This is a genomic window from Actinomadura sp. 9N215, from assembly GCF_044326345.1.
Taxonomy (GTDB): domain Bacteria; phylum Actinomycetota; class Actinomycetes; order Streptosporangiales; family Streptosporangiaceae; genus Spirillospora.
Genome location: NZ_JBIRBA010000022.1, coordinates 1 through 56,859, shown reverse-complemented (window position 1 = coordinate 56,859; position 56,859 = coordinate 1). Strand labels below are relative to the sequence as shown.

General features: G+C 72.6%; 48 protein-coding genes, 1 tRNA gene and 1 pseudogene (1 of these 50 only partly in view). 32 read left to right on the top strand and 18 right to left on the bottom strand.

The features are described from left to right. The 6 genes from ACH34T_RS30940 to ACH34T_RS30915 form a co-directional block, all read right to left on the bottom strand. Positions 1–308: the start of a PucR family transcriptional regulator gene (locus ACH34T_RS30940; RefSeq protein ID WP_396024470.1), read on the bottom strand. Its footprint begins 865 nt before the window's first position; 308 of the gene's 1,173 nt are visible here — the first part of the coding sequence; the start codon lies at positions 306–308; the stop codon falls past the left edge of the window. 65 nt (positions 309–373) lie between these two features. After that, a complete protein-coding gene (locus ACH34T_RS30935; RefSeq protein WP_396024469.1) occupies positions 374–1,324 on the bottom strand; it encodes an alpha/beta hydrolase in 951 nt (316 codons plus the stop codon). After that, positions 1,318–2,805, bottom strand: coding sequence for an acyltransferase (locus ACH34T_RS30930; protein ID WP_396024468.1), 1,488 nt, complete (start codon positions 2,803–2,805; stop codon positions 1,318–1,320). The genes ACH34T_RS30935 and ACH34T_RS30930 overlap by 7 nt, the downstream gene beginning before the upstream one ends. Positions 2,806–2,815: 10 nt before the next feature. Beyond that, on the bottom strand, positions 2,816–3,778 hold the full coding sequence (locus ACH34T_RS30925; RefSeq protein ID WP_396024467.1) for an alpha/beta hydrolase: 963 nt from the start codon (positions 3,776–3,778) through the stop codon (positions 2,816–2,818). Between the two features lie 132 nt (positions 3,779–3,910). Beyond that, the gene (locus tag ACH34T_RS30920; protein WP_396024466.1) at positions 3,911–4,576 is read right to left on the bottom strand and encodes a response regulator; all 666 of its coding nucleotides are present in this window, start codon (positions 4,574–4,576) and stop codon (positions 3,911–3,913) included. Next, on the bottom strand, positions 4,573–5,871 hold the full coding sequence (locus tag ACH34T_RS30915; RefSeq protein ID WP_396024465.1) for a sensor histidine kinase: 1,299 nt from the start codon (positions 5,869–5,871) through the stop codon (positions 4,573–4,575). Before ACH34T_RS30915 ends, ACH34T_RS30920 begins: the two co-directional genes overlap by 4 nt. An 84-nt stretch (positions 5,872–5,955) precedes the next feature. Between ACH34T_RS30915 and ACH34T_RS30910 the strand changes: the two genes are divergently transcribed. From ACH34T_RS30910 to ACH34T_RS30900, 3 genes are read left to right on the top strand one after another with little or no spacing between them, the layout of a single operon-like run. Then, a complete protein-coding gene (locus ACH34T_RS30910) occupies positions 5,956–6,984 on the top strand; it encodes a PHP domain-containing protein (protein WP_396024464.1) in 1,029 nt (342 codons plus the stop codon). A gap of 18 nt (positions 6,985–7,002) precedes the next feature. Beyond that, positions 7,003–7,953, top strand: a complete 951-nt coding sequence (locus ACH34T_RS30905; RefSeq protein WP_396024463.1) for an alpha/beta fold hydrolase — start codon at positions 7,003–7,005, stop codon at positions 7,951–7,953. Positions 7,954–8,012: 59 nt separating this feature from the next. Beyond that, entirely contained in the window at positions 8,013–8,723 is a 711-nt protein-coding gene (locus tag ACH34T_RS30900) for a helix-turn-helix transcriptional regulator (protein WP_396024462.1), read from the top strand. Between the two features lie 81 nt (positions 8,724–8,804). On the opposite strand, the gene ACH34T_RS30895 is transcribed toward ACH34T_RS30900, so the two are convergent. Next, positions 8,805–9,671 (bottom strand): alpha/beta fold hydrolase, encoded by an 867-nt coding sequence (locus ACH34T_RS30895; RefSeq protein WP_396024461.1) that lies wholly within the window; start codon positions 9,669–9,671, stop codon positions 8,805–8,807. 103 nt (positions 9,672–9,774) lie between these two features. On the opposite strand from ACH34T_RS30895, the gene ACH34T_RS30890 reads away from it, so the two are divergent. Both ACH34T_RS30890 and ACH34T_RS30885 read left to right on the top strand, forming a co-directional pair. Continuing rightward, positions 9,775–10,254, top strand: coding sequence for a CGNR zinc finger domain-containing protein (locus ACH34T_RS30890; RefSeq protein WP_396024460.1), 480 nt, complete (start codon positions 9,775–9,777; stop codon positions 10,252–10,254). A gap of 603 nt (positions 10,255–10,857) precedes the next feature. Then, entirely contained in the window at positions 10,858–12,159 is a 1,302-nt protein-coding gene (locus tag ACH34T_RS30885; protein ID WP_396024459.1) for a cation:proton antiporter, read from the top strand. Here the strand turns inward: ACH34T_RS30885 and ACH34T_RS30880 are convergent. Genes ACH34T_RS30880 through ACH34T_RS30870 form a run of 3 tightly spaced genes read right to left on the bottom strand, consistent with a single transcriptional unit; the run spans position 12,156 to position 13,395 of the window. Beyond that, positions 12,156–12,350 carry a DUF397 domain-containing protein gene (locus ACH34T_RS30880; RefSeq protein ID WP_396024458.1) on the bottom strand — a complete coding sequence of 65 codons (195 nt, stop codon included), beginning with the start codon at positions 12,348–12,350 and terminating at the stop codon, positions 12,156–12,158. The genes ACH34T_RS30885 and ACH34T_RS30880 overlap by 4 nt on opposite strands. Beyond that, positions 12,347–12,544 carry a DUF397 domain-containing protein gene (locus ACH34T_RS30875; RefSeq protein WP_396024457.1) on the bottom strand — a complete coding sequence of 66 codons (198 nt, stop codon included), beginning with the start codon at positions 12,542–12,544 and terminating at the stop codon, positions 12,347–12,349. The genes ACH34T_RS30880 and ACH34T_RS30875 overlap by 4 nt, the downstream gene beginning before the upstream one ends. Then, positions 12,541–13,395, bottom strand: a complete 855-nt coding sequence (locus ACH34T_RS30870; protein ID WP_396024456.1) for a helix-turn-helix domain-containing protein — start codon at positions 13,393–13,395, stop codon at positions 12,541–12,543. The genes ACH34T_RS30875 and ACH34T_RS30870 overlap by 4 nt, the downstream gene beginning before the upstream one ends. A 229-nt stretch (positions 13,396–13,624) precedes the next feature. Between ACH34T_RS30870 and ACH34T_RS30865 the strand changes: the two genes are divergently transcribed. Together ACH34T_RS30865 and ACH34T_RS30860 are read left to right on the top strand one after the other, a co-directional pair. Continuing rightward, entirely contained in the window at positions 13,625–14,110 is a 486-nt protein-coding gene (locus ACH34T_RS30865) for an ATP-binding protein (RefSeq protein ID WP_396024455.1), read from the top strand. Continuing rightward, the gene (locus ACH34T_RS30860; RefSeq protein ID WP_396024454.1) at positions 14,107–14,481 is read left to right on the top strand and encodes a VOC family protein; all 375 of its coding nucleotides are present in this window, start codon (positions 14,107–14,109) and stop codon (positions 14,479–14,481) included. Before ACH34T_RS30865 ends, ACH34T_RS30860 begins: the two co-directional genes overlap by 4 nt. 116 nt (positions 14,482–14,597) lie before the next feature. On the opposite strand, the gene aceE is transcribed toward ACH34T_RS30860, so the two are convergent. Continuing rightward, positions 14,598–17,387 (bottom strand): pyruvate dehydrogenase (acetyl-transferring), homodimeric type, encoded by a 2,790-nt coding sequence (aceE, locus tag ACH34T_RS30855; RefSeq protein ID WP_396024453.1) that lies wholly within the window; start codon positions 17,385–17,387, stop codon positions 14,598–14,600. 317 nt (positions 17,388–17,704) lie between these two features. Between aceE and ACH34T_RS30850 the strand changes: the two genes are divergently transcribed. From ACH34T_RS30850 to ACH34T_RS30815, 8 genes are all read left to right on the top strand, one after another. Next, on the top strand, positions 17,705–17,902 hold the full coding sequence (locus tag ACH34T_RS30850; RefSeq protein ID WP_396024452.1) for a DUF1918 domain-containing protein: 198 nt from the start codon (positions 17,705–17,707) through the stop codon (positions 17,900–17,902). Positions 17,903–17,947: 45 nt separating this feature from the next. Beyond that, positions 17,948–18,355, top strand: coding sequence for a secondary thiamine-phosphate synthase enzyme YjbQ (locus ACH34T_RS30845; protein WP_396024451.1), 408 nt, complete (start codon positions 17,948–17,950; stop codon positions 18,353–18,355). Between the two features lie 258 nt (positions 18,356–18,613). Continuing rightward, positions 18,614–19,042: a DUF3052 domain-containing protein gene (locus tag ACH34T_RS30840; RefSeq protein ID WP_131967297.1), complete on the top strand. Its 429-nt coding sequence runs from the start codon at positions 18,614–18,616 to the stop codon at positions 19,040–19,042. Between the two features lie 165 nt (positions 19,043–19,207). Beyond that, complete coding sequence (locus ACH34T_RS30835; protein ID WP_396024450.1) at positions 19,208–19,678, top strand: peroxiredoxin; 471 nt, start codon at positions 19,208–19,210, stop codon at positions 19,676–19,678. 53 nt (positions 19,679–19,731) lie between these two features. Next, a complete protein-coding gene (locus ACH34T_RS30830; RefSeq protein ID WP_396024449.1) occupies positions 19,732–20,100 on the top strand; it encodes a hypothetical protein in 369 nt (122 codons plus the stop codon). Between the two features lie 262 nt (positions 20,101–20,362). Next, positions 20,363–21,421 (top strand): potassium channel family protein, encoded by a 1,059-nt coding sequence (locus ACH34T_RS30825; protein ID WP_396024448.1) that lies wholly within the window; start codon positions 20,363–20,365, stop codon positions 21,419–21,421. Positions 21,422–21,840: 419 nt separating this feature from the next. Beyond that, positions 21,841–22,497 carry a response regulator gene (locus tag ACH34T_RS30820; protein WP_396024447.1) on the top strand — a complete coding sequence of 219 codons (657 nt, stop codon included), beginning with the start codon at positions 21,841–21,843 and terminating at the stop codon, positions 22,495–22,497. Next, a complete protein-coding gene (locus ACH34T_RS30815) occupies positions 22,494–23,882 on the top strand; it encodes a GAF domain-containing sensor histidine kinase (RefSeq protein ID WP_396024446.1) in 1,389 nt (462 codons plus the stop codon). The genes ACH34T_RS30820 and ACH34T_RS30815 overlap by 4 nt, the downstream gene beginning before the upstream one ends. Here the strand turns inward: ACH34T_RS30815 and ACH34T_RS30810 are convergent. After that, on the bottom strand, positions 23,848–25,032 hold the full coding sequence (locus ACH34T_RS30810) for a saccharopine dehydrogenase family protein (protein WP_396024445.1): 1,185 nt from the start codon (positions 25,030–25,032) through the stop codon (positions 23,848–23,850). The two genes, ACH34T_RS30815 and ACH34T_RS30810, sit on opposite strands and share 35 nt — an antisense overlap. Positions 25,033–25,158: 126 nt before the next feature. On the opposite strand from ACH34T_RS30810, the gene ACH34T_RS30805 reads away from it, so the two are divergent. From ACH34T_RS30805 to ACH34T_RS30770, 8 genes are all read left to right on the top strand, one after another. Then, the gene (locus ACH34T_RS30805) at positions 25,159–25,338 is read left to right on the top strand and encodes a hypothetical protein (RefSeq protein ID WP_396024444.1); all 180 of its coding nucleotides are present in this window, start codon (positions 25,159–25,161) and stop codon (positions 25,336–25,338) included. Between the two features lie 156 nt (positions 25,339–25,494). After that, complete coding sequence (locus tag ACH34T_RS30800; protein WP_396024568.1) at positions 25,495–26,403, top strand: proteasome assembly chaperone family protein; 909 nt, start codon at positions 25,495–25,497, stop codon at positions 26,401–26,403. Between the two features lie 254 nt (positions 26,404–26,657). After that, positions 26,658–27,077, top strand: a complete 420-nt coding sequence (locus ACH34T_RS30795; RefSeq protein ID WP_396024443.1) for a CBS domain-containing protein — start codon at positions 26,658–26,660, stop codon at positions 27,075–27,077. 46 nt (positions 27,078–27,123) lie between these two features. Further along, positions 27,124–28,293 (top strand): geranylgeranyl reductase family protein, encoded by a 1,170-nt coding sequence (locus tag ACH34T_RS30790; protein WP_396024567.1) that lies wholly within the window; start codon positions 27,124–27,126, stop codon positions 28,291–28,293. A gap of 196 nt (positions 28,294–28,489) precedes the next feature. Continuing rightward, the gene (locus tag ACH34T_RS30785) at positions 28,490–28,882 is read left to right on the top strand and encodes a nuclear transport factor 2 family protein (RefSeq protein WP_396024442.1); all 393 of its coding nucleotides are present in this window, start codon (positions 28,490–28,492) and stop codon (positions 28,880–28,882) included. A 347-nt stretch (positions 28,883–29,229) separates the two neighbouring features. Continuing rightward, on the top strand, positions 29,230–30,186 hold the full coding sequence (locus ACH34T_RS30780) for a helix-turn-helix domain-containing protein (RefSeq protein WP_396024441.1): 957 nt from the start codon (positions 29,230–29,232) through the stop codon (positions 30,184–30,186). Between the two features lie 92 nt (positions 30,187–30,278). After that, entirely contained in the window at positions 30,279–31,727 is a 1,449-nt protein-coding gene (locus tag ACH34T_RS30775) for an aldehyde dehydrogenase family protein (RefSeq protein WP_396024440.1), read from the top strand. Positions 31,728–31,808: 81 nt separating this feature from the next. Beyond that, positions 31,809–31,883: transfer RNA gene (locus ACH34T_RS30770), tRNA-Val, on the top strand. A gap of 74 nt (positions 31,884–31,957) precedes the next feature. On the opposite strand, the gene ACH34T_RS30765 is transcribed toward ACH34T_RS30770, so the two are convergent. After that, positions 31,958–33,340, bottom strand: coding sequence for an alpha/beta hydrolase family protein (locus tag ACH34T_RS30765; protein ID WP_396024439.1), 1,383 nt, complete (start codon positions 33,338–33,340; stop codon positions 31,958–31,960). Between the two features lie 75 nt (positions 33,341–33,415). On the opposite strand from ACH34T_RS30765, the gene ACH34T_RS30760 reads away from it, so the two are divergent. Then, on the top strand, positions 33,416–34,360 hold the full coding sequence (locus ACH34T_RS30760) for an ArsR/SmtB family transcription factor (RefSeq protein WP_396024438.1): 945 nt from the start codon (positions 33,416–33,418) through the stop codon (positions 34,358–34,360). A 62-nt stretch (positions 34,361–34,422) separates the two neighbouring features. Here ACH34T_RS30760 and ACH34T_RS30755 read toward each other — a convergent pair whose 3' ends face one another. From ACH34T_RS30755 to ACH34T_RS30745, 3 genes are all read right to left on the bottom strand, one after another. Beyond that, positions 34,423–35,109 carry a DUF899 domain-containing protein gene (locus ACH34T_RS30755; protein ID WP_396024437.1) on the bottom strand — a complete coding sequence of 229 codons (687 nt, stop codon included), beginning with the start codon at positions 35,107–35,109 and terminating at the stop codon, positions 34,423–34,425. A gap of 127 nt (positions 35,110–35,236) precedes the next feature. Next, entirely contained in the window at positions 35,237–36,292 is a 1,056-nt protein-coding gene (locus ACH34T_RS30750) for a nitrous oxide reductase family maturation protein NosD (protein WP_396024436.1), read from the bottom strand. A 241-nt stretch (positions 36,293–36,533) separates the two neighbouring features. Further along, positions 36,534–37,526, bottom strand: a complete 993-nt coding sequence (locus ACH34T_RS30745; protein ID WP_396024435.1) for a DUF6891 domain-containing protein — start codon at positions 37,524–37,526, stop codon at positions 36,534–36,536. 139 nt (positions 37,527–37,665) lie between these two features. Between ACH34T_RS30745 and glnII the strand changes: the two genes are divergently transcribed. Both glnII and ACH34T_RS30735 read left to right on the top strand, forming a co-directional pair. Then, positions 37,666–38,679, top strand: coding sequence for a glutamine synthetase GlnII (glnII, locus tag ACH34T_RS30740; protein WP_396024434.1), 1,014 nt, complete (start codon positions 37,666–37,668; stop codon positions 38,677–38,679). 200 nt (positions 38,680–38,879) lie between these two features. Further along, a complete protein-coding gene (locus tag ACH34T_RS30735; RefSeq protein WP_396024433.1) occupies positions 38,880–39,512 on the top strand; it encodes a hypothetical protein in 633 nt (210 codons plus the stop codon). 89 nt (positions 39,513–39,601) lie between these two features. Here ACH34T_RS30735 and ACH34T_RS30730 read toward each other — a convergent pair whose 3' ends face one another. Both ACH34T_RS30730 and ACH34T_RS30725 read right to left on the bottom strand, forming a co-directional pair. Beyond that, positions 39,602–40,051: a universal stress protein gene (locus ACH34T_RS30730; RefSeq protein ID WP_396024432.1), complete on the bottom strand. Its 450-nt coding sequence runs from the start codon at positions 40,049–40,051 to the stop codon at positions 39,602–39,604. A gap of 71 nt (positions 40,052–40,122) precedes the next feature. Continuing rightward, complete coding sequence (locus tag ACH34T_RS30725; RefSeq protein WP_396024431.1) at positions 40,123–41,835, bottom strand: RelA/SpoT family protein; 1,713 nt, start codon at positions 41,833–41,835, stop codon at positions 40,123–40,125. Between the two features lie 278 nt (positions 41,836–42,113). On the opposite strand from ACH34T_RS30725, the gene ACH34T_RS30720 reads away from it, so the two are divergent. The 6 genes and pseudogenes from ACH34T_RS30720 to ACH34T_RS30695 form a co-directional block, all read left to right on the top strand. Beyond that, entirely contained in the window at positions 42,114–49,247 is a 7,134-nt protein-coding gene (locus tag ACH34T_RS30720) for an SDR family NAD(P)-dependent oxidoreductase (RefSeq protein WP_396024430.1), read from the top strand. Beyond that, the gene (locus ACH34T_RS30715) at positions 49,244–53,749 is read left to right on the top strand and encodes a beta-ketoacyl synthase N-terminal-like domain-containing protein (protein WP_396024429.1); all 4,506 of its coding nucleotides are present in this window, start codon (positions 49,244–49,246) and stop codon (positions 53,747–53,749) included. The genes ACH34T_RS30720 and ACH34T_RS30715 overlap by 4 nt, the downstream gene beginning before the upstream one ends. Positions 53,750–53,799: 50 nt before the next feature. Then, complete coding sequence (locus tag ACH34T_RS30710) at positions 53,800–54,078, top strand: acyl carrier protein (RefSeq protein WP_396024428.1); 279 nt, start codon at positions 53,800–53,802, stop codon at positions 54,076–54,078. Further along, positions 54,071–54,943: an alpha/beta fold hydrolase gene (locus ACH34T_RS30705; RefSeq protein WP_396024427.1), complete on the top strand. Its 873-nt coding sequence runs from the start codon at positions 54,071–54,073 to the stop codon at positions 54,941–54,943. The genes ACH34T_RS30710 and ACH34T_RS30705 overlap by 8 nt, the downstream gene beginning before the upstream one ends. Then, positions 54,940–56,163, top strand: coding sequence for a glycosyltransferase (locus tag ACH34T_RS30700; RefSeq protein WP_396024426.1), 1,224 nt, complete (start codon positions 54,940–54,942; stop codon positions 56,161–56,163). The genes ACH34T_RS30705 and ACH34T_RS30700 overlap by 4 nt, the downstream gene beginning before the upstream one ends. After that, positions 56,160–56,859 (top strand): annotated as a pseudogene (locus ACH34T_RS30695) (hypothetical protein); the annotation flags it as partial. The gene ACH34T_RS30700 and the pseudogene ACH34T_RS30695, both read left to right, overlap by 4 nt.

Genomic DNA, 56,859 nt, shown 5'->3' with positions numbered 1-56,859 from the left:
ATCACGCGGACCATGTCGATGGTGTGCTGCAGCTTGATGGCGCGCAGCAGCTCGCGGGGCGCGGTGCCGAACACCTCCCCGGCGATGGCCGGACGGGTCTTCTCCTCGTTCTTGAACCATTCGACGAACGCGGCGATGCCCGCCTGGGCGACGAGTCCGATCCAGGAGCGCTGGTCGGCGGGCATGCGCCGGAACCAGGGGAGCTGCTCCTCCATGCGGTTCAGCGCCGCGGTGCCGAACGTCCCCATCGCCTTCTCCAGGCGCTGGGTCGTCTGCTCGCGTATCTCGGCCTCGTTCGCGGTGTCCACCTCCCTAGGGTGCCATCACCGGGCCGCGCCCATCCCGCCGCGGTCGCCCCAGGTGGGGCGGGGGGTCAGCCGGACGCCACACCGGCCGGGCGCCCGAGCGCGATGGCGGTGAGGTTGCGGAGGGACGCGGAGCCCGGTTCCAGGTAGTCGCTATGCCCGCCGTTTCCGGCATTGAACACGCGCGCCCCGAACGCAGGCGAAACGGGGTCGGGGCCGAGCCCGAGCCCGAAGATGCGGACGTGGGGGACGTCCTGCATCCAGTCGGTCGTGCCCCGTCCCGCCCAGATCCGTGCGGTGCGGCTCAGTTTCGCGGCAGTCGGCGCGGCGGTGCCGGGGCTGCCGAAGAGCGCGATGTCGGTGACCTGCCGCCAGGCGGCGGTGTCGGGCCCGTCGAGCGCCGCACGGCCGCAGACCACGGAGCCGTAGCTGTGGCAGAGCAGACCGACCCGCGCGGACGGGTTGACCTTGTGCACCCCCTTCAGAAAGCGCCGAAGCCGCACACCTCCCTCACCGGCACGCTCATCGGTGAGAACGTCACTGCTGAACGTCTCCGGCGCCGCATACCCAAGCCAAGCCACAACGGCCAACTCCGACCCCACCACCCCGGCGGGTTGTGGGTGTGGTGATTCGGCCTGAGCCTGGGCGTAGAGGGTGTGTGCGCCGCCGCCCGGGGTCGACCATGGCTTGCCGCCGCGGGTGTCGAAGGTCGTCAGCGTCGTGTCGGCGCCGGGCACCAGCACCGCGATGCGGCGGGCCCTGGTGAGGTCGCCGACGACCTCGACGGCCCGTCCGTTGCCGCGCGGGTCGAAGTAGAGGAACCGGCGGCCCGGGTGGAGGAACGCGCCGAGGGCCCGCGCCCGGTCGGTGTCGCCAACGTCCTCTGCGGTCGTGAGGGCCTCCTCGATGGACCTGCGTTCGGCCTTGTACCGGACGTCCAGCGTCGAGGGCGCCATGGCGGGGACGGCGACGGGCGGCGCGTAGGGGTCGGCGTGCCCGGTCCCGGCGGTCGTCAGCATGACCACCGTGATGGACACGGCGCTGGCCAGGGCTCTGCGGAGCCGTCGGGTTCGCTGCGGGACGGTCGTGCGCTGCGGGACGGTCTTGCGTGGCGGCGGCATCGTCGTCTTTCTACCATCCAAGATCGTCTGGGGGTGCCGTGTCGCTTGTCACACCCGGGTCTGCGCGGGGGCCGTTCGTACCGGTGGACCACGGCCCCGAGCGCGGCGAGCGCGGCGGCGAAGACCGCCAGCCATGGAAGCCGTTCGGCGATCCATTCCAGCTGGTCAGGCTTGGTGTGCAGCCCTGGCAGGCTACCGAACGCGAGCAGTGCTCCGACCGTGACGGCGAGCAGCGCCGTCTGGTGCCACAGGAAGATCGTCATCGCGGAGCGGCCGGCCGCCGAGATCAGGGTGCGCGCCCGGGCGCGTCGCGTCCAGCGGGTGAGCGGACCGTGGAGCAGCAGGGCCGCGCCCGCCTGGGCGAGGCCGAAGGACACCGCCGCGAGCGTGGGCGGGCTGAGGTTGGAGACCGGGGCGCCCGGCACGCCGACCATGCTCGCCGGATACCCGGCGAACAGGACCAGCCCGGCGGTCGTCGCCGCGCCCCCGCCCAGGAGGGCCATCCCGGGCCGGGGGGAGCGCAGGGCCCCGTCCGCCCATCCGACGCCGAGGTAGAACGGCATGAGCCAGCCGGTGAGGACGGTGGCCCAGCCCGTCCATCCGGGCGCGCCGAGCGCGAAGCGGCCGAGGTCGATGATCGCGGTCGCGGCGACGAGGAGCACGCCGCCGCCGAGCCGGAGCCGGGTCCAGACGGCCACGATCACAGGGGTCGCCGCCGTCAGCACGACGTAGACGGCGAGGAACCACAGCGGGCTGATCACGAGCTCGATGAGGGTGCGGACGCCGTCGGCCGAGAACCCGGCCCATCGGAGCAGGGCCGCGGCCGGGAGCCACGCGGCGAGCAGGACGGGCAGCGGCCGCGCGAAGCGGGCCAGGCGCCGCCGCAGCCGCGGCCCCCACGGCTCGCCGGGACGTAGCCCCTTCGCCGCCGCGTACCCGCCGACGAGGAAGAACACGGCGAGTGTCTGCAGTACCCAGGAGATCGGCGCCAGCTCTGGCATCGTGCTCAGCGGGCTCGTCACCCGCAGTTGCTCTCTGGAGCCGTCCGCGACGAACGCGGTGACCAGCCAGTGGCCGAGGACGACGCCCAGGATCGCGAAGGCGCGCAGCGCGTCGACGGCCAGATCACGGCGGGTCTCGGGGACCGCCGGTGCCACCACCGCCGGTGCCACCACCGCCGGTGCCACCATCGCCGGTGCCGCCATCGCCGGTGCCGCCATCGCCGGTGCCGCCACCACCGTCGGTGTCGTCGTCGCCGCGGCCACCACCACCGTGGCCGCGGCCGTCGCCGTGGTCGTGGTCGCCGTGGTCGTCGGTTTCGTCGTCGGTTTCGTCGTGGGTGTGGGTGCCGTCTCAAGTACGGGTGCTGGCTCAAGCACGGGTGCTGGCTCAGGCACGGGTGACCTCCGTGGCGCGGCCTAGGGCGATCAGGGCGAGGTTGCGGAGCGCTAGGGAGCCGGGCTTCAGGTAGGCGCTGTGCGGGCCCGTCCCGGCGTCGAAGCGCAGCGCGCCGAAGCCGGGGGACACCGGATCGGCGCCGAAACCCAGTCCGGCGAAGCGGACTTTCGGCACGTAGCGCGTCCAGTCGCCCTTGGCGCGGCCCGCCCAGACGCGGGCGGACGTCCGGAGGTCGGCGACGTTGTCGGCCGTGGTGCCGGGGCTGCCGAACAGGGCGATCTCGTCCACGGGCAGCGGCGCGAGATGGGGGGCGGCCTTGGCGCAGACCACCGAGCCGTAGCTGTGGCACAGCAGCGCGAACCGGCCGTGCCCGTTCACGCGATGGACGGCGGCGAGGAGGCCGCGCAGGACGGGTGCGCCGTCCTCGGCCCGTCCGCCGGTCAGGACGCCGGTGCCGAGCGACGGCGGCGAGTCGTAGCCGAGCCAGGCGATCACGGCGAGCCGTGCCCCGGACGCGTCGGCGCGGGCCTGCCGGTAGAGCGCGCGACTGCCGCCGCCGGCGAACTTGGGGGAGTCGTAGTTGGTCAGCGAGTTGTCCGCGCCGGGGACGACGACGGCGATGCGGTCGGCGTGTCTCAGGTCGCCGATGACCTCGACGACCCGTCCGCGGCCTCGCGGGTCGAACGACAGGAACCGCCGTCCGCCGGAGAGGAGGGCCGTAAGGGCGCGGGCCCGGTCACCGTCGCGGATGCGCCGCGCGGTCGCCAGCGCACGGTGGATCTCCCGGTCGGCGGCCTGGTAGCGGAGGCCGAGCGTCGCCGCCGACAGAGCGGGCGCCGGGCCGGTCGCGGCGTACACCTCGGCGGCGCCGGTCGCGGCGGCCGCCGACCCGGCCGCGGTCCCGGCCGCGGCCAGCACGGACACGATCGCCACGGCCTTGCGAACGCTGGGCATCCGAGACGTCCTCCCTGGTCAGTGAGCCGAATGCACTGAACAGGAAGCTAGGAATCGGACGCCGTAGCGCGGATCAACCGGCGGTGTGGTCTTCCGGGATGCGACCCCGGTAGCACGCATGCGACCCGGGTATCAGTCGCCCGGACGGACCAGCCCCACCTCGTAGGCGTAGACGATCGCCTGCGGACGGTCCCGGAGGTCGAGCTTCATCAGGATCCGCCCGAAATGCGTCTTGACGGTCTGCTCGGCGACTACGAGCCGGTGCGCGATCTCGCCGTTGGACAGGCCGCGCGCCACCAGCGTCAGGACCTCGGTCTCCCGCTCCGTCAGCTCCGCCAGCCGCTTGCGGGACGGCGCCCGCGGCCCGCCGAGCCGGGAGAACTCCGCGATGAGCCGCCGGGTGATCGACGGCGACAGCAGCGCGTCGCCCGCCGCCACGACCCGCACGGCGTCCGCCAGCTCCGTCGCGGACGCGTCCTTCAGCAGGAAACCGCTGGCCCCGGCGCGCAGGGCCTCGTACACGTAGTCGTCCAGGTCGAACGTGGTGAGCATGAGGATCTTCGGCGCGTCCTCGGCGGCGGCCGCGAGGATGCGGCGGGTCGCCTCGAGACCGTCCATGACCGGCATCCGGACGTCCATCAGCACCACGTCGGGACGCAGTTCGGCGACGCGCCGCAGGCCCTCCTCGCCGTTCACGGCCTCGCCGACGACCTCGATGTCGGGCTGCGCGTTCAGCAGCACGCCGAACCCGGCGCGCACCATGCCCTGGTCGTCGACGATCACGACCCGCACGGTCACCTCCGCTCCCGGGCCTGCACCGGCAGGTTGGCGGTCACCGCGAATCCTCCCTCCGGGGTGGGCCGGGCGGTCAGCTCGCCGCCGAGCGCGGCGGCGCGCTCCCGCATCCCGACCAGCCCGTGGCCCCCGCCCGGGAGCCCGGGGCCGGGGGCCTGGCCGTCGCCGGGCGGCCCGTTGACGACGCCGAGCCACACTATGCCGTCCTCCCGGGACACCTCGACCTGCACCCGCGAACCCGGCGCGTGCCGCATCGCGTTGCTCAGCGCCTCCTGCAGGATCCGGAACGCGGTGAGGCCGACGCCGGGCGGGAGCCCGGCGAGGTCGCCGTCCAGCAGGGTCTCCACCCGCAGGCCAGCCGCCCGCGCGTTGCCGACCAGCTCGTCGAGCCGCTCCAGGCTCGGCTGCGGGGCGGTGTCGACGCCGTCCTCGGAGCGCAGGACGCCGAGGATCCGGCGCAGCTCCGTCAGCGCGTCGAGCGCCGTCGCGCGGATCTCGGCGAGGTCGCGGCGGGTCTCGTCCGGCACCGACTCGACCTTGTAGGGCGCCGCCTCCGCCTGGATCGCGATCATCGACATGTGGTGGGCGACGACGTCGTGCAGCTCCCGCGCGATCCGCTGCCGCTCGGTCAGCACCGCCTCGGCGTCCTGGTGCCGCCGCTCCTCGAAGGCGAGCCGGAGCCGCTGCTCGGCCAGCTGCCGCCGCGACGTCTGCCGGAGCCGGACCGCGTACCCCACCGCCAGCGGCGGCACGAGCAGCACCGACGCGTTGAGCGCGGTCTCCGAGTCCTTGATCCAGACTCCGGCGAACGACAGGATCGCGACGCCGAGCGTGACGTCCCGCGAGCAGCGCACCGCCACCGTGTACACGCAGGCGAGCGCGGTGATCGCGCCCCACGGGACGTACGGCGTGCTCAGCCACCCGCCGACGTCGACCAGCAACGTCCCCAGGAAGCTCCACCGCCACGCGGCGAGCGGATGCAGGTCGCGCAGCGCGAACGGCAGCGTCACCGCGAGCGCGATGAACAGCTTGGTGCTGCCGGACATCTCGACGCCGCGCCGGACGGTCTCGTCCGACAGCAGCGAGATCGTCCCGCCGATCATCACGACGGTCAGCACGACCCCGACCAGGTTGACCACGACGCCGAACCGCGCCTGCCCGGCGCCGATGTACCGCGTCCACCTGAGCAGGAACGGCCAGGGCCGGTCGAGCGGCACCGGTTCGGCCCGGCCCGTCACCGCCGCGGCGAGGAGCACGTCCCGCACGACATACCGCGGCAGCGCGCTCTCCCTGGCCATGAGCCCAGGCTAGAGAACCCCAGAACGCACCTGGATGACACCGTGGTGGGACACGTCGTGTCATACCTGGGTACGGTGCGAAGCGTGGAGCCCGTCGAAGCCCTGCGCCGTATCGCGTTCCTGCTGGAGCGCGCCCACGAGCCGACCTACCGCGTGCGGGCCTTCCGCACGGCCGCCGACCTCGCCGGGCGGACGTCCCGCGACGACCTCGCCGCCCGCGCCCGCGAGGGCACGCTGACCGCCCTGCCCGGCATCGGCAAGGTCACCGCCCTCGTCATCGAGGAGTCGCTGCGCGGCGAAACGCCCGTCTACCTGCGCCGCCTGGAGGCCACCGAAGGCGAACCCGTGGACGAGACGGCCGCCGCCATACGCGCAGCCCTCAAAGGCGACCTGCACACCCACAGCGACTGGTCGGACGGCGGCTCACCCATCCAGGAGATGGCCGAAACGGCCCGCGCCCTAGGCCACGAGTACCTCGCGCTCACCGACCACTCACCGCGCCTGAAGGTCGCCAACGGCCTGGACGCCGACCGCCTCCGCCGCCAGCTCGACGCTGTCGCCGAGCTCAACGAGACCCTCGCGCCGTTCCGGATCCTCACCGGCATCGAGGTCGACATCCTGGAGGACGGCACCCTCGACCAGGACCCCGACCTCCTCGAACGGCTGGACGTCGTCGTCGCCAGCGTCCACTCCAAGCTCCGCATGGACCGCGTCGCCATGACCAAGCGCATGGTCGCGGCCATCGCGAACCCGCGCGTGAACGTCCTCGGCCACTGCACCGGACGGATCGTCAAAGCCGGAGGCAAGCGCGGCGGACTGCGCCCCGAGTCGGAGTTCGACGCCGCGCTCGTCTTCGACGCCTGCGCCGCCTACGACGTCGCCGTCGAGATCAACTCGCGTCCGGAGCGCCTCGACCCGCCGAAACGCCTGCTCCGACTGGCCGTCGAGGCGGGCTGCCGCTTCTCGATCGACTCCGACGCCCACGCCCCCGGCCAGCTCGACTGGCAGCCCTACGGCTGCGAGCGGGCGGCCCGCTGCGCCGTCCCGGAGTCGCAGATCGTCAACGCCCTCCCCGCCGACGACCTCCTCGCCTGGACCCGCGCCCAACTCTGAGGACTCTGGGGGGCATCGATGACCGAGATCACGCATCGTCTCGTCCAGTCGGAGAGCGGGCTGCGCATGCACGTCGCCGAGGCGGGCGAGGGTCCGCTCGTGCTGCTCCTGCACGGCTTCCCCGAATGCTGGTACTCGTGGCGGCACCAGCTGACCGCGCTGGCCGACGCCGGGTTCCACGCCGTCGCGCCCGACCAGCGCGGCTACGCCCGGACGGGCGGCCCCGCGGACGCCGCCCAGTACACGATCCTGCACCTGGCAGGCGACGCAGTGGGCCTCATCACCGCACTCGGTGCCGACCGAGCCGTCGTCGTCGGGCACGACTGGGGCGCGCCCGTCGCGTGGGCTGTCGCGCAGATGCGACCGGACAAGGTGCGGGGTGTTATCGGGATGTCGGTCCCGCACCGTCCGCGCAGCAGTCGGCCACCGGTCGCGGCCATGCGGCGCCTGTTCGGCGACGGCTTCTACATGGTGCATTTCCAGCAGCCGGACGTCCCCGAGGCCGCGCTCGACCGCGACCGGAGCGCCACCTTCCGGCGCGTCCTCTACGGGCTGTCGGGCGAAGGGCCCGCGCCCTTGCTGACCGTCCCGGACGGCGGAGACTTCCTCGACACGCTTCCGGAGCCGCGGAAGCTCCCGGGCTGGCTGACCGACGGCGACATCGCCGCCTACGTGGACGAATACGCGTCCAGCGGCTTCACCGGACCCGTCAACTGGTACCGCAACCTCGACCGGAACTGGGAGCTCACCGCCGCCTGGCACCGGGCCCAGATCGGCCCGCCCGCCCTCTTCCTCGCCGGTGATCGCGACGTCGTCGCCGTCGGCTCCCGCGACGCGATCGACTCGATGCGCGACTTCGTGCCGAACCTCCGCGACACGGTCTGGCTGTCCGGTTGCGGCCACTGGACGCAGCAGGAACGCCCCGCCGACGTCAACGCCGCCATGATCGGCTTCCTCCGCGGCCTCTGACGGCCTCTGCTGGCGGCTGAAGGCCGCTGAATGTCGGAGGCGCGGCGTACGGTCGCCGCGTGAACCGCACCGATCGCCTGTACGCCCTGGTGGAGGAGCTGCGGGCCTGCGCGCCGCGCCGGGTCAGCGCGCGTGAGCTGGCCGCCAGGTACGAGGTGAGCGTCCGCACGATCGAGCGCGACATCTGCGCGCTGCAGCAGGCCGGGGTGCCGATCTTCGCGGACGTCGGCCGCGGCGGCGGCTACACGCTCGACAAGAGCCGGACGCTGCCGCCGCTGAACTTCACGCCCGCCGAGGCCGTGGCCGTCGCGATCACCCTGTCGAGGGCGGGCGGGTCGCCGTACTCCCGCTCCGCCCGCACCGCCCTCCACAAGATCGTCGCGGCGATGTCGGCCGCCGACAGCGCCTCGGCCCGCGAGCTGGCCGAACGCGTCCGCTTCATGACACCGCCGGACGGGGCCGATCCCGCGCCCACCTCCGTGCCCGCCGTCCTGGAGGAGGCCATGTCCGCCCGCCGCGTCGTCCGGCTCCGCTACGTGGCCGCCGACGGTGCCGAGACCGAACGCGACGTCGAGCCGGTCGCGTTCACGGCCGTTTCACTGTGCTGGTACCTGATCGGCTGGTGCCGCCTACGCGACGGCGCGCGCGTGTTCCGCATCGACCGCATCCGACGCGCAGCCCTCCTGGACGAACAGGCCCCCGAACGCGGCTTCGACGAGATGACCCCACCACCGACCGACTACGTGGTCCGCCCACTGGAGCTTGTCTGAGAACCAGGGATGTGGCCTCCGCCGACCATGCCGTGAGCGGGCTCACGGCATGGTCGGCCGCTTCGGCCTGCGGGTCCTTCCTCAGCTCAGCACCCGGCCGAGGAAGCCGCGCATGTAGCCCGCGACGACGTCCAGGTGGCTCTCCAGCAGGAAGTGGCCGCCGTCGATCAGATGCACCTCCGCGTCCATGGCGTCGCGGCCGAACGCCAGCGCGCCCGCCGGGCCGAAGATCTCGTCGTTGCGGCCCCACACGGCGAGCACCGGGACCTCGTAGGTGCGCAGGAACTCGTGCAGCAGCGGGTAGAGCGGGCGGTTGTTCTGGTAGTCGCGGAACAGCGCCAGCTGGACCTCGTCGTTGCCCTCGCGGGAGACGAGGGCGAAGTCGTGCTCCCAGGTGTCCGGGCTGACCACGCTCGGGTCGGGCACGCCGTGCACGTACTGCCACCGGATGACGTCGAGGTTCAGCGCGGCGCGGACGGCGGGTTCGGTATCGGGGCCGGGGTTCGCCCCGTACGCCCAGAGGTCGGCCCAGAAGGGCTCGACGAAACCGTCCTCGTAGCCGTTGCCGCTCTGGGTGACGATGGCGGAGATCCGTCCGGGGTGCTTGAGCGCGAGGCGCCATCCGATGGGGGCGCCGTAGTCCTGGACGTAGAGGGCGTACCGGTCCAGGCCCAGTTGGTCGAGCAGCCCGGAGGTGAGTTCGCCGAGGGCGTCGAAGGTGTAGGCGAACTCGTCCACGAGGGGGGCGTCGGAGTGGCCGAAGCCGAGGAGGTCCGGCGCGATGACGCGGTAGTCATCGGCCAGTAGCGGGATGAGCTCGCGGAACATGAACGAGCTGGTCGGGAAGCCGTGCAGCAGGACGATCGCGGGTGCGTCGGCGGGGCCGGCCTCGCGATAGAAGATCTTGTGGCCGTCCACGGTGGCGGTCCGGTAGCATACCGTGCTCATTCTAACCCCTTCGTATGTTTAATCTGGTTAGGTCTTCGTCATGTAAACACGACATGGGCTAACCTGTCAAAGGATTCGATCTGGTTAGGAGGAGCGGCACCCGATGGACACGCTGCTGGACCTGCTCAACAGCAGGCCACTGGTCAAGGGCGAGGAACAGGACGCGCTCGGCGACCCGGCCGCGGGCAGACGCTGGGCGCGGGAGCACGGCGGCGACGGCACCCTCGCGGAACTGGCACTGCTCCGCGAGGCGCGCGATCTCCTGCGGGACGTAGTGAAGGGAGAAAGCCCGCCCACCGCGTTGAGCCCGCTGCTAGAAGGCGTCCACCAGATCCCGGAGCTCACACTGGACGGTCTCCAGTGGAAGGTGAAGACGCCCCCGCACGCCCGCCTGGCCGTCGAAATGGTCCTCGCGTGGGCCGCCGTCGAGAAGCAACTCCCCGGCCGGCTGCGCCCCTGCGCCAACGACGAGTGCCAGTTGTTCCTGCTCGACCGCAGTCGCGCCAACCGCGCCCGCTGGTGTTCGATGGCCGGCTGCGGCAACCGCGAAAAGGCCCGCCGTCACTACAACCGCACCCGCTGACGCTCCTCGTCCCGCCGCCCTCGTCGTCACCTTCAGCGTGCCACCCGCGACCGGCCCACTAAAGCGCGGCCAAGTCCATGGCCATGGTCCACGACGACCGGCCGGGCCCCGCGCTTTGAAGACATTTTCGGGCGCGTAGCCCGGTGAGCAGGAGCGTTGACGAAATGACGTGAACGTTCCTCTGCACCGGGTCGGCCCTTCGAGTGCGCCGGACCGGCCCTTCGAGGCTCTCGGCCTTCGCTTCGCCGACATTGACCATGATCTAATGGGTGGCCGTTCGGCGAGGAGTTCGATGATCACCGAAATGTGGGGGCGGGAGCCGTTCGACATGACGGAGAGCATTGCCGCGGTGGCCGACTGTGGCCCGCCTATTCGCGCACAGAAGGCCAGACCAATTCCGTCCGCCACCGGCGGTGGACCCCCTTCGACGTGAAGCCGGACGCAATCGGGTTGCGCCATTGTCCGCATACGGCCATTGAGTTCGCCTGTTGTTTCCATTGCGACCATGGTCCGCGGGCATGTCTCCATGCGAGCATAAGCGGCCAATTCCTCCCGACCGAATTTGCGGCCTGATCCCGGCGAACCCGCTTCTCTGGAGTCCCGATGAGCAGTCTGGCGCAGCATTCCGAACTGGTGATCGCCATTGTGATGGCCGACATCGCCATCGTCCTGCTGGTGGGCGCCGTCCTCGGCCGCCTGGTCCGGCACCTGAGACAACCGATGGTGATCGGTGAAATCCTCGCCGGCATCGCGCTGGGCCCCAGCCTCCTCGGGCTGCTGCCGGGCAACCCCACCGCGCACATCTTCCCGGCCGAGGCACGGCCGTACCTGACGGCCATCGCGCAGGTCGGCCTGCTCGTCTTCATGTTCGGCATCGGCTGGGAATTCGACAAAAGGCTCCTGAAAGGGCGGCGCGGCGCGGCGGGCGCGGTCTCGATCAGCTCCATCGCCCTCGCCTTCGGGCTCGGCGTCGGCCTAGCCACGCTGTTGTACTCCCGCCACGACACGGTGAAGGGCCACCACATCTCCTTCACCGCGTTCGCGCTCTTCATCGGCGCGGCGATGTCCATCACGGCGTTCCCGGTGCTGGCCAGGATGCTGACCGAGCACCGGATGATGGGCACGCGCGTCGGCGCCCTCGCGCTGGCCAGCGCGGCCGTCGACGACGTGCTCGCGTGGTGCCTGCTCGCGCTGACCGCGGCGATCGTCACCTCGGGCGGCGCCGTCGGGGACATGGTGCAGATCGGCGCCCTGTCGGCGGTCTACGTGGCCGTCATGGCGCTGGCGGTCCGTCCGCTGCTGGCCTATGTGACCCGCCGCCTGGTCCGCGACCGGGTGCCGCCGCTGTACGTCATCCTGCTCGTCGCCGGGCTCTTCCTCTCGTCCTACGCCACCACGTGGATCGGCATTCACGCCATTTTCGGCGCCTTCGCCTTCGGCTTCATCACGCCGCGCGAGCCGTTCGAGGTGCTGGCCGACGGCATCAAGCGGCCGTTCGAAGGAATCAGCATGGTGCTGCTTCCCGTTTTTTTCATCGTGACCGGCCTGAACGTCGACATCAGCGCCATTTCCGGCCCCGGTCTCATCGAACTGGCCGGGATCATCCTCGTCGCCTGCGCCGGAAAGATAGTGGGTGCCGCGATCCCCGGAAAACTGACCGGGATGCCGTGGCGCGAGGCCGGAACCCTCGGCCTGCTGATGAACACGCGCGGCCTGACGGAACTGATCATCCTCCATGCGGGCGTGAGCCTCGGCGTCCTCGACGGCCAGATGTTCACCATGATGGTGATCATGGCTCTCGCCACCACGGCACTGGCCGCCCCGCTCCTACCGAACCGCCCGGTCTCCCCGGACGAACTGGCCTACCGACGCTTCACCCGCCCAAGCCAAACCCAAGCGGCCTAACGACACCGCCCCCGCACGCTCGCACGGGTGACCAGGTCAGTGAAGTGTTGGCGAGTGAGGGTGAAGTGTGGGGCGGTGGGGTTTTTGCTGTCGCGGATGGCGATGTGGTCGTTGAGGTCGGCGATTTCGACGCACTCGCCTTCGTTGGCGCCGCTGTGGGTGCTCTTGCGCCAGTGGGCTGGGGTGTTCATGGTTGCGATGTCAGGTGGGTTAGGAGGGCGCCGAAGCTTTGGCGGGTGAGGGTGAGGTGGCCGGTGTCGGGGTTTTTGCTGTCGCGGATGGCGATGTGGTCGTTGAGGTCGGCGATCTCGACGCACTCGTTTTCGACGGCGCCGCTATGAGTGCTCTTGCGCCAGTGGGTCTGGGGGGCTTCGGGGGTGCTCATGGCTGCGACGCTATCCCGTCGATGAGATTCAGCGAAGCCGCCCTGCTCAGAGTGGCTGAGAGCAGTAGTTCGAAGATCTCTTCGTGGGACGCGACTTCTTCCTCGTCCTCGACGAAGACGCTCTTAGTGAACTGGTCACCGACGGAGACGGTGAGCTGTCCGGGTGGGCGCAGGTAGATGAGATGGCATGGAGTAATGAGTGAGAGGTATCCGCTGGCCGTTTTGGGGAGGATGCGCAGGTGCACGTGGTCGAGCCGGGCGGTTTGGGTCAGCCGCCGGATCTGCGCGCGCATGACCGCGGGATCATCGCCGACCTGGTTGTGGAGGACCGCCTCCGCGATGATCGGCACGTAGCGGGGCGGATCGGGTCGGCTCAGCAGTCGCTGGCGGGACTGTCGGAAGTCGACCAGGGTTTTGACGTAGCGCGAGTGTTTGGCTGGGCCGAGGGCGATGAGCTCTCGGGTGTACTCCGGGGTCTGGAGGAGCCCGGGGACGATGTTGGACTGGAAGGTGCGGATCTCGGCGGCGTCCTCCTCCAGACTCGCGAGGTCGAGCGCGGCAGCGGAGATGCGACCCTCCCATACCCGCTCCCAGCTGCCGGGGCGATGGGTGGCCAGGTGGAGGACGGACGTGCGGAGCGGGCCGTCCGGGATCTGGTAGAAGTCGAGAAGTTTGCTGAGTTCCTCGGGGGCGATTGGATGAAGGCCGTTCTCGACCATGCTCATCCAGCCCTGGGAGCGGCCGAAGCGGCTCGCGACAGTGGCAACCGTGAGGTTGTGGTGCTCGCGGGCTTTGCGCAGTGCCGAGCCGATCCGGCGCTGGCGGACAGTGGGAGCGTTATCAGAAGACATCTCCTCAGAATGTCACTGAGAGTGCTTGATCGTGCGCGATCCGCGCGCGGCTGAACGTTCAGTCGGAAAACGTTCAGGCGGTGATACGCGGGGGTGGTGAGCGGCGAATGTAGCGGCGACTCCACATCGAAGGGAGGCGCACCATGAAGGCGCCCGAGATGAGAAGGACCACGGCGATCAAGGACGGGACGGCGTTCGCGCGGCGCGGTGTGTCGTGGATCGTGCGGTGATGAGCGGGGGGCTCGTCGTTGTCGGGACGCTCACGCTTCCGGGCGTGGGGAGGTCCGTCGGGTACGCGCGGCGGTTCCTCCGGGAGATGGCGCCGCCGCAGGCACATGCCCTGCTGGACGACCTGGTGACGGTCGGGAGCGAGACCGTAGGCAACGCGATCACCCACACGGACTCGGGTGACGACGGCCGGGTGACGGTCAGCCTGCTCGCCGGAGGGGGCGTCTACCGCCTGGAGGTCGCCGACGACGGCGCGGGCGGCAAGCGTCCGCACCTCAAAGCCGAGACCGGCGACGAGGGCGGACGCGGCCTGCGAGTCGTCGAAGCCCTGTCGCAGAGCTGGGGATTCCGGACGGACGGAGCCCGCACCGTCGTCTGGGCGGAATTCGGATCGGCGGACGTGAACTCGTCCGGAAACCCCGACAGGGGGCTGTCGCGAGACTCCGCGACGCTGGTGGCAGCAGCGTTCGAAGGAGGAAATCGATGAGTGTTCCGGCGTTCAACACCGTCACGTGGTTCCAGGTCGGCACCGACGCGCCCGAGGAGGCCCGCCGCTTCTACGGCGACATGTTCGGCTGGAAGTTCGCGCTCGACCCGGACGCGGACGGCTACGACCTCGTCACCTACCCGGGTGCCGACGCGCCGAGCGGCGGCATCGCGCACGAGCCGGACGCGTCGCGCAACCACGCGATGTTCCTGGTCCTGGTCGAGGACGTCGACGCCACCTGCGCGCAGGCGGAGAAGAACGGCGGAAAGGTCGCGGCGCCCACCATGACCACGGCCAACGGGCTCAAATTCGCCTATCTGGAGGACCCGTCCGGCAACCGTTTCGGGGCGTTCACACCTCCGTCCTCCTGACCCGGGGCATGAAGAGGGCCCCGAGGCGAACCTCGGGGCCCATTTCATGCGTGATTGCGGCCTACACCTCCGCAATCACCGTCCTTCAACGGACGAGCTCCGCTCGGCGGACGGGATCAGGCGTCGCCGCCGGTGTTGCTCTCCGCGCTTCCTGCGCCGCCCGCGAACACGTCGCCGACGTCGGCGTTGAGGCGGTAGCGCTCCATCGCCTGCTGCAGCGTCTCCGGCTTGACCTCGCCGTTCCGCGCGAGCCGGGTCAGGACCGCGAGGACGATCGACGCCGCGTCCACGTGGAAGAACCGGCGGGCGGCGGCGCGGGTGTCGGAGAAGCCGAAGCCGTCGGTGCCGAGCGCGGTGAAGTCCGCGTGCACCCAGGGGGCGATCTGGTCGGGCACGGCGCGCATGAAGTCCGACACCGCGACGATCGGCCCGGCGACGTTGTCGAGCTTCCGGGTGACGTACGGGACGCGCTGCTCGGCGTCCGGGTTCAGCAGGTTCCATGCGTCGCAGTCGCGGGCCTCGCGGGCGAGCTCGTTCCACGAGGTGGCCGACCACACGTCCGCGGCGACGCCCCAGTCTTCGGCGAGGAGCCGCTGCGCCTCAAGGGCCCACCGGCCGCCGACGCCGGACGCCAGGATCTGCGCCCGGGGCGCCTCGCCGTTCCCGGACGCGACCTCCGGTGCGGCCTTGTACCTGTACAGGCCCTTGAGGAGGCCGTCGACGTCGAGGTCCTCGGGTTCGGCGGGCTGCTGGTACGGCTCGTTGTAAATGGTGAGGTAGTAGAAGACGTCCTCGCCGTTGGGGTGCTCTTCGGACGTCCCGTACATGCGGCGCAGCGCGTCCTGGACGATGTGCGCCAGCTCGAACGCCCACGTCGGGTCGTAGTGGACGCACGCCGGGTTCGTCGCGGCGAGCAGCGGTGAGTGGCCGTCGGCGTGCTGGAGGCCCTCGCCGGTCAGGGTGGTGCGGCCCGCGGTGGCGCCGAGCAGGAAACCGCGGCCCATCTGGTCGCCGAGCGCCCACATCTGGTCGCCGGTCCGCTGGAACCCGAACATCGAGTAGAAGATGTAGACCGGGATGATGTGCTCGCCGTGCGTGGCGTACGCCGTCCCGGCCGCGATGGTCGACGCCATCGACCCGGCCTCGCTGATGCCCTCGTGCAGCATCTGCCCGCTCTCCGACTCCTTGTAGGAGAGGAGCAGCTTGCGGTCGACCGCGTCGTAGGTCTGCCCGTGCGGCGAGTAGATCTTGGACGTGGGGAACAGCGAGTCCATGCCGAACGTGCGGTACTCGTCCGGGGCGATCGGGACGAACCGGGCGCCGATGTTCTCGTCCTTGATCAGGTCCTTGAGCAGCCGGACGAACGCCATGGTCGTCGCGACGTTCTGCTTGCCGGAGCCCTTCTTCAGCTCGCTGTAGACCGGGTCGCCGGGCAGCTTCAGCGGTTTGGCCCGTACTACCCGTTTCGGCAGGAACCCGCCGAGGGCGGCGCGGCGCTCGCGCATGTACTGGATCTCGTCGGAGTCCTCGCCCGGGTGGTAGTAGGGCGGGAGCGGCGCCTCCAGCGCGGAGTCGGGGATGTCGAGGTAGAGCCGGTCGCGGAACTCCTTCAGCTCGGCCTTGGTGAGCTTCTTCATCTGGTGGGTGGCGTTGCGGGCCTCGAAGTCGGAGCCGAGCGTCCAGCCCTTGATGGTGTGCGCGAGGATCACGGTCGGCTGCCCGACGTGCTCGCGGGCCGACTTGAACGCCGCGTACACCTTGCGGTAGTCGTGCCCGCCGCGCGACAGCTTGCGCAGCTCGTCGTCCGACAGATGCTGGACGATCTTGCGCAGCCGCGGGTCGGCGCCGAAGAACTTCTCCCGGATGTACTCGCCGGACTCGACGCTGAACGTCTGGAACTGGCCGTCCGGGGTGGTGTTCATCTGGTTGACCAGCACGCCGTCGACGTCCTGGGCGAGCAGCGGGTCCCAGTCGCGGCCCCAGATGACCTTGATGACGTTCCAGCCCGCGCCGCGGAAGAACGACTCCAGCTCCTGGATGATCTTCCCGTTGCCGCGGACGGGGCCGTCCAGCTGCTGGAGGTTGCAGTTGACGACGAAGGTGAGGTTGTCGAGCTCCTCGCGGGCGGCGAGGCCGATCGCGCCGAGCGACTCCGGCTCGGACATCTCGCCGTCGCCGAGGAACGCCCACACGTGCGATCGGGACGTGTCCTTGATCTTGCGGTTGTAGAGGTAGCGGTTGAATCGGGCCTGGTACACCGAGTCGATCGCCGTCAGGCCCATCGACACGGTCGGGAATTCCCAGAAGTCGGGCATGAGGCGCGGGTGCGGGTACGACGACAGCCCCCCGCCCGGATGCGAGTGCTCCTGCCGGAACCCGTCGAGCTTGTCGCCCGGCAGCCGTCCCTCCAGGTAGGCGCGGGCGTAGATGCCCGGCGAGGCGTGCCCCTGGATGAACACCTGGTCGCCGGACTCGCCGTGGTCCTTGCCGCGGAAGAAGTGGTTGAAGCCGACCTCGTACAGCGAGGCGGCGGAGGCGTAGGTGGCGATGTGCCCGCCGACGCCGATGTCGGGCCGGTTCGCCCGCGACACCATGATCGCCGCGTTCCAGCGGATGTAGGCGCGGATGCGCCGCTCGACGTGCTCGTCGCCGGGGAACCAGGGCTCGTGCTCCGGCGGGATCGTGTTGATGAAGTCGGTGCTGCGCAGGCTGGGCACGCCGACCTGCAGTTCGCGGGCCCGCTCCAGCAGCCGGAGCATCACGTACCGCGCCCTGCCGCGGCCCTCGGTCTTGATGACCGTGTCCAGCGACTCCAGCCACTCCCGGGTCTCGTCCGGGTTGATGTCGGGCAGCTGGCTCGGCAGGCCGTCGCTGATGATCGAAAAGCGTTGACGTCCGGAAGCCACGGGGTCCCCTCTGTCCTTACCGTCTTTGCTGGTGGGACCGTGCGCCGCCGTGCGGCGGGCCGCCGGTCCCCGGCCGACTGTTCGTCGCCTCGGTACGTGATCCATCGTCGCCGGTAATGACGGCTAACGCATCTCTACCAACCGGTAACCATTCTCCCCGGTCGACCGCGGCGCCCACCCCCGGCCGTGCCGCTTTTTTCCCGGATCGCGAAAGATTCCCCTCGACGGAGCGGGGGGAACGTATGAGGCTGGGAACAACGGCAGCACAGGCCCGGCACGGCCCGTCCCGGTGGCGGGCGAACGAGCTTGGGGGAGTGATGAACGGACAAGTGGGAGACCGGCTGCTCGTCCACGCCAACGTCGTGGGCCAGGCGGACCGGCAAGGAGAGGTCATCGAGGTGCGCGGGCCGGACGGCGGCCCGCCCTACGTGGTGCGGTTCGACGACGGCCACGAGACCCTCGTCTACCCGGGACCCGACGCGGTGATCGAGCCGAAGGAAGAGCTGTCGCGCTAGGGGCCCGGATGCGTCCTGGTCCGCGGATCGGGTAGACACGGGGCCATGGAGAGCACCGTGGTCCGGGTGGCCACCGGTACACGCGAGGCCGTGCACGACATCACGGCCGAATGCGAGCGGTTCGCCGCGTCGGCGGGCGGCGACGGGTTGCTGCACGTCTTCGTCCCGCACGCCACCGCCGGCGTGGCGATCCTCGAACTCGGGGCGGGCAGCGACGACGACCTGCTCGCCGCCCTCGGCGACCTGCTCCCGGCGGACGACCGCTGGCGGCACGCGCACGGGTCGCCGGGGCACGGCCGGTCGCACGTCATGCCCGCGCTCGTCCCGCCGTACGCGACGATCCCGGTCGCCGACGGGCGGCTCGCGCTCGGAACCTGGCAGTCGGTGGCCCTGGTCGACCTTAATGTGGACAACCCGGATCGCCAGGTACGCCTGTCTTTCCTTAAAGGATGAGCGAAACGATCCGAGTGCGGTCCCGCGCGGGGCATGGGGATGACGCGGGAGTTGTCACTTTCCGTGGACGACCGGTTACGGTGATCTCCGTAATCGGGCCAATGAGGCCACCAAAAGCCGGGAAGACACTTGCGCAAGGGGCCCTCACTTGTGTGGACTGTCCCGCAAACACCGCACAGGTGCGGGCGGGCCACCCGTCCAGGGGGCCGGAATACAAGAGCACGACACCGTGCGGACGACGACAATGGGAGGACTTTCGTGAGCGCGACCGCGGGTCAGGCGCAGTCTGAGCGCAGCCTGGCCGAACGGCTCGGCCTGAAGGCGGGCCAGGTGGTGCAGGAGATCGGCTATGACGACGACGTCGACGAGGAGCTCCGCGAATCCGTCGAGGCCGTCACGGGGAACGAGCTGGTCGACGAGGACTACGACGACGTGGTCGACGTCGTGCTGCTGTGGTGGCGCGAGGAGGACGGCGACCTGTTCGAGGGCCTGACCGACGCGATGATCCCGCTCACCGGCGGCGGCGACATCTGGCTGCTGACGCCGAAGGCGGGGCGCGACGGCCATGTGGAGCCGAGCGACATCGGCGAGGCCGCGCAGACGGCCGGCCTGTCGCAGACCAGCAGCGTCAGCGCCGCGAAGGAGTGGTCCGGGACGCGGCTGGTCGCGCCCAAGGTCCGCAAGTAGGCCTGGGGTTCGCAGTAGGCCTGAGGTCCGCGGTAGGCGGAATGCCCGGATTTGGACGCCCGGGTCCGGCGGGCGTCGCGGGGTGACAGACTGGGCCCGTCCTCCACGTCCGTGGGGGGCGGGCATACCCCGTCGGCGGCGGGGACGGACCGTGGGAGAGAGACCTTGGCGGTTGAGGTAGGCGACGTCGCACCCGATTTCGAGCTGAAGGACCAGCACGGCGCCCCGGTGAAGCTGTCCGGCTTCCGGGGCGCGAAGAACGTCGTCCTGGTGTTCTACCCGCTGGCATTCAGCGGCGTCTGCACGGGCGAGCTGTGCCAGATCAGGGACGAGCTGCCCACCCTCGGCGGGGACGGCGCGGACCACGACGCGCAGGTCCTCGCCGTGTCGGTCGACTCGGTGTACGCGCTGCGCACCTGGGCCGACCAGGAGAAGTACCAGTTCCCGCTGCTGTCGGACTTCTGGCCGCACGGCGGGACGGCACAGCGCTACGGCGTGTTCGACGAGACCAAGGGGCTGGCCCTGCGCGGCACCTTCGTCATCGACACCGAGGGCGTGGTCCGCTGGAAGGTCGTGAACGCGATCCCGGACGCACGCGACATCGGCGAGTACCGCAAGGCGCTCGCCGGGCTCTGAGCGAATCGGACCGGTCCGATGGCCGGAACCGGTCCCCGCACCCTGGAGGTGTGATGCCCTGCTTTCGCTGCGGGGCGCGGCAGACCGACCCCGTGCGGGGCGCGAGCCCCTGGAAGCGCGGGGTCCGGGCGGACCGCCAGGTTCTGATCTGCCCCGGCTGCCAGTCCGCCCGCGACTGGGCGGACGATCTCGACCGCTGCGCCGCGTGCGGCTCGACCGCGCTGGTCTGCCGCCTCGGCGAGGTCGAGTGCCGCGACTGCGGCCACGTCCGCGACGCCGACCCCGCCGACCTGGTCCCTTCCGGCGCGCCGCCCGGCCCGCCGGGGATGTCCGGCGCATCCGGCTCGTCTGGCGACGGCGACCTCTCCGCGGAGGTGGCCGCGGCCCTGAGCCGCGTGCTGCGCCGCGGCCCGGCCGGTTAGCGCGCCAAGCTTCGCCGGTTAGCGCGCCGAGCGTGGCTGGTTAGCGTGCCGAGCGTGGCTGGTTTGGCGTTCCGGGCGTGGCCGGTTAGCGCGTCGAGCGTGGCTGGTTGGCGTGCCGAGCGTGGCTGGTTAGCGCGCTGAGCTTGGCTGGTTGGCGTGCCGGACCCGGTTGGTTGGCCGGGCCCCGCTGGCCTTTTCCGGTCGTGCCGAACACCGCTTTTAGGACTTGACGCGGCATTTTGCCCGCTGGCACGCTGCGCGGATGCCGATCGTGCTGATGCGCCTGGTCAACCGGATCACCGGGCGCTCCTGGCGGGCGCCCGCGCTCGTCCTCCTCGCCGCCTTCGTGACGGGCTGGCTGCTGATCGCGGTGTTCGAGGAGCCCGGCGCCGACATCAAACGGCCGGACGAGTACATCTGGTACTTCCTCGTGAGCGGCACCACCACCGGCTACGGCGACCTGTACCCGGAGTCCGCCGGCGGCCGGATCGGCGGCGTGCTGATCATCGTGGCGGGGCTCACCGCGGGGCTCGTGATGTTCGCCGAGCTGACGCTCTGGATGGGAAGAGGACGGACGATGCGGGCCAACGGCCAAGCGCAACTGCACAAGCGGCAGCACATCGTGATGGTCGGCTACGACCGCGACGGCCTGCGGTCGATCATCGGGCAGCTCCGCGCCGACCCCGACTTCGCCAAGACACCCGTCGTCACGATCTTCTGGCCGGGCGAGCTGGCGGGCGAGAACCCCGACCCCGGCCTGTACGACGTGGTGGCCTTCGACGACACCGCCTACGAGCGCGCGTGCCTGGAGGCGGCCCGCACGGTGGTGGTCGTCGGCCGCACCGACGACGAGACCGTCCGGGTGACGCTCGGCGTGTCCGCCTACCTGCGGCGGAAGGGCGAGTCGTCCGCGCACCTGCTGGCCGGGGTCCACGACGGCGGCAGCCGTCCGGAGATCACCGAGGCGCTGAGCCTGATCAGCCCGGACATCGAGCCGGTCGACATCGACGACCCCGCCGTGGTCGCGGTCGCGATCCGCAACCCGGGGGTCGCCGCGATCTACCACAACCTGGCCAGCACGCTCGACTCGGACGGCACCCTCTACCGCGTGGACGTCCCGTCCGACGCCGGGGAATGGTCCCGCCTCGACGTCGCGGTCTTCCTGCTGCGCCGCGGCAGCACGCTCCTGGCCGTCGGCGAGTCGCACCGTCCCAACGCCCGGTTCCGGCTCACCGCGGCGCCGGACGAGCGGATCCAGGGCGGCCAGTCCCTCGCCGTGGTGGCGCCGGCCCGTCCCGACATCCCCTGGCACGAGCTGTGAGAGGGCCGGGAGGGCGCCGGCGGGGCGCCCTCCCGGCGACCGCGGCGCGCGGCCCGGGGCACAGGTCCAGGACCCCGGGGCCTCCCCACGCGCGTGCGGGGTCCACGTTTGTGACTTCCTCGGCCACCGCCGCGACCACGCGATAAGCCGAACCCCGCGATCGCGACCGAAGGCGGTTTCGAGCGGAGCGGGACTGATCGCGTAGCGAGCCGCCAGGCGAGACGGAGCGATGCAGCGATCGCACGCGGTACACGACGATGGAGGGCCGCCAAGTCCCGAAGGAAGAGTGCACTGCCATAAGCACAGCACGGCTCGCGCCGCGGGTCGTCCCCCAATCAGGGGAGAGCGGGGGTGAAACCGCGGAGGGTTCCTCCAGTGAGGGCTACTGACGGGTAGCTTTCGGTTGTTATCGTGCCGGAATGGGTGTCCCCGTACGCGTCGTCCTGGTCGACGACCACGAGATGATCCTCGCCGGGCTGAAGGCGATGCTGGCCGGGTTCTCCGGGCGGGTGCGGGTGGTGGGGCAGGCGGGAACGGGCGCGGAGGCGGCCCGGCTGGTCACCGCGCTGCGTCCGGACGTCGTCCTGCTGGACGTGCGGCTCGGCACGGAGAGCGGCCTCGACCTGTGCCGCCAGCTGACCGGGCGCGTCCCGGAGGCGCGGGTGGTGTTCCTGTCGGTGTACGACGACGAGCAGTACGTCTTCGAGGCGCTGCGGGCCGGCGCGGGCGGCTACCTGCTCAAGCGGGTGGACGGTCCGGAACTCGTCCGGCGGCTGGAGGAGGTCGCGCAGGGCGAGACGGTCGTGGACCCGACGCTCGCCGGCCGGATGGCGGTCACCGCGGCCCGGCTGACCCGCGGCGAGTTCTGGCCCGGCGCCGACCGGGGCCTGACGCAGCGCGAGAGCGAGGTGCTGTCGCTGCTGGTCGGCGGGCTGTCGAACAAGGCGATCGCGGCGCGGCTCGTGCTGGGGGAGGAGACCGTCAAGAGCCACCTGCGCGCCCTGTACCGCAAGCTGGAGGTGACCGACCGGTCGGCCGCGGTCGCGGTGGCGCTGCGCGAGGGGCTGTTCCGGTGACCGCCCCGCTGGAGCTCCTCGCCGGGCGCGGGACCGACCTGCTCGTCCGCGTCGTGGCCGTGGCCTGCTCCGACCGGGAGCTGCCGCGGATGGCGGACGACCTGGCCGGGCTCGTCGTCCGGTCGACGCGGGCGCTGACGTTCTGCGACGTGTACGTCCTGGACGAGGACGCACGCGCCATGGAATGGTCGGGGCCGCCCGTCCCGCTGGGGGAGGGCGACGTCGGCTGGGTCGCGGCGCACGGGCGGACGCGTGCCCATCGGGACGGACGGGGCGCCGCGCTGCCCGTCCACAGCGGCGGCACGGTGATCGCGGTCGTGGACGTCCGGTCCGCCGGGCCGTGCCCGTCCGAGGACCTCGCGCTCGTCACCGCGCTCGCCGGGCTGTTCGCGCCCGTCCTGTGCTCGTGCCGCAGGCTGCGGACCGCGCAAGAGCGCGAGCGCGCGGCCGAGCGGTTCGCCGAGCGGGCCGTCGAGGCGCAGGAGGCCGAGCGGTCGCGGCTGAGCCGGGAGATCCACGACGGCATCGCGCAGCGGCTCGCCAGCCTCGGCTTCCACCTGTCGGCGGCGGAGCGGGCGCTGCCCGAGCACCATCCCGAGGCGCTGGCGCAGATCATGATGGGGCGGCGGCTGTGCGAGCTCGCGGCGGCCGAAACGCGCGCCGCGATCGGCGGCCTCCGCCCGCCCGTCCTGGACGACCTCGGCCTGCCCGCGGCCCTGGCCACCCTCGCCCGCGAGGTCGGCGACGGCCCCGTCCCGCAGCGCGGCCCCGCGCCTGCCCCAGGCCCTGCCCCTGCGCCGGGACCTGCGCCTGCACCGGGAGCTGGGGTTGCGTCGGGAACTGAGGCTGCGCCGGGACCTGAGCCTGCGCCAAGACCTGGCGCTGCGTCGGGAACTGAGGCTGCGCCGGGACCCAGGGCTGGGCTAGGGCCTGGGGCTGCGCCGGGAGCTGAGGCTGGGCCAGGACCTGCGCCTACGTCGGGAGCTGGGGCTGGGGTGGGGCCTGGGGCGTCGCGTTCGATTGACGTGAGCGTGACGGTCGAGGGCGAGTTGGAGGACGCGCTGCCCGGCCACGTGCAGACCGCGCTGTACCGGATCGCGCAGGAGGCGGTCGGGAACAGCCTGCGGCACGCGTCCGCCAGCCGGGTCGACCTGCTGCTGGAGCACTCCGGCGACCGCGTCCGCCTCCGGGTCGCCGACGACGGGACCGGCTTCTCGATCCGGGACGTGACGGCGCACGGCCGCCGTCCCGACTCCTACGGGCTGCGCGGCATGCGGGAGCGCGCCGAGTTGCTCGGCGGGCGTGTCGCGGTGACGAGCCGTCCCGGCGCCGGGACCACCGTCGAGGCCGTCATCCCCGTCCCGCGCTCAGGACCCGGAAGGTGATGCCCGCCCTGACCAGCCGGTCGATGAGGGCGTCGCCCATCGCGGCGGCGGTCGTGACCTGCCCGGCGGTGTCCGGGAGGTCGTCGTGGACGAGGCACAGCGCCGACTCGCCGAGCATCCTCGCCGTCTCGCCGTACCCGGGATCCCCGCCCGCGACCTCGGTCACGACGCGCCTGCCGCCGCCCTCGCCCACGAACGTCACGCTGAACCAGTGGCGTGCGCGCTGCTCCTCGGACGGGCCCTCGCCCGGCGCGCGGAGCCGCAGCAGCAGCGCGCGGGTGGGCGGCAGCGAGGACAGGACGAGCAGCGCGCCCGCGCCCGCCGCCAGCCCCACCGCGCCGGCGAGGCGTTTGACCGCGACGTAGTGGCCGTAGGTGAAGTCCGGGCCGTAGCAGTCGAGCGCCGCCGCCGACCGGATCACGATCCGCGGGTCGAGGGTGGGGGCCGGGAGCGTCCAGCCGTCCCCGACCTTCGCCTTCGGCACGGGACGCCGCGAGAGGCGCACGGTTCGCCCGGCGGGCCGCCGCTCCAGCCGGCGGCGTTCGCGCTCGGCGCGCAGCATGCCGGTGGCGTCCCCGAGGATCCTGACCACCGTGTGCAGGGTCCCTCCGGACGCCGCCCCGCGCCCCCGCACGAAGCCTTCGACATGCAGCGGGACGCCCTCGGGGAGCTGCTTCACCGTGAAGTACGCGCCGAGGTCGTGCGGGATCGAGTCGAACCCGCAGGCGTGGACGATCCGCGCGCCGCTGCGCACGGCGTCGTCGTGGTACTTCACGTACATCCGGTCGACGAACGTGGGCTCGCCGGTCAGGTCGACATAGTCGGTGCCGGCGCGCGCGCACGCCGCGACCAGTGGCTCGCCATGCTCGGTGTAGGGGCCGACCGTGCTGATGACGACCCGCGCCGCGTTCGCGATCTCCTCGATCGACGCCGCGTCGGTGGTGTCGGCGTGCAGCAGCGGGAGATCGGCGCACGCGGGGTCCAGCTTCTCCAGCCGGTCGCGGACGGCTCTCAGCTTGGCGCGGTCGCGTCCGGCGAGGGCCCAGCGCGTCCCGGGATCGGCGTGCGCGGCGAGGTATTCGGCGGTCAGGGCCCCGGTGAAGCCGGTGGCGCCGAACAGGACGATGTCGTATGCGCGGTCGGCGGTCATGCGATGCCCTTTCCCTGGATCCAGAACTAGATTCTGTATCCAATGCCGCCGGTTGTGCGCGGCGAGGCGGAGATGTGAGTGACCGCACTCGTCTAGGGTTGCTCCGATGAGGAGGATGGTGATGTCGTGACCGGGCTCGCCGTGGCGATGGACGTCGTCGCCGTGGGCTTCTTCGCGTGGTTCGTGGCCCTGGTGACCCGCGGCCGGACCGTGCCCGCCGCCGACGAGGGCGGACTGTCCGTCGCGATGCTCCTCATCGCCGTCAGCCTGGGCCTGCTGTCGGTCTCCCTGTGGAGCCTCCCCTAGGCCCTCGCAGAGCCCCCGGCCGGGGATGGAGGCGCCGGGCCTCGGTCGACGTCCGACCGCGCAGGGCCTCGTAGTGACCGGCGTCACAGCCGATCCGGGGATTGGCCTCCGCATGTCCTAATGTTGTGACGACGACATGAAGAGGTGGGGGAGAAGTTGCTGAACCCGGAGGATCTGTACGAGCTCGACGCCGACCTGCCGCCGATGACGGGTCCGGTGCTGCTGCACAGCCTCGACGGCTTCGTGGACGCCGGGTCCACCGGGCAGCTCGTCCGCGAGCACCTGCTCGAAGCGCTGGAGCACCGCGTCGTCGCCCGCTTCGACGTCGACTCCCTGATCGACTACAGGGCCCGCCGCCCGCCGATGACGTTCGACCGCGACCACTGGGCGTCCTACGAGGCGCCCGAGCTGGTGGTGCGGCTCCTCCGCGACGACGCCGGCAGCGCGTTCCTGATGCTGTCCGGGCCGGAGCCCGACCGGCTCTGGGAGGGGTTCACGTCGTCCGTCCTGCATCTGGTGAAGCGCCTCGGCATCGGGCTGGTCGTCGGGTTCCACGGCATCCCGATGGGCGTCCCGCACACCCGTCCGGTCGGCATCACCTCGCACGCGACGCGGCCCGAACTCGTCACGCGGACCTCGTGGTTCGACAAGGTCCAGGTCCCTGGCAGCGCCGCCGGGCTGCTGGAGCTGCGGCTCGGGGAGGCGGGCCACGACGCCGTCGGGCTCGCCGTGCACGTCCCGCACTACCTCGCGCAGTCCGCGTACCCGGCCGCCGCCGTCGCCGCGCTGGACGCCATCGTCGACGCCACCGGGCTGGCGCTGCCCGTCGAGCGGCTCCGCGAGGCGGCCGAGGCGACCGACGCCGACATCGCCGAGCAGGTGGACGGCAACGACGAGGTGGAGAAGGTCGTCCGCGCCCTGGAGCAGCAGTACGACGCGTTCGCCGGGGCCGCCGAGCGCGACAGCCTCCTCGCCGAGTCGCAGGACATGCCCACCGCGGACGAGCTCGGCGCGCAGTTCGAGCGCTTCCTCGCCGAGCAGGACGGCCCCGACGCCCAGGGCTAGGCACCCAGACCACAGAGCCCGCGGCCAGATCTCGACCGCATAGGCCCCGACCGCATAGGCCCCGACCGCATAGGCCCCGGCCGCGTGGGGCCTCGGTCGCGGACGGATCTCGGCCGCGTAGGGTCTCGGTCGCGGACGGATCTCGGCCGCGTAGGGCCTCGGTCGCGGGCGGATTTCGGTCGTATAGGCCTCGGTCGCGGACATATCCCGTTCGGCGCTGGGTAGGCGAGGCCCCGAGAGAGGGAGGCTCGCTCATGGCCCAGAAGGTGAACGAGGTGATGACGCCGGTTCCCGTGGCGGTGTCCCCGGACACGTCTCTGGTGCAGGTCGGGGACCTCATGCGGCAGCACGGCATCGGCGACGTCCTCGTCGTCCACGAGGGCCGGCTCCGCGGGCTGGTCACCGACCGCGACATCGTCGTCCGCGCCGTCGCCGTCGAGAAGGACATGTCCGGCACCGCCGTCGCCGACATCTGCAGCACCAACGTGGTCACGGTCGCGCCGGACGCGGACGCCGACGCCGCCGTCCAGCTCATGCGGCGGCACGCCGTCCGCCGGATCCCGGTCGTGGACGGCGACCGCCCGATCGGGATGGTCTCGATCGGGGACCTGGCCGTCCAGCGCGACGAACGCTCGGCCCTCGCCGACATCAGCGCGGAACCGCCCAACATATGACCGCGTCGAGGCCGCCCGGCCCCGGACGGTTCGATCGGCGTCCGTGATGCGCGACGTCGTCGTCGTGGGCGCCGGTCCCGCCGGATCCGCCGTCGCCCGCCACCTCGCCCGGTCCGGCCTGGACGTCCTCGTCCTGGAGAAGACGTCCTTCCCGCGCGAGAAGATCTGCGGGGACGGCCTGACGCCGCGGGCCGTCCGGGAACTGCGGACGCTCGGCATCGATCTCACCGGGCCCGGCTGGTTCCCCAACAAGGGCATCCGCCTGATCGGCGCCGGCCGCCGCCTCGAACTCCCCTGGCCGGACGGCCACGGCCTCACCCGGACCCGCGCCGGCCTCGACGAGCTCCTCGCCCGCAACGCCGTCGCCGCCGGCGCCGACCTCCGCGAGAACACCAAGGTCACCGCCCCGATCCAGGCGAACGGACGGGTGACGGGCGTCCGCACGGACGGCGCCGAGCACAAGGCCCGCCTGGTCATCGCCGCGGACGGGGCCTCGTCCCGGCTCGGCGTCGCCCTCGGGCTGCGGCCGCGCCGCGACCGTCCGATCGGCATCGCGGGCCGCCGCTACTTCCGCAGTCCACGCCACGACGACGACCACCTCGAATGCTGGCTCGACCTGGCCCCGGCCGGCTACGGCTGGGTGTTCGGCATGGGCGACGGCACCTGCAACGTGGGCGTGGCGCTGCTCCGCGGCGAGCACCCCGACTACCACCGGCTCCTCTCCCGCTGGCTGGCCCCGCTCCCGCCGTCGTGGGGCTTCACCGAGGAGAACGCCACCGGGCCCGTGCGCGGCGCCGCGCTGCCCATGGGCTTCAGCCGCCAGCCTCACTACCTTCCGGGCCTGCTCCTCGTCGGCGACTCCGGCGGGATGGTCAACCCGTCCAGCGGGGAGGGCATCGCGTACGCGCTCGAAGCGGCCCGCATCGCCGCCGACGTGATCACGACCGCGTTCTCGTCGGCGTTTCCCGAGCGGGTGCTGCGGAGGTATCCGTCCGCGATCAAGCACGCCAACGGCGGCCCGTTCACGCTCGGCCGCGCCTTCTCCCGCGCCATCGACGACCCGCGGGTGATGCGCCTGGCCACCCGGCACGGCCTGTCCCATCCGGCCCTCATGCGCTTCGCGCTCAAGATCGTCGGCGGGCTCCCCGCCCCCGCGGCCCCGACCGCGGCCGACCGCCTCGCCGCCGCCCTGACCCGCATAACCCCCGCCTCCTGACCGTGCCGCCACTGCCCTCGACGGTGCCGCCACCGGCCTTGACCGTGCCGCCACCGGCCTTGACCGTGCCGCCACCGGCCTTGACCGTGCCGCCACCGGCCTTGACCGTGCCGCCACAGACAAGGACTGTTCGGGCACGGCCAAGAGCCCCGGCCGGACGGGACGCTGGACTTGCTCCGACACGGGAGGGCAGCACATGAGCGAGGCTTACGACATCATCAAGGCCCACTACGCGGCCTCCGACCGCGGCGACCTGAACGGCATGGTCGAGGCGTTCGCCGACGACATCGCCTGGACGGAGATGGCCGGGTTCCCCTACGCGGGCACCTACGTGGGCACCGACGCCATCAAGGCCGGGGTCTTCGGGCGGCTGGGCGCCGACTGGGAGGGCTTCCGCGCCGACGCCGACGAGCTGATCGACGGCACGGACGGGACCGTCGTCGCGATCGGCCACTACTCCGGCACCTACCGCGCGACCGGCAAGGCGATGCGCGTCCGGTTCGTCCATGTGTGGCGGGTGCGGGACGGTGCGGTCACGGGCTTCGAGCAGTTCTGCGACACCCACGGCGTCCGCCAGGCCATGACCTGAGCGAACCGGGGGCGTTGGGGGCGTCCCCCACAGAACGCTGGCCTGGGCGAAGCGAACCGGGGGCAGGGGCGCCCTCCACAGAGTGCAGGCCTGAGTGAACGAACCAGGGGGGGTGGGACGTCCTCCACAGAACGCAGTCCTGAGTGAAGCGAACCGGGGGGTGTGGGGACGTCCTCCACAGAATGCAGGCCTGAGTGAAGCCGGCCGGGGGGTGCGGGGGCGTCCCCGCGGGGCGCGGGCCTGGGGGAATCCTGTCCGGGCCGGGGTGGCGGTACTAGCGCGAACCGGCCCGGAGGGTGCACCATGTCGGACAACACGGGAACGGGGCTTAATCTGGGGAAACGCGCATGTCGACACTCATTCGCACGGCGGATCTGCCGGTCGCCGAGCGGTTCGAGTTCTGGCGCAGCTCGGTGACGGACATGTTCGTCCCGCTGCGCGCCGAGACCACCCGGCCGGACCGCTTCGAGGGCCGTATGCGCGGACGTGAACTGGGCGCGCTCACGGTCGCGGACGTCGCGTCCACGCCGAACGTCGTGCGCCGTACGGGGGCGCTGATCGCCAGGTCCGACCCGGGGCACTACAAGATCGGCGTCCAGCTCAACGGGTACTGCCTGCTCACGCAGGACGGGCGCGAGGCCGCCCTCGTCCCCGGCGACTTCACGATCTACGACACGACGCGTCCGTACACGCTCGCGTTCGACGACTCGTACCGGCAGCTCGTCCTGATGGTCCCGCGCCGCCTGCTGCACCTGCCCGAGGAGGCCGTCGCCGGCCTCACCGCCACGCGGATCTCCGGCCGCCAGGGCGTCGGCGCGCTGCTGTCGCCGTTCCTGCTCCAGCTCGCCGAGCGGCTGGACGAGCTGGACGACCACGGCAGCGTCCGGCTCGGCGACAACATCGTCGACCTGCTCGTCACCCTCCTCGCCGAACGCCTGGACCTCACCGCGCCGACCACCGACTCCCGCCGCCGCGCGCTGCTGCTCCGCGTCCGCGCCTACATCGAACGCCATCTGGACGACCCGGACCTGTCCCCGGACGACATCGCCGCCGCGCATTTCGTCTCGTCCCGGCACCTGTACAACCTGTTCCGCGAGGAGGGCACGACCGTCTCCGCGTGGATCAAGGAACGCCGCCTGGAGCACTGCCGCCGCGACCTGCGGGACCCCCTCCAGCTGCACCGCCCGGTCAGCGCCATCGCGGCCCGCTGGGGCTTCGTCGACGCCGCGCGTTTCAGCCGCCTGTTCAAGGCCGCCTACGGCGCCAGCCCCCGCGAGTACAGGGTGACCGTCCCCGGCGAGTGATCGTTACACGGGTGGTCAACTCCCGTACGCCCACAGACAAGACCCGCGCGCCGCGCCCGCCGAGACTGGCCTCACCTGCGAGGGAGGTCACCATGAACACCCGGCTCCACATCAACGGCGAATGGGCCGCAGCGGCGGACGGCGCCGAGTTCACCACGTCCGATCCCGCCGCCGGGACCGTCCTCGCGACCTGCGCGGAGGCCGGCCCCGAGGACGTGGAGGACGCCGTCGCCGCCGCCCGCGGCGCGCTGTACGACCCAGAGTGGGCCACCATGCCGCCGAGCGCGCGCGCCCGCCTGCTCTGGCGCGTCGCCGACCTGATCGAGGAGCACCAGGCCGAGCTCGCCGAGCTGGAGACCCGCGACCAGGGCCAGCCCCTCGGCGTCGCGCACTCCGTCAGCGTCACCGGCGCCGCCGAGCACTTCCGCTACTTCGCCGGCTGGTGCACCAAGATCGAAGGCTCGGTCTCCCCGATCTCGTTCCCGGACACCCTGCACTACGTCCGCCGGGAGCCCGTCGGCGTCTGCGCGCTGATCACCCCGTGGAACTTCCCCCTCATGATCGCCGCGTGGAAGCTCGCCCCCGCCCTGGCCTGCGCCAACACGGTCATCATCAAGCCCGCCGAGCAGACCCCGCTCACCACCGTCCGGCTGGTCGAGCTCTGCGCCGAGGCGGGCTTCCCGCCCGGCGTCGTCAACCTCCTCACCGGCGGTCCCGCCGTCGGCCGCGCCCTCGTCGCGCACCCGGACATCGACAAGGTCTCCTTCACCGGCTCCACCTCCGTCGGACGCGAGATCGTCCAGGCGTCCGCCGGCAACCTCAAGCGCGTCACCCTCGAACTCGGCGGCAAGGCCCCCAGCGTCATCGCCCGCGACGCCGACATCGACAAGGCCGTCGCCGGCAACCTGCAGGGCGCCCTCCTCAACAGCGGCCAGGTCTGCGCCGCCTACACCCGCCTCTACGTCGACCGCCGCCGCGCCGACGAGTTCACCGAGAAGCTCGCCGCCGCCGCGTCCGGCCTCCGCCTCGGCTCCGGCCTCGACCCCGAGACGCAGATCGGCCCGCTCGTCTCCTCCGAACACCTCGACCGCGTCGACTCCTACGTCCGCACCGGCGCCAAGCAGGGCGCCGAACTCGTCACCGGCGGCCACCGCGCCGACGGCCCCCTCGCGAACGGCTACTTCTACGCCCCGACCGTCTTCGGCGGCGTCACCGACGACATGACCATCGCCCGCGAGGAGATCTTCGGCCCCGTCCTGCCCGTCCTCGCCTACGACGACCCCGAGGAACTCGCCGTCCGCGCCAACGACACCGACTACGGCCTGGCCGCGTCCCTCTGGACCCGCGACCTCGCCACCGCCCACCGCCTCGCCGCCGAGATCCGCGCCGGCGCCGTCTTCGTCAACATGCTCCCCATCCCCGACGCCGCCGCCCCCTGGGGCGGCTACAAATCCAGCGGCTGGGGCCGCGAGATGGGCCCCTACGCCCTGGACGCCTACACCGAGATCAAGGGCGTCTGGGTCCACCTGGACACCCCGTAACACCGCCCCACCGCGTCCCGCCGGGAAGCAGCACCGTTTCGCGCCCGCGCCCGCGAACCGGGTACGCTTTCCCGGCAACGCGGGCGCGTAGCTCAGGGGTAGAGCACTCGCCTTACAAGCGAGGAGTCGGCGGTTCGAACCCGTCCGCGCCCACCAGCGAAAACCCCCTGTTCCTGATCACGGGAACAGGGGGTTCGTGCCATTAGCGTGCCATTCGCTGACGAGCGCGTTCAGGGGCGTAGGTAGGGGGCTGGGTGGTGGTGGGTGAAGGATGGGGTTGTTGGGTGGAGGCCTGGTTCGGGGTCGGTGTCGAATACGGTCTGGTGGTCGGGGCTGAGTTTGGCGGCGATGTTGTTGAGGGTTGTGGGGTGGGTGGTGGGCCAGTGGTGGGTGGTCATTCGGGTGAGGAGGGTTTGCAGGGTGACGATTTCCTCGGAGGCGGTGAAGGTGCAGTGGTAGCCGCGGTCGACGTAGAGCTGCTTCAGGTTCGCCGGGTTGCCCGCGCGATGTACCTGGGTGGCGTAGCGGCGCTGGTTGCCGGTGGGGACGCTGCCGTCGCCTGTTGAGTGCAGGGTGACCACTGGCCAGGGGGTTCGGCCGGTGGGGGTGCCGTATCGGTTGAGGTATCGGACGGCTCCGGGGTCCGCTTTTATGCGGGGGGTGGCGTTGAGGCGGACCAGGTCTTTGCGGAGGCTTAGGCCGGCGTCGCGGTAGGCCTGTTTTACTAGGTTTTTCTGGGTGGAGTGGGCTAGGAGCGTCCGGTAGTTCACGTTTGTGTTCCAGGACGGGTTACCGCCGGCCCGCTGTTCGATGTCCGTGCGGTTGAGGCCCCAGAAGGCGCCTCGGTCGTTGTTGGCGTAGTAGAACTGTTGTTCCACCTGGGCGGCGACTGTTTCGGGTGCTGGTGCGCGTGAGGTGTAGCGGCCGGGGATGTCGGCGAGGGCGGCTGCCAGGGCTAGGCGGGCGCGGCCGGTGGGGGAGTTCAGGGCGGCTTTGAGGGCGCGGCGGGCGTTGGTCGTGTTCGCTTGCGGGTCCTTGATGTGAACCAGGTCGAGTTCGGGCGCCAGCAAAGTTTTGACCGCGAAGTTCGCGTCCAGGGCGCTGTTGAAGTGGCCCGTCGTGCCACCGACGACTCCGCAGAGCGAGGCGACGCCGGCGAAGCGGTGCGGGTTGCGTTCCGCCAGCAGGACGGCGGTGAGCCCGCCGGCGGACGCGCCCGCCGAGATGGTGCGCCGGGGTCTGCCGACGTTCGCGGTGAACCAGTCGAGCAGGTCGATCTGGTCCTTCAGGCCCGACTCGACCACGCCCCAGCCGCGTTGCGTGCGGAGCTGGGAGGCCGCCAGCGCGTACCCGTGGTCGAGCAGCCACTGCCGGGTGGCCGGATGGTTCGTCAGTGCGATGTCCGATGGCGCCGGGAACTCCAGGCTGTACGCGCCGTGGCTCCACAGCAGCAGCGTCCCGTTCCAGTGATCCGGAACCTCGACCCGATACGGCACCCCGTCGATGCCGCCCTCACGGACGGTCGTCTCGGCTTGGGCGGGCGGCGCCGCCGTGACCATGGCGGCGGCGACCATCAGGGGGACGGCGGGGCGGATCAGGCGGAATCGGTTCATGGCCCGCACCTTCCATGAGGCTCCGCACGGGGTGCAATGATTTTGGAAATACCTGAAATGTTCTATATTCGCGCCATGCTGCGGCTCTGGCTCGACTATGAGGATCTGACCCGGATCCGCATCAAGCCCGGCCTTTCGCCGATCACCCAGACCGTGTTCGGCGCCCAGGCGCTGCGCGGGCCGGAGCCCGTCGCGTGGCGGACGCGGTCGCGGCTGGGCGGCCCGTCCCGCCTGCTGCTCGATCTGGTGCCGCCCGGACGGCTGCTCCCCGACTTCCTGACGCCGTACACGGGCGTGCCGGGGTTCGAAGGGGAACTCGACGCCGTCGCCTCGACGCCGGTCCGGCGGATCCGCGCCGAGATGGAGCAGGCGTACGGGCCGCGGCCGCCGGCCCCGTGGCTGCCACGCCTCGCCGCCGGGGACGGGGAGATGATGCGGACGCTGATCCGCGGGATCCGCGACTTCCACCGGGCCGCGCTGGCGGATCATTGGCCGGTGCTGAGCGCGCATCTGTGCGCCGAGGCGTCCGGTCATGCCCGGACGATGGCGAACAGCGGAATCGGTGCCGCGCTCGGCCGACTGCATCCCGCCATCCGGTGGACGGCTCCGGTGCTGGAGATCGAGACGCTGCGCGACGGTGACGTCCGGCTCCGGGGACGGGGGGTCCGGATCACGTTCTCGCCGTTCATCACCGGACCGCGCGTCCTGATCGTCGAGGACGGGCCCGCGGCCGTGGTGGTGCCCGCGTCCCGGCCGCCCGGTGGGCCGGACGGCGACCCGTCCCGGGTGTTCGGCCGGACGCGGGCGGCCGTGGTCCGGCTGCTCGGGTCGGACGGGGAGCTCACGACCGGGGAGATCGCGTCCCGGCTCGGGGTCAGCGCGGCGTCCGCGTCCCAGCACGCCACGGCCCTTCGCGGCGCGGGCCTCATCACCAGCGAGCGCAGAGGCAAGACGGTGCATCACGCGTTGACGCCGCTCGGGGAACGGTTTCTGCGCGGTGGAGCCGGGCCGCTCGCGTGATCACGGATGCGGCAACGGGGTTCTCGTGGCGCGTCCGCCGGGCAGGGTCCTTGGGGGGCGTGCTACGCGTCCGGGCCGTAGGCGGCGGCGATGGCCTCGGAGCCGGACCAGCGGCTGTAGGTGGGGGACTGCGGCCAGCCTTCGGGGGAGTCCTGCCATTCCTCCTGGCGGCCGTAGGGGAGCAGGTCGATCAGCGGGAAGGTGTGGCTGAGCTGTTCGGTGCCTCGGCCGTTGGTGTGCCAGGTGCGGTAGACGGTGTCGCCGTCGCGCAGGAAGACGTTGACGGCGAAGCCGCCGTTCGGGGGCGCGCCGACGTCGGCGCCGAACGGGCTGTTCGCGGTGGAGTACCAGGTCACCTTGTTGCCGACCCGGTGCTTGTAGGCGAGGGCCTCGTCGATCGGGCCCTGGGTGACGACGACGAACCTGGCGTCGTAGGCGTCCAGGAACTCCAGCCGGGTGAACTGCGAGGTGAAGCCCGTGCAGCCGGGGCACTGCCAGGTCTCGCCGGGGAACCACATGTGGTTGTAGACGATCAGCTGTGATCTGCCGTCGAAGACGTCGGCCAGGCTGATCGGGCCTTCCTCGCCTTCCAGGGTGTAGTCGGGCAGCTCGACCATCGGCAGCCGGCGGCGCTGGGCGGCGATCGCGTCGAGCTCCCGGGTCGCGGCCTTCTCCCGGGCGCGCAGCTCGTCGAGGTGGCGCTGCCAGGTCTCGGTGTCGACGACGGGCGGTAGTGCCTTGGCGGTCATGGGCTCCTCCGAGTTCGGGCGGTTGTGCTCTGTGTGTTGACTCGGAGCGGGCGCCGAACTCATCGGTTTCGTCCGGGGGCGGAAACCTCCCGTTCGGGAACGGGAGGTTTCCGCCGCCCGGCCGGACTCAGCAGAGGCCGGCTGGGTTGGACGTCCTGCAGTCGTTCTTGCGGAAGCGGTTGGTCTTGCTGCCGCTCTTGTTGACCAGGTCGTACGGCTTGTTGCCGCGGACGTGGTTGGCCTTGATCAGGTTGTGGTGCGCGGGACGGTTGCGCGGCGGGGTGCCGCGGAAGAGGACGATCCCGCCGGAGTAGGGCAGTTTCCCGCGGTTCTCGTGCACGGTGTTCTTCGCGACCTCGTTGTGGTCGCCGCCGAAGAACAGGATTCCGGTGCCGTGCAGCGCCGGAACCTGGCCGTGCGCCTTGCAGATCATGTTGTTCTTCGAGACGCGGTTCTTCCAGATCGTGGTGTTGCCCTGTCCGGTTTTCTGGCTGTCGTCGACGAGGGCGATTCCCGTGCAGTTGCCCGTCAGCGTGTTGTCGTGGACCTCGACGTGGCGGGCGTGCCGGACCAGGAGGCCGAGCGTGTTGCCGGAGGAATGGTTCCAGGCGATCTCGGTGCCGCGCGCGTTGGCGGTGTCGCCGACGTAGAGGCCGGCGTCGTCCCTGTTGTCGATGGTCCAGTTCCAGACGAACCGGCCGCGGGTGGAGTTGTATTCGGCGATGCCGTACTCGCCGTTCTTCTTGGCGAGGACGGCCTGCACCGTCAGGCGGTCGGTGTAGGTGCCGAACACCCCGGTGCCCGTGAAGTCCTGGACGGCCAGCTGCTTGATCGTCACCCCGCGGACCGGGCGCTTCGCCCAGCCGACCACGCAGAACCCCATGCCGGGGACCTTGGCCTTCGCGCAGTGGTCGCGGTGACCAGGACGGACGATGGTCTTGTTGCCCTCGCCGCGGATCGTGAGGCGCTTGCGGACGAGGACGCCGCCGGCGTAATGCCCGGCTTTGAGCCGGATGGTGTCGCCGGGTCTGGCGCGGTCGACCGCCGCCTGGATCGAGTGTCCCGGCCAGACGACGTGGGTCCGTCCGCCGGAATGCGTCGCTGCTTGGCCGGAAGGCGCCATGGTGGCGAGCCCGCCGAGCACGACGGCCGTGCCGAGCGAGGCCGCGATAGTCCGCCTCATCCCTTTCCCCCGTTTCACTAGGCTTTGCCGCGCGGTGCGGCAAACAATTCCCCGCTCATCTTGAACCGGAAAGATTATTCCGTTGTCGTGAGCGGAGTAAAAAGTCAAAGGGTTCTTGGAAAGGTGGGCGACGTTTGCCGACTCCGTCGAATTGCGCCGGGTTTGTTGGGCATTCGTGAGCGGTGGGCAACAATGGGCGCCCGGCAGGGCGAAAGACTCGCCGAGACCGCTCGCCGGGTGGTCAGGTGGGCCAGTTCTCGGTCGTGTAGCCGGGGAGGCGGTCCAGGGCCACGCGGTCCTCGGTGGCGAGGATCGCCATGAGGTCCTCGGCTTCGGCGACGGTGACGTGACGGCCGTGGGAGCGGCGCGTGGCGGGGTCCGGGCATTCCAGCCACAGCCGCGGGCCCGACTCCCAGGCCATCTGCACGACGCCGTCCGAGCGGCCCGCGAAGACGGCGAAGTTGCCGGGGTAGGGCGTGAGGTCCAGGAAGACGCCGCGGGCCTCGGCCAGCGTCATGGGGGTGGGGTCGTCCACGTGGCGGCCCCGCGCGTAGTCGCAGTACGTGACGTCCAGGCGGTCGGAGTCCGGGGCGGGCGGGACGGGGCCGTCCGGCCAGGCGGCGAGGTGGCCCGAGCGGCGGCGCCGGTAGGAGAGGTCGACCTCGATGCGACGGGACGGGTCGCCGTCCCAGCGCACGGTCAGGCCGTGGCGGCGGAGGGCCTCGGCGACGTCCTCGCCGATCTCGGGCTGGGTGGACGGCTCGTCGGCGTCGGTGAAGATCCCGTAGGCCAGCATGAGGCCGCCGCCGAGCGTCGCGGTCTCCATGTCCTGGCGGTGGCAGAACGCGTACCCGCGCCGCTGCTCGCCGCTCGGCACCTCGGCGCCGATCTCCGCCATCCCGCAGCTCTGGCAGCAGGCGAAGTCGGCGCGGGCCACGATGCCGGACAGGTCGAGGTCGCGGAAGGCGCGCAGCAGGCGGTCGGTGTCGGTCACGTCGGGCCAGGTGCGCTGGTCGGCGAGGTAGGCGGCGAACTCCTCGGCGGCGATCTCGCGCGCGAGCGCACCGGCGTCGAGCGCGTCGGGGGCGTCGTCGGACGGGTCGTCGGGGGCGTCGATGGACGGGTCGGCGGACGGGTCGTCCAGGTGTTCGGCGCAGCGGGCGGCGATGGTGTCGAAGTCGTCCGCGCCGAGCGCGAGCAGGACGCGGATGTGCTCCCGGAGCTGTTGCGACATGTCGGCCGATTATGGCGGACGCCGGGGTTCGGGACGACCTGCGCGCGGTTTACATGGCGTTCACAATTGGGCAACAGGTCCGAAATGCCTGGTTGGCAGGTTGTCAGGTGCCCCGGAATCCGCCTCGAAGGGACCGACGTTGAGCTACAAGGCCGAGTACATCTGGATCGACGGGACCGAGCCGACCGCGCGGCTGCGGTCGAAGACGAGGATCCTCGCCGACGGCGCCGACCTGCCGGACTGGGGCTTCGACGGGTCGAGCACCAACCAGGCGCCCGGCGACCGCTCCGACTGCGTGCTCAAGCCGGTCTTCTCCTGTCCCGACCCGATCCGCGGCGGCGACCACAAGCTGGTCCTCTGCGAGGTCTTCCTCGTGGACGGCACGCCCCACGAGACCAACACGCGGGCCCAGCTGCGCCCGATCGCCGAGCAGTACGACGAGCAGGACTCCTGGTACGGAATCGAGCAGGAGTACACGTTCTTCAAGGACGGCCGCCCCCTCGGCTTCCCCGAGCGCGGCTACCCGGCCCCGCAGGGTTTCTACTACTGCGGCGTCGGCGCCGACGAGGTGTTCGGGCGCGACATCGTCGAGCGGCACATGGACGCGTGCCTGGACGCCGGCCTGAAGATCTCCGGCATCAACGCCGAGGTCATGCCGGGCCAGTGGGAGTTCCAGATCGGCCCGGCCGGCCCGATCGAGGTCGGCGACCACATGTGGGTCGCCCGCTGGCTGCTGTACCGCATCGCCGAGGACTTCGACGTCTCCGCCACCCTCGACCCGAAGCCGGTCGAGGGCGACTGGAACGGCGCCGGCGCGCACACGAACTTCTCGACCAAGGCCATGCGCGAGGGCTACGACGCGATCATCACGGCGTGCGAGGCGCTCGCCGGGAGGGCGCAGGAGCACGTCACCGGGTACGGCGCCGACATCGAGCGGCGGCTCACCGGCATGCACGAGACGGCGCCGTGGAGCGAGTTCAGCTACGGCGTGTCGGACCGCGGCGCGTCCGTCCGGATCCCGTGGCAGGTCGAGGTCGAGAAGAGGGGCTACATCGAGGACCGGCGGCCGAACGCCAACGTCGACCCGTACGTGGTGACCCGCCTGATCACCGGCACCTGCTGCGCGGCGCTGGAGAAGGCCGGCCAGGTCTGACCTGACCGCCCGGCGTCCGGGAGAGGGACCCCGGGGAGCGCGGCTCCCCGGGGTCCGCCGCGTCCGGGCCCGCTGAGCTGCCTGGGGACACGGGCGGCTTTGCCGTGGAACGCGGCCAAACATCGGCAAAATGGTGCGGTTGGGGGAGTTCCCCCGTTCGGTGCCGGGTACCACCCCTACGTTCGCACGGGGGAGGGGACATGCCCGATTCGTCATTCGGGCGGTACTCCGGTGGCCTGCACGGCAGGCGCGCCGGCCGCCCTGCGCCACGGCCCTGGGAGCGGTCGTTCCGGTGTCCCGACACGGCGCGGCGGCGCCGGCCCGAGGCGCCGGCGCGGCGGTACGAGGACTTCATCCGGCTGCACGAGGAGATCTCCAGGGCGTCCGGGCCGCCGCTGCGGCCGCTGTGGTGGACGGGCGCCGCCGCCGCGCTCGGCGGGGGCCTCCTCGCGTTCGCCGCGGTGGTCGGGCTGCGCACGATGGTCGGGGTGGAGGTCCCGGTGTTCGCGGGCGGGCACACCGCCGCCATGCCCGCGGCCACCAGCTACGCGCTGTGCGCGATGGCGGGGACGATCCAGGCGACCGCGCTGATGCACCTGCTGCTGGCGTCGTCGGCGCGTCCCGTCCGGGCGTTCGCGTGGATCGGCGCGATCGCGGTCGCGCTGCTCACGATCCTGCCGCTGACGCTGAAGGGCCCGTTCGACGCGGCGCTCGCCACGGCCGGCATCAACCTGGTCGGCGGGACGGCCGTTGTGGTGCTGCTGTCCGCCGTGGTGGCGGGCTCGCGCCCGTTCCCCCCGGACGCCCCGCCAAGGCGCCGCGTCCGCGGCTGACCGCCCGGGCGGCGCGTCCGCGCTGCGCGTGAGGTGGCGTGTCCGCGGCTGAGCGCCGGGCGGCATGTCCGAAAGTGACCGGTCGTGGGTCAGGGCACGACCGTCACGGGCCAGCGGCCCGCTCGGACCAGCCGGACGGCGACCGATCCGATGAGGCGGTGTCCCGCCTGGGCAGACGCGCCGACGATCACGGCGTCGGCGCGGGACTCGTCGGCGACGCGGGCGAGGACGGTGTACGGATCGCCCTGCTCGGTGACGAACTCGTACCGGACGTCCACGCGCTCGGCCGCCGCCTCCAGCTCCCGGCGCAGGTCGGCCGCGACCTGGTCCGCGGTCTCCCGCATGACGGCGGCGCCGCCCGGCGTGAGGGTGGACAGCGCCGACACCGGCGCCACGTGCACGGCGACGAGCGTCGCGCCGCTGCGGCGCGCGAGGCCCCACGCGTACGCGCCCGCGCGCAGGGACGTCTCCGACCCGTCGACACCGGCCACGATCACCTTCGGGCCGTCGACGCCGTACTCGAACATTCCGTCCGTCATGGGCGGACGACCCTCGCCGATGCCCCGCCGCTCATTCCGATCACCTCGCCCACCAGCGTAGCCAGCGGCGCCTAGGGGCGGGCGAACCGGGCCAGCAGGTCGTCCAGCGCGAGCGAGCCGTCGGTCAGCGCCGCGTACATCTCGTTGATCTCGGTGTAGCCGAGGTCGCGGGCGACGGACAGGGAGTCGCCGTGCGCCTCGGCGGCGAGCAGGTCGACGTCCCGGCGGGCCAGCGCCCGGACGAGGCGGCGCCGCCCCGCGTCGGCGGCCTCCTCGGCGCGCCGCAGCGTCAGCCGCTGCTGGATGTGGACGCGGGCGGTGACCGTCGCGGCGATGCCCAGCCAGTCCTCGGACGGCGACCCGGCCGGGTCGGTGAGGATCTCCACGACGTTGCCGCTGCGGACCTGCACCGACATCGGCGCGAGCCGCCCGTTCACGACGGCGCCGATGCATCGGTCGCCCGTGCGCGGGTTCAGCGCGTACGCGAAGTCGAGCGCGGTCGCCCCGGCGGGCAGCGCCACGATGTCGCCGTCGGTGGTGAACGCGGCGACGTTGCCCGCCGCGAGGTCGGTGCGCAGCCGGTCGAGGAACTCGGCGGACGGCGCGTCCGACTGCCAGGCGAGCAGCCGGCTCAGCCACACCAGGTCGCGCCGCCCGGCGACCGCCGTGGACGCGTCGTCGCCCGCGTCGCGGATGTGCGCGACGATCCCGTACTCGGCGACCGGATGCATCGCCTCGGTACGGATGATCACCTCGAACGGGTCGCCGTCCGGGCTGATCACCCGGGTGTGCAGCGACCGGTACATGTTGTCCTTCGGCATCGCGATGAAGTCGCGGACCTGCCCGGCGACCGGATGCAGCGCGGCGTGCACCGCGCCGAGGGCGACGTAGCAGTCGCGTTCGGCGCCGTCCACCAGCAGCAGGAGCCGCGCCGCCTCGCACGGCCGCAGCCCGGCCAGGTCGCCGCCGAACGACTGGTGCACCGCGTACAGGTGCGACGGCCTGATCTGCACGCGCGCCGCCACCCCCTGCTCGGCCAGCGCCGCGCCGATCAGCGCCGTCGCGGGCGCGAACGCCCGCCCGGCCTCCCGCAGCGCCCGCCCGACGGCCTCGCCCGCCGCGGCGTGCTGCTCGGGGAGGCGGGCCGCGAACGCCAGGTCGTCCATCTCCCGCTTGAGGACGTGGATGCCGAGCCGCTCCGCGAACGGGACCAGCAGTTCGTGCGACGCCTTCGCGATGCGGGCCCGCTTGTGCGGCGGCTGGAAGCCCAGCGTCCGCAGGTTGTGCAGCCGGTCCGCCAGCTTGATCACCAGGACCCGCAGGTCGGCGGCCGCGGCCAGCACGATCTTCCGGAAGGTCTCCGCCTCGGCGCGGTCGCCCCAGCGTTCGCCGTCCAGCTTCGTCACGCCGTCCACCAGGACCGCGACCTCCTCGCCGAACTCGGCGCGCAGCTCCCCGAGCGTGTACGGGGTGTCCTCGACGGTGTCGTGCAGCAGCGCGGCGACGAGCGTGGTCGTGTCGAGGCCCATCCCGGCGAGGATCAGCGCCACGGCCAGCGGATGGGTGATGTACGGGGCGCCGGACTTGCGGAGCTGCCCGCGGTGCAGGCGCTCCGCGACCGCGTAGCCGCGCAGCAGCTCCGCCTCGTCGGCGCCCGGATAGGCGTCGCGATGCGCGGCCACCAGCGGCGCCAGCGCGGCGCGCACCGGATCCGCCCCGCCGGACGCCTCCCGCCGCCGCACCGGAATCCGGAACCGCCCCCTGACCGGATTGAGCGTCGCCATCACCCGATTTTATCGGCGCCACCCCCAACCCCCGGGCACTTTGCCCCCAACCCCGGCACGTTCGCCCCCAACCTCCGGCAGGTTGAACCTGACCACCGGCAGGTGTGTGAATCCCGACCCGGGGGGTCGCCCCCCAATAAGTAAACCCGCGGTCCAATGTTCTTTGCTGTGCGCTATCAACGCGCTCTCTGGTGTGTCGTCTCGGTAATCGGTTGCTCGCTGACCGTAGTGTGGCGCAGCGTTGTTGCGAGCCGCGGGGCGACGTCGGGGGGCTGTGCATGGCGGCGGACAAGGGCGAGTACGGGCGGGGGCCGGGCGACGGCCGCCGGACCGAGGTCATCGGGGTCACACCGTTCGGCCGTCCGGTACCCCATCTCGCCGTGGCGGTCGCGCGGGCGGGCGGGGTCGGCGTGCTCGACCTCGGCGCCGACCGCGCGCCGGGACTGGCGGCGCTCGCGGACGTGTGCCGCTGGTGGACGGGCCCGTTCGGCGTCCGTGTCCCGGCCGGGTGCCGGGTCAGGCCCGCCGAGATCCCGGACGCGGTGGACACCGTCCTGGTCGACGCGCCCGCGCTGCGGTCGGACGACTCGCTCGACGTCGCCGGTTTCGCGCGCGGCCGCCGCCTGCTCGTGGAGGTCGTGGACGCCGACGAGGCCGCCGCCGTCATCCCCGTCGCGCGCGGGTTCACCGGCGACGTGGGGCTCATCGCGCGGGGCTCGGAGGCGGGCGGGCGCGTCGGCGAGCCGACCTCGTTCGTCCTGCTCCAGCGGCTGATGGCAGACCCGTCGGTGGACGTCCCGGTGTACTCGGCCGGTGGGATCGGGACGCACACGGCCGCGGCGGCGGTGGCGGGCGGCGCGGCCGGGGTCGTCCTGGACGTGCAGCTCGCGCTCGTCCGGGAGATGGACCTGCCCGCCGACGTCGTGTCCGCGCTGGCGGCGATGGACGGCGGCGAGACCGCGGTCGTCCACGGGCATCGTGTGTACACGCGCCCCGACCTGCCGGAGATCGAGCTGGCCGGGCTCGACCCGGCGGAGGTCAACGCGCGGCTCGGCGCCACCGGGCTGCGGGCGCGGCTGCTTCCCGTCGGGCAGGACGGGCCGCTGGCGGCGGCGCTCGCCGGGCGGTACAAGACCGCCGGGGGAGTGGTGCAGGCCGTACGGGACGAGATCGGCGCGCATCTGGAGGCCGCGGTCCGCGCCGAGCCGCTCGCGCCGAGGCCGGAGCCCGTTGTGGTGCAGGGGCCGATGACGCAGGTCAGCGACGGTTCGGCGTTCGCGGGCGCGGTCGCGCAGGACGGCGGCCTGCCGTTCCTCGCGCTCGCCCTGATGGACGGCGACCGGGCGCGGACGCTGCTGCGCGAGACCGCCGACCGGCTCGGCGGGCGGCCCTGGGGCGTCGGGATCCTCGGGTTCGCGCCGCCTGACGTCCGGGAGGCGCAGCTCGCGGCGGTCCGCGAGACCGGGCCGCCGTACGCGCTGATCGCGGGCGGCCGCCCGGAGCAGGCCGAGCCGCTGGAGGCCGCCGGGATCAGCACGTACCTGCACGTCCCGTCGCCGGATCTGCTGGACCGCTTCCTGGACGAGGGCGCGCGGAAGTTCGTGTTCGAGGGCCGGGAGTGCGGCGGGCACGTCGGGCCGCGGGGGAGCTTCCCGCTGTGGGACGCGCAGGTCGAGCGGCTGACGGCGTTCGGGGACCCCGGCGAGCTGTCGGTGATGTTCGCGGGCGGCGTCCACGACGAGCGGTCCGCGGCCATGGTCGCGGCGCTGGCGGGGCCGCTGGCCGAGCGCGGCGCCGACGTGCGCGTGCTGATGGGGACCGCGTACCTGTTCACGTCCGAGGCGGTGGCGGCGGGCGCGATCCTGCCGGGCTTCCAGGACGCGGCGGTCGAGTGCGACGGCACGGCGCTGCTGGAGACGTCGCCGGGGCATGCCGTCCGCTGCGCCCGGACGCCCTACGTCGACGTGTTCGCCGACACCCGCCGCGAGCTCGAACAGGCCGGGACGCCGCGCCAGGAGGTGTGGCGCCGCCTGGAGAAGCTGAACCTCGGGCGGCTGCGCCTCGCCAGCAAGGGCCTGCGCCGCGCCACGCCCGTGGAGCCCGCGACGCAGCGGGCCGAGGGCATGTTCATGATCGGCCAGGTGGCGGCGCTGCGCGCGGAGACGACCAGTGTCGCCGCGCTGCACGAGCAGGTCACGTCAGGTGCGACGGCGTTCCTCGGCGCCCGCGCCGAAGAGCTCGGCATCGCCGCCGCGCGTCCCGTCGAGGCGGCGGGTGCGGCGCGGCCCGCCGATGTCGCGATCATCGGGATCGGCTGCGTGTTCCCCGGCGCGCGCGACGCCGACGCCTACTGGGCGAACATCGTCGGCGGAGCCGACCTGATCACGGAGGTCGGCGGAGCCGATCTGATCACCGAGGTCGGCGGAGCCGACCTGGTCACGGAGGTCGGCGGAGCCGATTCCAACGGCGGGGTGGCGCGCTGGGATCCGGAGATCTACTACGGCCCGGCGGGGGAGGGGAAGACGCCGTCCAAGTGGGGCGGGTTCCTGCCCGGCATCCCGTTCGACGCGCTCGCGTACGGCATCCCGCCCAATGCGCTCGGCAGCATCGACCCGGTCCAGCTGCTGTCGCTTGAGGTCGCGTCCCGCGCGCTGCGCGACGCCGGATACGCCGACCGGCCGTTCGACCGCTCCCGCACGTCGGTGTTCTTCGGCGCGGACGGCGGCAACGACCTCGGCACGGCCTACGGCATGCGCGCCACGCTCCCGTCCTACTTCGGCGAGGTCCCGGCGGGGCTGGACGAGCAGCTCCCGCGCCCGACGGAGGACTCGTTCCCCGGCGTCCTCACCAACGTCATCGCCGGGCGGATCGCCAACCGGCTCGATCTAGGCGGCGCGAACTACACCGTCGACGCCGCCTGCGCCGCGTCCCTCGCCGCGCTCGACGCCGCCTGCAAGGACCTGCTCGCCGGCTCCAGCGACATGGTGCTGTGCGGCGGCGCCGACCTGCACAACGGCATCCAGGACTACCTGCTGTTCGCGTCCGTCGGCGCGCTGTCGCCGTCCGGGCGCTGCGCCGCGTTCGACGCGTCCGCGGACGGCATCGCGCTCGGCGAGGGCGTCGCGTGCGTCGTCCTGAAGCGCCTCGCGGACGCCGAACGCGACGGCGACCGGATCTACGCGGTCGTGAAGTCGGTCGCCGGGTCCAGCGACGGACGCTCCCTCGGCCTCACCGCGCCCCGCGCCGAAGGGCAGCGCCGCGCGCTCGACCGCGCCTACGAGCGCGCGGGGATCGCGCCGGCGTCCGTCGGGCTCGTCGAGGCGCACGGCACCGGCACCGAGGTCGGCGACCGCACGGAGCTCGCGACCCTGCGCGCCGCGTTCGCCGGCGCGGCCCCGGGCAGCGTGACGCTCGGGTCGGTCAAGTCGCAGATCGGGCACACCAAGTGCGCGGCCGGGCTCGCCGGGCTCATCAAGACCGCGTACGCGCTGCACGCGGGCGTGCTGCCGGGGACGCTGCACGTCGTCCGCCCCAACGCCGAATGGACGCCGGACGGACCGTTCGCGTTCAGCGGCACCGCGCGGCCCTGGGCGGCCCGTCCCGGCGACCGGTACGCGGGGGTGAGCGGGTTCGGGTTCGGCGGCGCGAACTTCCACGCCGTCCTGTCCGGGTACGACGGCGCGCCGGAGCCGGTGTCGGGCCTCGCCGAGTGGCCCGCCGAGCTGTTCCTGATCCGGGCGGCCGACCGTGCGGCCGCCCGCGCCGCGATCGACCGCCTTTCCGCGCTGCTGCACGGCGGGCCCCGGCTCCGCGACCTCGCGCGGACGGCGGCCGCGCTCGAAGGGCCCGTCCAGGTCGCCTTCGTCGCCACCGGGCTTGACGATCTGCGCCGCAAGCTCGCCCTCGCCGGGGAGTTCCGCGCGGCGGCGGGCGTGTTCGTCCCGTCCGGCGAGCCCGAGCAGCCCGGACGGTCTGAGCGGTCCGGACGGTCAGAGGCGTTCGGGCAGGTCGCGTTCCTGTTTCCGGGGCAGGGCAGCCAGCGTCCGAACATGCTCGCCGACCTGTTCGTCGCGTTCCCGCGCCTCCAGCGCCTCCTCCGCCTGGCGGACGGACGGTACGCCCCGGCGATGTTCCCGCCCGCCGCGTTCAGCCGCGCCGAGACCCGCCGCCACCAGGCCGAGATCACCGACACCCGCGTCGCGCAGCCCGCCCTCGGGATCGCCGGGCTGGCCGTCCACCGGCTGCTCACCGCGCTGGGCGTCCACCCCGACCTCGCCGCCGGGCACAGCTACGGCGAACTCGTCGCGCTCTGCGCGGCGGGCGTCTTCGACGACGCCGACATGATCGAGCTCAGCGCCGCCCGCGCCGGGGCGATCCTGTCCGCCGCCGGGGAGGACCCGGGCGCGATGGCCGCCGTCGCCGGGTCGCTCCGCGACGTCCGCGAGGCGCTGTCGGGCCTCTCCGAGATCGTCATCGCCAACCACAACGCGCCCCGGCAGGTCGTGATCTCCGGGACGTCCGCGGGCCTCGAACGCGCGCTGCCCGTGCTGTCCGCGGCGGGGCTCGCCGCCGAGCGCATCCCGGTGGCGTGCGCGTTCCACAGCCCGCTCGTCGCGGCCGCGTCCGCCGACCTGCGCGCCGGCCTGCTCCGCCGCGACCTCCGCTCGCCCGCCTTCCCCGTCTGGGCGAACACCACCGCCGCCCCCTACGACGCCGACCCCGCCGAGCTCGCCGCGACCCTCGCCGGGCAGATCGCCGCGCCCGTCCGCTTCGTCGAGCAGATCGAGGCGATGTACGACGCGGGCGCCCGCACGTTCGTCGAGGCGGGCCCGGGACGCGTCCTCACCGGCCTCGTCGGCGCCGTCCTCGGAGACCGCCCGCACACCGCCGTGAGCTGCGACGCGCCCGGCGAGAACGGCCTGGCCCATCTCCTGCACACCCTCGCCGAACTGGCCGCCGCGGGCGTCCCCGTCGACCCGCTGCCCCTCTTCGCCGGGCGCGACGCCCGTCCGCTCTCCGCCGCGCCCCGCGTGCCGGGCTGGCTCGTCAACGGGCACCTCGTCCGCACCGCAGACGGCGGCTACCCGGCGGGCGGGCTCCGTCCCGCCGAGCGCGTGCCCGGCCTCCGTCCCCGCGGCGCGGAGGACGCCGTCCTGGAGTACCTGCGCGCCGGGCGCGAGATGATCGCCGCCCAGCGCGAGGTGATCCTCCGCCATCTCGGCACGGCGCCGCCGGACCTGCCCGCCGACCCCGTGCCGCCAGCGCCTGCGGCCCCCGTGCCCGCGGCACCTGTGCCCGCGCCCCGTGCCGTCCTTCCCGGCGAGACCGTTCCCGCCGAGGCGCCCCGGGACGTCCACGCCACCGTCCTCGCGGTGATCAGCGCCCGGACCGGCTACCCCGAATCGATGCTGGCCCCGTCCCTGAACCTGGAGGCCGACCTCTCCATCGACTCCATCAAGCGCACGGTCATCCTCGGCGACCTCGCCGACCGGCTCGGACTCGCCGCGCCCGAGCGGTTCGCCGACGTCACGACCATCGGCGACATCGTCGCGTCGCTCCAGGCGCATCTCGACGGCACCGCGCCGCGTCCCGTCGTCCCGCCCCAGGCGCGTCCGGTCCTGGAGCCCGCGCGGGCGGTTCCCGCCGAGGCGCAGCCGGCGGCGTCCGTCCTGGACGCGTCGTCGGGCGCGGGCGGGCGACTCGCGGAGAGCGAGGCGTCCGACCGCCCGGGCATACCCGTCCCCGACCGGCGACCGGACGGCACGCACGCGGCTCCCGCATCCGCGGAGCCTCAGCCGTCCGTCGCCGTCGACCTTTCCAAACGTGCGACCGCGCCCGACGAGCAGGCGGGTTCCCCAGCGGCGGCGGACGGCGCGTCCGCGGCCCCTGCGGACGGTCAGGCGTCGCCGCACACTGAGGACGCGCCGTCAGGCCAGGACGGTGACGTCCCGCGCCCGGGCGAGGTCATACGCCAGGTCCTGCGGGTCGTGGAACTGGACGCGCTCCCCATGCCGCCGGAGTCGGGCACGGTGTTCGCCGGCCGCCGGTTCCAGATCGTGGACGACGGCTGCGGCATCGCGCTGGAGCTCGCCGACATGCTCGACCGGCTGGGAGCGGAGGTGCGGACGCCGCACGAGGTCGACGGGCCCTGCGACGGGCTGGTCCACCTGGCGGCGCTGCGGCCGGGCGCGACGGGCGTGCTGCCCGGGGCGTACGACGGCATCCGGTACGCGCTGGCGGGCGGGCTGCGCTGGCTCGTCGTCGCCGGCGGCGCGGGAGGGACGTTCGGGCGCCGCTTCGACGGCGGCGGCATCGGGGACCCGGCGCCGGGCGCGGGCCTGCGGGGCCTGGCGCGCACGGTCGCGCAGGAATACCCCGAGGTGCTGGTGCGGGCGCTGGACGTCGACACCAAGGACACTCCGCGAGCGATCGCGCAACGCGTCCTGGCGGAGCTGCTGAACGCCGAGGAACCGGTCGTGGTCGGCCACGAGGGCGATCTGCGGCACGGGCTGACCGTCGTCCCGGCGGAGCTGGGCGGCGACCCGGAACCGCCCGTCGGCCCGGACGGCGTCGTCCTGCTCACCGGCGGCGCGCGGGGGATCACCGCCCGCGTGGCCCTGGAACTGGCCCGGATGAGCGGCTGCCACCTGGAGATCATGGGACGCACCCCGGAGCCGGTCGGCGACCCCGCGTTCCCGGACGTCCCGGACGAGGCCGGGCTCCGCCGCATGCTCGTGTCGCGCGGCGGGATGCAGCCGGCCGAGATCGAGGCGACGATCAGGACCGTCCTCGCGGAACGGGAGATCCGCGGAAATCTGGCGGCGTTGCGGGAGCACGCGGCGTCCGTCCGGTATCACGCCGGGGACGTGCGCCACCCGCACGCGGTGCGCGACGTCGTCGAAGGCGTGTACGTCCGGCACGGGCGGCTGGACGGCGTCGTCCACGGCGCCGGGATCGTCGAGGACCGCCTCGTCCGCGACAAGACGCCCGAGTCGTTCGACAGGGTGTACCGGACGAAGGTGGACGGTGCGTGCGCGCTCGCCCAGGCGGTCCGGCCCGACCTCGGGTTCTTCGTCGTCTTCGGCAGCGTCGCCGGCGTCTACGGCAACCGCGGGCAGGCCGACTACGCGGCGGCGAACGACGCGTGCGACACGCTGGCGCACGTGTGGCGGACGCGGCTGCGCGGCCGGGTCCTCGTCGCCGACTGGGGGCCGTGGGCGGGCGGCGGGATGGTGTCGCCCGACCTGGCGCGCGAGTACGCGCGGCGCGGCGCCGGGCTGATCGACCCGGACGCCGGCGCGGCGGCCCTGCTGCGGGAGATCGCGCACGGGACGGAGACGCAGGTCGTGTTCACGGGGACGCAGGGCGCGCTCGCGGGGACGCAGGTCGTGTTCCCGGGGGTCGCCCGGTGAGCCGGGCCCGGGAGCCGATCGCGATCGTCGGCGCCGGGGCGGTGTTCCCCGGCGCGGGATCGGCGGCGGAGCTGTGGCGCAACGTCCTGGCCGGGGTCGACGCGATCACGGACGTGCCCCCAGGCCGCTGGGACCCGGCGCTCTACTACGACGCCGACGCGTACGACCGGGCGCCGGAGAGCGACCGCTTCTACTGCAAGCGCGGCGGGTTCGTCGACGAGCACGCCACGTTCGACCCGGTGCGGTTCGGGATCATGCCGGCGGCGGTTCCGGGCATGGAACCCGACCAGCTGCTCGCGCTCCGCGCGGCGGGCGACGCGATCGCGGACGCGGGCGGCGACGAGCGGCTCCCCGACCGCTCCAGGATCGGCGTCGTCATCGGACGCGGCGGCTACATCACGCCGGGCGTGGCGCGGTTCGACCAGCGGGTCAGGACGTCCCACCAGGTCGCCGGGGTCCTCGCCGAGCTGGTGCCGGAGCTCGGGAAGCAGCGGCTGGACGAGATCCGCCGCGCGTTCTGCGACCGGCTCGGCCCCGGCGGCCCCGACGCTTCGGTGGGGCTGGTGCCGAGCTTCGCCGCGTCCCGCATCGCCAACCGCTTCGACCTGTGCGGCCCCGCCTACACGCTGGACGCGGCGTGCGCGTCGTCGCTGCTGGCGGTCGAGCACGCCGTCCGGGCGCTGCGGGACGGGCAGGCGGACGCGATGCTCGCCGGGGCCGTCCACCACGCCCACCACGCCACCGTCTGGAGCGTCTTCAGCCAGCTGCGGGCACTGAGCCGGAGCGGGACGATCCGGCCGTTCGACCGGGCCGCGGACGGCACGCTCCTGGCGGAGGGCACCGGGGTCGTCCTGCTCAAGCGGCTGCCGGACGCCGAACGGGACGGCGACCGGATCCACGCGGTCATCGTCGGCGCCGGGTCGTCCAGCGACGGCCGCGCGGCGAGCATCATGAGCCCGCTCGTGGCGGGGCAGGTCCTCGCGGTCGAGCGGGCCTGGCGGGACGCGGGCCTCGATCCGGCGGAGCCCGGCGCGGTCGGGCTGGTCGAGGCGCACGGCACGGCCACCCCGGCGGGCGACGAGGCGGAGCTGGCGACGCTGCGCCGCGTCTTCGGGACGGGCGGCCCGCCGATCGGGCTCGGCACCGTCAAGTCGATGATCGGGCACGCGATGCCCGCCGCCGGGATCGCCGGGCTGATCAAGGCGGCGTGCGCGCTGCGCGACGGCGTCCTGCCGCCGACGCTGCACGCGGACGACCCGCACCCGGCCCTCGCGGACGGCAGGCTGCGGCTCGTCCGGGAGGCCGCCGAGTGGGAGCGGCACGGCGGGCCGCGGCGGGCGGTGGTCAACGCGTTCGGGTTCGGCGGCGCGAACGCGCACGTGATCCTGGAGGAGCCGCCGTCGAGCGCCCTCCGCCGGACGCGGCGGCGGAAGCTCGACACGCCAGACTCGGACGAACGCGTCCTAAGGCTGGCCGCCCACACGCCCGAAGAACTGGCCGCTGCCCTGACCGCGCCTGACGAAGAGCTGCTGGCACAGGCCTCCAAGGACGCCCCCGACCTTCCATGCCGCCTCGCGATAGTCGCCCCGACGCCGCGCAGGCTCGACTTGGCGCGGGCGGTCGTCCAGCGGGGAACCGCTTGGCGCGGCCGTAGCGACGTGTGGTTCACGCCCCGTCCGCTTCTTGCCGAAGGCGGGCGGCTGGCCTTCCTGTTCCCCGGGTTCGAGCCCGCCTTCGCCCCCCGCGTGGACGACGTCGCCGGGCACTTCGGCCTGCCGGTCCCCGCGCTCACCGGCCGCCCGGACCTGCTCGGCCATGCCGCCGACGTCATCGGCGTGGGCCGCCTGCTGGCCTCGGCGCTCGCCGGGCTCGGCGTCGAACCGGACGTCGCGGCGGGTCACAGCCTCGGCGAATGGACGGCGATGATCGCCACCGGCAGGTACGACGCGGGCGCGGTCGAGGAGTTCATCCGGACCCTCGACGCCGGGTCCCTCGACGTCCCCGACGTCGTGTACGGGGCGCTCGGCTGCGGCGCCGTCCAGGCCGGGGACGCCGTCGCGGGACGTTCCGGTGTCTTCGTCAGCCACGACAACTGCCCGCACCAGTCGGTGATCTGCGGCCCGGCGGACGAGGTCCGCGCGATCCTCGGGAGGCTGGCGTCCGAAGGCGTCCTCGGCCAGGAGCTGCCGTTCCGGTCCGGTTTCCACACGCCGCTGGCGCGGGCCTACGAGAAACAGGCGCAGCACCTGTTCGAGGCCCTGCCGATCCGCGAGTCCCGGGTACCGCTGTGGTCGGCGACGACGGTCGCCCCGTACCCGGAGTCGCCCGCCGACGTCCGCGACCTGATCCTCCGTCATCTGCTCGAACCCGTCCGGTTCAGCGAACTGATCGAGGAACTCTACGGCGCCGCCCACGTGCGGGCGTTCGTGCAGGTCGGGCCGGGGAGCCTGACGGGGTTCGTCGCCGACAGGCTCGGTGACCGCGAGCACCTCGCCATGGCCGCCAACAGCCCGAAACGGGACGGGATGGCCCAGCTCCGCCGCGTCGTCGCCGCGCTGTGGACCGAGGGGTACGGAGCGTCCCCGCCGCCTCCGCCCGCCGCCGGCGTGCCGATCGACCTCGGGACGCCGCTGGTCAGGCTGGACGGCGCCGTGCCGCCCATCCGCCTCGCGGCGGGGATCCCGTCGCTTCCGGCCGACGACCCCGTGCTGGCCGAGCTGGAGGCGCTCCTCAACGACGCGGCGACGGGGGCGCAGACCGTCGTCGAGGCCTTCGGCGCGGGTCCGGGGCCGTCCGGCCAGGTCGAGGACGCGCCCGCCCAGGACGATCACCCCGACGACCCGCAGGCCGAGCACCTGCGGGACCTGCCCCGGCGGCCCGAGAACCCGCGCCCCGGCGACGCCGGCGCGGACGGCGCGCGCGCCGAGCACAGCCACGCCGAGGACGCGCGCCCCGGCGCCGCCCGTGCCGAGAACCCGCGGTGCCAGGACCCCGAGACCCCGCAGGACGGCGACGGCCCGCCCGAGACCCCGCAGGACGTGGACGGCTCGCCCGTGGCCGCCGAGCTGGTCGTTTCGCGTGTCTTCTCGCTCGACGCGATGCCGTACCTGGCCGACCACTGCGTGTTCCCGCAGGCCCCGGGCTGGCCCGACCTGTCGGACAGGTTCCCGATCGTCCCCCTGGCCACGCTGCTTGAGGTCATCGCCGACACGGCGCGGGAACTCCTGCCCGGCCTGGTGGTCATCGGGTTCGAGAACGTCCGCGCCGTCCGCTGGATCGTGGCGGCCCCGCCGACCACCGCCGACATCCGCGCCTACCTCGTCGAGGAGCGGGACCGTCCGATCGAGGGGCGCGACCGCCCGCGCAAGGTGAAGGTCGTCATTCAGGGCCACGCGGACGGGACGGTCCTGCTCGCCGACCGCCACCCGTCGCCGCCCGCCCCGGACGCCACCCCGCTGACCATCGAAGGGCCGCCCATAGTCACCGCCGAACGGCTGTACGAGGAACGCTGGATGTTCCACGGCCCGCTCTTCCGCGGCATCAACGAGATCACCGCGCTCGCAGAGGACGGGGTGCGCGCCGTCCTGAGTTCCCTGCCCACGCCAGGCGCGCTCCTGGACAGCGCAGGGCAGCTCTGCGGCCACTGGATCCAGGTCTACGGCGATACCAACCAGACCGTGTTCCCAGTAGGGATCGAACGGGTCTCCCTATTCGGTCCGCTGCCGCCTGAAGGCGAACACCTGGCGACGACCATCTGGAACCAATCCCTGACCGACACGACCATGCGCTGCTCGGCCGAAATGGTCCGCGAGAACGGAACGGTGTGGGCCCGCATCAGCGGATGGACGACGCACCGCTTCTACACCGACGAAGCCCTCTGGCGGATGCGATTCACCGCCGAAGTATCCGGAACCGGGGAGCCGCAGCCGGGCGGCTGGTGCCTGTCCCGCAAGCGCTGGGACGGCACCGCCTCACGCGACCTCCTCATGCGCCAATACCTGTGCGCTAGCGAACGCGCCGAGTACGAGGCCCTCCCGCCGTTCGCGCAGGGGCCTTGGCTGCTCGGACGCATCGCAGCCAAGGACGCCGTCCGGGACCACCTATGGCGCAACGGACACGGCCCACTGTTCCCGGCGGAGCTCACCGTCCACGACGGGCCGACAGTAACGGGCCCATTCGACGAACCACTCACCATTTCCATCGCCTCCAACGCCGAACTGGGCGTGGCGCTGGTCAGACCGGGCCGGGAATCAGCCGGCATCGGTCTCGCCCAGAACCAGAAGGACGCACGCGTTCGCGCGGCGAAGGAGGCGGTGCTGCGGTCGATGAACGCCGGACCCGGACGTCCGGGGGAACTGGTCGTGACCGTCGCCGACGCCGAACGGCTCCTCATCGCCGCCGAAGGCACGGTCACGACAGTGGAAACACGCGAAATCGAAGGACACGTCGTGGCCTGGACGGTCGCGGCCGGAGGAGCGGACATGGAGGAGGCCCACGCATGAGCGAAGCGAACCGGGGGGTGCGGGGTGCCGACTCCCCACAAGGAGCAGGCATGAGCGACGTGACGTCCGAGGTCGTCCAGATGCTGGTCGACGTGGTGGGGGAGGACTTCCTCCTCGACGTGGAGATCGGCCCCGAGACCACGTTCGGCGACGACCTCGGCCTGGAGAGCATCGAGTTCGTCGTCCTGGTCGACCGGCTCCGCGCGCGCTACGGCGACCACGTCGACTTCCCCGCCTTCATCGCCGCCCTGGACCTCGACCAGCTCGTGAACCTGACCGTAGGCGACGTCGTGGACCACATCGCCGCCCAGGAGCGGGCGCATGCCTGAGGTGACCGCGCGCGGCGTCCGGTTCCACGTGCAGACGTGCGGACCGGGCCGTTCCGAGTCCCCCGGACCGGGCCGTTCCGAGGGGCGCGGGGGGTCGTCACCCGACGAGGGACCGGCCGGGCCCGTCGTGGTGTTCGTCCACGGTCTCGCCATCGACAATCTGTCCAGCTTCTACTACACGCTCGCCTGGCCGGTGGCCGAGGCTGGAGCCCGGTGCGTCCTGTACGACCTGCGCGGGCACGGCCGCACCGAGCGCCCGCCGACCGGCTACAGCGTGCCCGACGCGGTCGCGGACCTCTTCGCCGTCCTCGACGCGCTGGGCCACCACCGCGTCCACCTCGTCGCCAACAGCTTCGGCGGCGCCGTCGCGCTGAACGCCGCCCTCGCCCACCCCGGCCGCGTGGCCGGGCTGGCCCTCATCGAGGCGTACGGCCCAGGCGACGGGCCCGACTGGAACCGGGACTTCCTCAACAGGCTCGCGCAGTCGGCGCTCAAGCTCGAATACGAATGGACCGCCGACCTGCTCGACCCCGGTGAGCGCCGCAGGAGCCGGGCGGCCGCGACCGCGGACGCACTCCTCAACGGCACGACGCTCCTGGACGACCTCACCTCCACGGACCCCGTCCGTCCCGCGGCCCTCGCCAGCGTGGCCTGCCCCGTCCTGGCGATCTACGGCCAGCACTCGGACATGGCGGAGGCCGGACGGCTCCTCCGCCGCCACGTCCCGGACTGCGAGCCGCACACCCTGACCGGTTACGCCCACATCCTGCTCCCGGACGGGACGGCCGAGATCCTGGAGGTCCTGTTGCCCTGGCTCGCCCACCACGCCGGCACGCGGGCGCCCGCCGCCGGAGCCGCCCGATGAAGGCCCGCCGCCGCCAGGTCCCGTCCCTGCTCGACGACCCCGGAATCCGCCGCGCCAAGACGCCCGAACGGCGCTTCCTGTTCGCCGTCCCGCCGCTGACCGGGCACATCAACCCCACCGTCGCGGTCGCGGCCGAGCTCGCCCGCCGCGGCCACAAGGTCGCCTGGACGGGCCATCGCCCGACGATCGAGCCGCTGCTGCGCCCCGGCTCCCGCGTCTTCGGCTCCGTCGGCGACGACTTCGGCAAGCGCCTGCCCGAGATCTGGACCGAATGGCTGGCTCTGCGCCGCCTCGCCGCCCTCCGCTACCTGTGGGAGGAGTTCGTCGTCCCGCTCGGCCACGCCATGATGCCGGGCGTCGAGAAGGCCGTCGACCGCTTCCGCCCGGACGTCGTCGTCGCGGACCAGCTCGTCCTCGCCGCCCCCGTCGCGGCCCGGCGCCGCGAGATCCCGTGGGCGACGTCGGCGACGACGTCCGCCGAGTTCACCCGGCCGCTCGCCGGCATGCCGAAGGTCGAGGAGTGGATCCGCGACCGGATGGCCGGGTTCCAGCTCGACCACGGCATCGACGACCTGCTCGACCTGCGCTTCTCCGACCACCTCGCCCTCGTCTTCTCGACGGGCGCGCTGATCGGCGACGTCTCGTTCTTCCCCGGCCATTTCGCCTTCGTCGGCCCCGCCCTCGGCCGTCCCGCCCCCGGCGCGTTCCCGTGGGACCGGCTGGACGGCCGCCCCGCCGTCCTCGTCACCCTGGGCACGCTGAACGGCCCGTCCGGCGAACGGTTCTTCCGGGTCGCCGCGGACGCCGTCCGCGACCTCGACATCCAGGCGATCTTCGTGGCGCCGCCCGGCGCGGTGCCCGACCCGCCGCCGAACGTGCTCGTCCGCGCGCAGGTCCCGCAGCTCAAGCTGCTCGAACGGCTCTCGGCGGTCGTCTGTCACGGCGGCCACAACACCGTCTGCGAGTCCCTCGCCAAGGGCCTCCCGCTGGTCGTGGCCCCCATCCGCGACGACCAGTCGGTCATCGCCCGCCAGGTGGAGGCCGCGGGCGCCGGGGTGTCCGTCCGGTTCGGCCGCGTCCGCCCGGACGAGCTGCGGACGGCGCTCACCACCGTCCTCGCGGACGGCCCGCACCGCGCCGCCGCCGGACGCGTCCGGGAGTCCTTCGCCGCCGCCGGAGGCGCCGCCGAGGCCGCCGACCGGCTGGAGAAGCTCGCGTGATCCAGGAGGAGTTCTGGTGGGTGACCCGCCTGTTCGACCGGGTGTACGGCACGCCACCGGCGACGACCCGCTACGTTCGCGGCTCGCTGCCACTCCTGGACGGCCTGGACGTCCCACTCCCCTGGGGCGCCGTAGTAGCAGCCGCCCGCTCCGACGACGGCACCACGTCCCTCTTCTCGATGAACCACCACGGCCACGGCGTGGTCAGACCGCCGACCGCGCCCGACTGGGCCCGCGACTGCCTGAAGGCCGTGAACGCGCACCCCACCCCGGGAGCTCACCTCATGGTGAACCGCGAACTCCCCACGGCCATGGGCCTGCTCACCGGCGCCGAAACGACCGAAGCCACAACCCAGGCCTTGCAAGACCTCTACGGCGACGTCGCGGCGACGGCACCGCCGGCCCGGCGATCATGCGACCTGTCCGCGGCGGGCCTGCGCCTCCTCCTGGCCGACGTCGGGTCCCGCCCCCCCCCCCCCCTCCCCCCCCTCCACGCCACCGGCGAACACCCACCCCCCACCACCGCCACCACCTGGCAACACCCACACCTCACCCTCTTCAAGGGTTACGGGACCACCGATACCACCATCGGCGTCATCATGGGCCAACTCCACCCCACCCACACCACAAACCCACCCCCCATCGGCACACCCCTAGCCAACAACACCGCCCTCATCCTCGACCGCCACCTCAACC

What these genes read in the sequence shown, in the direction of transcription:
- ACH34T_RS30870 (WP_396024456.1), bottom strand. Translation starts at nt 13,395, where the DNA reads ATGTCTTCTGATAACGCTCCCACTGTCCGCCAGCGCCGGATCGGCTCG.
- ACH34T_RS30885 (WP_396024459.1), top strand. Translation starts at nt 10,858, where the DNA reads ATGAGCAGTCTGGCGCAGCATTCCGAACTGGTGATCGCCATTGTGATG.
- ACH34T_RS30915 (WP_396024465.1), bottom strand. Translation starts at nt 5,871, where the DNA reads ATGGCCAGGGAGAGCGCGCTGCCGCGGTATGTCGTGCGGGACGTGCTC.
- ACH34T_RS30700 (WP_396024426.1), top strand. Translation starts at nt 54,940, where the DNA reads ATGAAGGCCCGCCGCCGCCAGGTCCCGTCCCTGCTCGACGACCCCGGA.
- ACH34T_RS30730 (WP_396024432.1), bottom strand. Translation starts at nt 40,051, where the DNA reads ATGACGGACGGAATGTTCGAGTACGGCGTCGACGGCCCGAAGGTGATC.
- ACH34T_RS30825 (WP_396024448.1), top strand. Translation starts at nt 20,363, where the DNA reads ATGCCGATCGTGCTGATGCGCCTGGTCAACCGGATCACCGGGCGCTCC.
- ACH34T_RS30725 (WP_396024431.1), bottom strand. Translation starts at nt 41,835, where the DNA reads ATGGCGACGCTCAATCCGGTCAGGGGGCGGTTCCGGATTCCGGTGCGG.
- ACH34T_RS30880 (WP_396024458.1), bottom strand. Translation starts at nt 12,350, where the DNA reads ATGAACACCCCAGCCCACTGGCGCAAGAGCACCCACAGCGGCGCCAAC.
- ACH34T_RS30785 (WP_396024442.1), top strand. Translation starts at nt 28,490, where the DNA reads ATGAGCGAGGCTTACGACATCATCAAGGCCCACTACGCGGCCTCCGAC.
- ACH34T_RS30765 (WP_396024439.1), bottom strand. Translation starts at nt 33,340, where the DNA reads ATGAACCGATTCCGCCTGATCCGCCCCGCCGTCCCCCTGATGGTCGCC.
- ACH34T_RS30820 (WP_396024447.1), top strand. Translation starts at nt 21,841, where the DNA reads ATGGGTGTCCCCGTACGCGTCGTCCTGGTCGACGACCACGAGATGATC.
- ACH34T_RS30795 (WP_396024443.1), top strand. Translation starts at nt 26,658, where the DNA reads ATGGCCCAGAAGGTGAACGAGGTGATGACGCCGGTTCCCGTGGCGGTG.
- ACH34T_RS30745 (WP_396024435.1), bottom strand. Translation starts at nt 37,526, where the DNA reads ATGTCGCAACAGCTCCGGGAGCACATCCGCGTCCTGCTCGCGCTCGGC.
- ACH34T_RS30775 (WP_396024440.1), top strand. Translation starts at nt 30,279, where the DNA reads ATGAACACCCGGCTCCACATCAACGGCGAATGGGCCGCAGCGGCGGAC.
- ACH34T_RS30860 (WP_396024454.1), top strand. Translation starts at nt 14,107, where the DNA reads ATGAGTGTTCCGGCGTTCAACACCGTCACGTGGTTCCAGGTCGGCACC.
- ACH34T_RS30810 (WP_396024445.1), bottom strand. Translation starts at nt 25,032, where the DNA reads ATGACCGCCGACCGCGCATACGACATCGTCCTGTTCGGCGCCACCGGC.
- ACH34T_RS30760 (WP_396024438.1), top strand. Translation starts at nt 33,416, where the DNA reads ATGCTGCGGCTCTGGCTCGACTATGAGGATCTGACCCGGATCCGCATC.
- ACH34T_RS30865 (WP_396024455.1), top strand. Translation starts at nt 13,625, where the DNA reads ATGAGCGGGGGGCTCGTCGTTGTCGGGACGCTCACGCTTCCGGGCGTG.
- ACH34T_RS30830 (WP_396024449.1), top strand. Translation starts at nt 19,732, where the DNA reads ATGCCCTGCTTTCGCTGCGGGGCGCGGCAGACCGACCCCGTGCGGGGC.
- ACH34T_RS30935 (WP_396024469.1), bottom strand. Translation starts at nt 1,324, where the DNA reads ATGCTGACGACCGCCGGGACCGGGCACGCCGACCCCTACGCGCCGCCC.
- ACH34T_RS30895 (WP_396024461.1), bottom strand. Translation starts at nt 9,671, where the DNA reads ATGAGCACGGTATGCTACCGGACCGCCACCGTGGACGGCCACAAGATC.
- ACH34T_RS30850 (WP_396024452.1), top strand. Translation starts at nt 17,705, where the DNA reads ATGAACGGACAAGTGGGAGACCGGCTGCTCGTCCACGCCAACGTCGTG.
- ACH34T_RS30890 (WP_396024460.1), top strand. Translation starts at nt 9,775, where the DNA reads ATGGACACGCTGCTGGACCTGCTCAACAGCAGGCCACTGGTCAAGGGC.
- ACH34T_RS30705 (WP_396024427.1), top strand. Translation starts at nt 54,071, where the DNA reads ATGCCTGAGGTGACCGCGCGCGGCGTCCGGTTCCACGTGCAGACGTGC.
- ACH34T_RS30790 (WP_396024567.1), top strand. Translation starts at nt 27,124, where the DNA reads ATGCGCGACGTCGTCGTCGTGGGCGCCGGTCCCGCCGGATCCGCCGTC.
- ACH34T_RS30780 (WP_396024441.1), top strand. Translation starts at nt 29,230, where the DNA reads ATGTCGACACTCATTCGCACGGCGGATCTGCCGGTCGCCGAGCGGTTC.
- ACH34T_RS30905 (WP_396024463.1), top strand. Translation starts at nt 7,003, where the DNA reads ATGACCGAGATCACGCATCGTCTCGTCCAGTCGGAGAGCGGGCTGCGC.
- ACH34T_RS30720 (WP_396024430.1), top strand. Translation starts at nt 42,114, where the DNA reads ATGGCGGCGGACAAGGGCGAGTACGGGCGGGGGCCGGGCGACGGCCGC.
- ACH34T_RS30735 (WP_396024433.1), top strand. Translation starts at nt 38,880, where the DNA reads ATGCCCGATTCGTCATTCGGGCGGTACTCCGGTGGCCTGCACGGCAGG.
- ACH34T_RS30755 (WP_396024437.1), bottom strand. Translation starts at nt 35,109, where the DNA reads ATGACCGCCAAGGCACTACCGCCCGTCGTCGACACCGAGACCTGGCAG.
- ACH34T_RS30710 (WP_396024428.1), top strand. Translation starts at nt 53,800, where the DNA reads ATGAGCGACGTGACGTCCGAGGTCGTCCAGATGCTGGTCGACGTGGTG.
- ACH34T_RS30925 (WP_396024467.1), bottom strand. Translation starts at nt 3,778, where the DNA reads ATGCCCAGCGTTCGCAAGGCCGTGGCGATCGTGTCCGTGCTGGCCGCG.
- ACH34T_RS30750 (WP_396024436.1), bottom strand. Translation starts at nt 36,292, where the DNA reads ATGAGGCGGACTATCGCGGCCTCGCTCGGCACGGCCGTCGTGCTCGGC.
- ACH34T_RS30875 (WP_396024457.1), bottom strand. Translation starts at nt 12,544, where the DNA reads ATGAGCACCCCCGAAGCCCCCCAGACCCACTGGCGCAAGAGCACTCAT.
- ACH34T_RS30845 (WP_396024451.1), top strand. Translation starts at nt 17,948, where the DNA reads ATGGAGAGCACCGTGGTCCGGGTGGCCACCGGTACACGCGAGGCCGTG.